This is a genomic window from Plantibacter sp. ME-Dv--P-095 (assembly GCF_030209365.1).
Classification (GTDB): domain Bacteria; phylum Actinomycetota; class Actinomycetes; order Actinomycetales; family Microbacteriaceae; genus Plantibacter.
Genome location: NZ_JARVSB010000007.1, coordinates 284,090 through 340,808, shown reverse-complemented (window position 1 = coordinate 340,808; position 56,719 = coordinate 284,090). Strand labels below are relative to the sequence as shown.

The window sequence follows — 56,719 nt, the reverse complement described above, 5'->3', positions numbered from 1 at the left end:
CGGCGAGCGCCGCCACGGCCTACGTCACGGACAACGCCCCACCGACGGCCGAGGTGCTCGCCCAGGCGGCCATCCGCAGCTACCAGACGGCGTACTTCTGGGGTGCCGGCTTCTTCGCGGCCGGCGCTGTGACCGCGGCGCTGCTGTTCCGCCGACGCAACCAGGGACTCGCCGTGCACCACGCCCCAGAGGCGTCGACGGAGCCGGTGCTCGCGCACTGAGCCGTCGTCGCAGCACCGCCGGCCGTCACGCGAACGTGTGGCGGCCGGCGGTGTCGGGGCGGGGCGGGTGCGTGCTCTCGGGTCAGGCGGGTTCGCGGAGGATCGAGGTCATCTTCTTGCCCTTCGCGACCTCGTCCACCAATTTGTCGAGCTGGCGGATCCGCTGCATGAGCGGATCCTCGATCTCCTCGACGCGGATGCCGCAGATGAGGCCCGTGATGAGCGAGGCGTTGGGGTGCATCGCCGGGGCTTCGGCGAAGAAGGTCTCCATGTCGGTTCCGTCGGCGACCACCCGCTCGATCCCGGCGGCGTCGTAGCCCGTGAGCCACGTGATGACCTGATCGACCTCGGCCTTCGTGTGCCCCTTCCGCTCCGCCTTCGCCACGTAGTGCGGGTAGATGCTGCCGAAGCTCGTCGTGAAGATGCGGTGTCCTGCCATAGCGGCCAGTCTCCCACCGGCGGTCGCCTTGGGCCAGACCGCCCGCTCGATCCGTCGCGGGTCGTCCGCCGTCCGTCGCTGGTCGTCCGCCGCTCGGGGGACGCGTCGGGCCGGAGGGGCTGCCTACGCTGGCTGCATGACGGATCCCGGACAGCTCCCGCAGACGACTTCGCCGTCCTTCTCGACGGCGCCTCCCGCACAGGCCGACACGGTCGAGCCCCCGCGGCGGACGGCGACGTACGACCACGCCCTCCGAGCCGCGCCCGCCTGGTGGCGAGGTGCGCTCGCCCTCCTCCTGCTCGTGGTGGGTTTCCTCATTTTCTCCGTCGCCTTCGGAAGCGTCGCCCTGATCATCGACGTCGCCACCGGGGCGTACACGCTCGACGACGTCGCGAACGGCCTGATGACGTTGACGCCGGTCACGATGCTCGCGAACAACCTGTCGCTCGCAGCGCTCATCCCCGCGTCGATGCTCATCCAGTGGGCGATCTTCGGCGTTCGGCCACGGTGGCTGTCCTCGGTGGAGGGGCGGTTCCGTTGGCGCTGGTTCGGGCGGCTCGCCCTCATCATCATCCCGGTCTGGGTGGTGTACGTCGGAGCGTCGTTCCTGCTGTCCCCGTTGGAACCCGTCGTGCTCGACGGCACCGTGATCGCCATGCTCGCCGTCGTCGTCCTCACCACACCCCTGCAGTCGGCCGGGGAGGAGTACGGTGCGCGCGGCCTCATCCAGCGCTCCGTGGGCTCCTGGTTCAGCCGCCCGATGACCGCCTTCGTCGTCGGCACGATCGTCTCCGGTGCCGTCTTCGCCTCGGTGCACTTCGCGGGCGACCCGTGGCTCATCGCCTACTACTTCGTCTTCGGCGCCTCGATGTCCTTCGCCGCCCGGGGCACGGGCGGCCTGGAGGCACCGGTGCTGATCCACGCGACGAACAACCTCCTCCTGCTCGTGCCCACGGCGCTGATGTCGCAGACCGACCAGGTCTTCGAGCGGGGCGACGGGGCCGGCGGACCGTTCATGCTCATCCCGATGGCGTTGTGCGTCGCCGCAGCCGTGGTGAGCACGTGGTGGGGCCGCAGGAACGGCGTCGTCGCGACCGCTCCGCTGCCGCCGAGCCGGGTGACGAAGCAGCACGGCACCCCGCCGACCGCGACGGCCGCTCCGGTGGCTACGCCGACGGTGCGCCCGACGACGACGCAGGATCCGTCGGCGGCTCCACCGCGATGACCTGCCCGCCGGTCACGCGTACGAGCTCCTCGAACGTCGTGGGGAAGACCGTGTGCGCGTGGCCGGCCGCAGCCCAGACCTCCGGATACGCGGCGAGCGCCTCGTCCACGTAGGTGCGGATCGGCTCGGGGTGACCGACCGGCGCCACACCACCGATGACCTGCCCGGTCGCCGCCTTGACGACCTCGGCGTCGGCGCGCTTGAGCCGTCCGCCCAGACGCTCACCGAGCCATGCCGTGTCGACCCGGTGCGCGCCGCTCGTCAGGATCAAGGTCGGTTCACCGTCGAGGGTGAACACGAGGGAGTTCGCGATGGCGCCGGCGGCGACCCCGAGGGCCTCCGCTGCGAGGGCCGCCGTTCGAGCGGCGTCGTCGAGCCACGTGACCTCCCCCTGAGCGCCGCGATCCCGGAGCGTGCGCTCGACGATGGACACGGCCGGGTGCGTTCGATCACTCATGCGACCATGGTGCCGCATCGGGTCGCGCGTGCGCGAGGGTCGGTGATCCGGAGCCGCTCGGCGCGTCAGTCCCCGAGCGGCACCAGGGTGACCGGCAGCCCGGCCTCCCTGAGGCTCGCCACGATCTCGGGCGAGGCACCGTCGTCGGTCAACAGGGCGTCGAAGGCGTCGAGTCCGGCGATCCGGCCGAGCTGTCGCACCCCGAGCTTCGAAGCGTCGGCGACCACGACCACGCGTTCGGCCGCGCGGACCATCCTGGCCTTCACCTCGGCTTCGGGCAGGTTGACGTTGGTGACGCCATGCTCGGCGTCGACCCCGTTGCACCCGATGAAGGCGAAGTCGGCGTGCACCTGCCCGAGCAACGACCCGGCGAGGGGGTCGACGAGCGAATGCTGGAGTGGCCGCAGCGATCCGCCGGTCACGATCACCGAGAACCTCGGTATCTCCGACTCGAGCTCGAGGGCGATGGTCAGGCCGTTGGTGATCACGACGAGGTCGGAGAGGTCCCGTCGGGCCTTGAGTGCTCGGGCGAGGGCGAGACCGGTGCTGCCGACGTCGACGATCACGCTCTGTCCGGAGCGCACCATCGCCGCGGCGGCCTCACCGATGCGCTGCTTCGCGTGCGCCGAGGTCGCGGTCGCGAGTTCGATGGGCGACTCGACGGCTCCACGGCCCAACACCGGCATCGCGCCACCGTGCACACGGACGGCGTCGCCCTGGTCGACGAGGGTGTCGAGGTCGGTCCGTGCGGTCACCCGGGAGACACCGAAGTCCTCGGAGATGTCGGCCACGCGGACGAAACCGCGCTCGTCCAGGAGCTCACGGATGCGGTCGCGGCGCAGCGGCGCAGGCAGCTGGATCGGCTCATCGACGGACATGCTTGAATCTTCGCCGACTTGCCTATACTTTTCAAGACGAAACGTTGCACGTTTCCGTTCGACAACCCGTTCAGAGGATCCCCATGCCCCAACTCGACGACAGCTTCGTCATCGACCCGGCGATCGCGAGCAGCACCCAGCGCCTCGCCGACGGCCGCGAACTCATCTACTTCGACGACGTCGACACGACGTTGCCCGCGGAACGGCTGCCGGACACCCGCGACCTCGCGGCACGCCCCCCGACCGCGTCCATGCGCCAGGATCCGCTGACCGGCGAATGGATCTCGATCGCCGCGGCACGCCAGAACCGCGTGATGCTGCCGCCCGCCAACCTCGACCCGCTCGCCCCCGCGAGCCCGTCGAACCCCTCCGAGATCCCCGATCAGTACGACGTCGCGGTCTTCGAGAACAAGTCGCCGTCCTTCGGCCCGCTCCTCGAGGACGAGAACGCCCCCGTCGACCTCGCCGACCTCGCGACCATCGGCATCGGGCGGACCCGCACCTCGGTCGGCCGCTGCGAGGTCGTGAGCTTCAGCCCGTCGAGCACCGGCTCCTTCGGCTCCCTCTCCCGCACCCGTGCACGCACGGTGATCGAGGCCTGGGCGCGCCGCACGCACGCGCTGTCGCAGATCGACTCGATCCAGCAGGTGTTCCCGTTCGAGAACCGCGGTGAGCAGATCGGCGTCACCCTCCTCCACCCGCACGGCCAGATCTACTCCTACCCGTACGTGACGCCGCGTACCCAGCGGCTCATCGCAGCGAGCGAGGCGTACGGCCCCGGCCTCTTCGCCGACATCCTCGCGTCGGAGCAGGCCGACGAGCGCGTCGTCCTCGCGGGCGAGCACTGGACGGCCTTCGTCCCCTTCGCCGCCCGCTGGCCCGTCGAGGTGCATCTCATGCCGCACCGGCACGTCCCGGACTTCGCCGCCACCTCCCTCGCGGAGCGCGACGAACTCGCCGTCCTCTACCTGCGGCTGCTCCGCGGCGTCGACGCGCTCTACGACACCCCGACCCCGTACATCGCCGCCTGGCATCAGGCACCCACGCGCGTCCACCGCGACGAGCTCCGACTCCACCTGCAGCTCACCTCGCCGCGCCGTGGCGCCGACCGCCTGAAGTACCTGGCCGGCTCCGAAGCCGCCATGGGTGCGTGGATCGGCGACGTGCCTCCCGAGTCCACCGCCACCGCCCTGCGCGCCGCGATCGCCGCAGCCGACGAGGAGAACCCCGTATGACCGACCTCCAGCAGACCGCCACGAGCGGATTCGAGCGCACCTTCGGCAGCGAACCGAACGGCCTCTGGTCGGCGCCCGGCCGGGTGAACATCATCGGCGAGCACACCGACTACAACGACGGCTTCGTGTTCCCGATGGCGATCGACCGCCGCACGGTCGCGGCCGTCCGCCGACGCGACGACGACCGCATCAGGGTGTCCAGCAGCTTCTCGCCCGAGGTCGTCGAGGCCTCCCTGCGCACGCTCGACCCGGACGCGCTGCAGGGCTGGTCGGCCTACCCGCTCGGTGTCGTGTGGGCGCTCGGGCAGTTCGGCGCGCCCCTTGCGGAGTTGTCCGGCGTCGACATCTACCTCGACTCCGACGTCCCAGTCGGAGCGGGCCTCTCCTCCTCCGCGGCGATCGAAGCGTCGGTCGCCGTCGCCCTCGACGAGATCTGGCACCTGGACCACGACCGCAAGACGCTCGCGAAGATCTGTCAGCTCGCGGAGAACCGCGCCGTCGGAGCACCGACGGGCATCATGGACCAGTCGGCGTCCCTGCTCGGTCGTCCGGACTGCGGGGTCTTCCTCGACTGCCGCTCGCTCGAGACCGACGTCATCCCCCTCGGCTTCGACGAACACGACCTCGAACTGCTGGTCATCGACACGCGCGTGGAGCACGCCCACGTCTCCGGCGGCTACGCGGCGCGACGGGCGTCCTGCGAGGCCGGAGCGGCGGCCCTCGGCGCCGACTCGCTCCGCGACGTCACGGTCGGCGACCTCGATCGAGCCCGCGAGCTCCTCGACGACGAGACGTTCCGCCGCGTCCGCCACGTCGTCACCGAGAACCAGCGCGTGCTCGACACCGTCCGCACACTGCGCGAGCACGGTCCGACCGCGATCGGCGAGCTGCTCGTCGCCTCGCACGCCTCCATGCGCGACGACTTCGAGATCTCGGTCCCCGAGCTCGACCTCGCCGTCGAGACGGCCATGGCGGCCGGCGCGATCGGTTCGCGGATGACGGGTGGCGGCTTCGGCGGCGCGGCGATCGCGCTCGTCCCGGTGGCACTCGCAGCGACCGTGTCGGAGGCGGTCTCGGCCGCGTTCGCCGAGGCGTCGTTCACGGCCCCGACGATCTTCGCCGTGCGACCCGCGGCCGGCGCGACCCGCGAGGTCTGAGCCCCGACGACGACGGCCCGGTCCCATCAGCGCGAGCTGACGGGGCCGGGCCGTTCCGGTGCGGAGGGCTACTCGGCGGGCGTCGCCATGCGGACCACGTTCGCGAGGAGACCCACGCGGGTCATCGGTCCGACACCGCCGGGGTTCGGGCTCATCCACGAGGCGACCTCGGCGACGTCCGGTGCGACGTCGCCGACGACGCGGGACTTGCCCGTCTCCGGGTCGGTCTCGCGGCTCACGCCGACGTCGAGGACGATGACACCCGGCTTGACGGCGTCGCGTGTGACGATGCCGGGGACACCGGCCGCCGCGACGATGACGTCGGCCGTGCGCAGGATGTCGTCGAGACCGACGGTGCCGGTGTGGGTCAACGTCACCGTGGCGTTGACGTCACGGCGCGTCAGCAGCGGGCCGATGGCCCGACCGACGGTGACCCCGCGGCCCACGACGACGACGTGCTTCCCGGCCCAGCTGAGCCCGTGTCGCTCGACCAGCTCGACGACGCCCTTCGGCGTGCACGGCAGCGGGGTGTGGATCGGCCGGTTGACGTTGAGCACGAGCCGCCCGAGGTTCGTCGGGTGGAGCCCGTCGGCGTCCTTCTCAGGATCGATGCGCTCGAGGATCGCATCGGTGTCGATGTGCTTCGGCAACGGCAGCTGCACGATGTAGCCCGTGCAGCTCTCGTCGGCGTTGAGCTCGTCGATGACGGCCTCGAGCTCCTCCTGGGACACCGTCTCCGGCAGGTCGCGACGGATGGACTCCATGCCCACCTCGGCGCAGTCGCGGTGCTTCCCGGCGACGTACCACTGCGAACCCGGGTCGGAACCGACGAGGACGGTTCCGAGGCCGACCGAGATGCCGCGCTCCTTGAGCGCGGCCACCTCGATCGCGATCTCGGACTTGATGACGGAGGCCGTGGCCTTGCCGTCGAGGATCTGTGCGGTCATGCTCCGGGGCCCTACTGCTGCAGGCCGGCGTAGAGCGGGAAACGCTCGGCGAGCGCCGTGACGCGCTCGCGGAGCGCACCGGACTCGGCACCGTTGCGGAGCGCGAGGGCGATGATGTCGGCGACCTCGGCGAACTCGGCGTCGCCGAAGCCACGCGTCGCGAGCGCCGGCGTACCGATCCGGAGCCCCGAGGTGACCATCGGCGGCCGCGGGTCGAACGGCACCGAGTTGCGGTTGACCGTGATGCCGACCTCGTGGAGGAGGTCTTCGGCCTGCTGCCCGTCGAGTTCCGAGGTCCGGAGGTCGGCGAGCACCATGTGCACGTCGGTGCCACCGGTGAGGACGTCGATGCCGGCGGCCTTCGACGCGTCGGTGGTGAGCGCCTCGGCGAGGAGCTTGGCGCCACGGAGCGTGCGCTCCTGACGGTCCTTGAACTCGGCCGTCGCGGCGAGCTTGAACGCCGTGGCCTTCGCGGCGATGACGTGCATGAGCGGCCCACCCTGCTGGCCGGGGAACACGTTCGAGTTGAGCTTCTTGGCGAGTTCCATGTCGCGGCTGACGATGAAGCCGGAGCGCGGTCCGCCGATCGTCTTGTGCACGGTCGAGGAGACGACGTCGGCGAACGGCACGGGCGAGGGGTGCACGCCTGCGGCGACGAGTCCGGCGAAGTGCGCCATGTCCACCCAGAGCTTCGCGCCGACCTCGTCCGCGATCGCGCGGAATGCGGCGAAGTCGAGCTGACGCGGGTAGGCGGACCACCCGGCGATGATGACCTGCGGCTTGTGCTCGAGCGCCTTGTCGCGCACGACGTCCATGTCGACGAGGAAGGTCTCGGGGTCGACGCCGTAGGACACGGCGTTGTAGAGCTTGCCCGAGAAGTTGAGCTTCATGCCGTGGGTGAGGTGCCCACCGTGGGCCAGCTCGAGGCCGAGGATGGTGTCGCCCGGGGTGGCGATGGCCGAGAGGACCGCGGCGTTCGCGGTCGCTCCCGAGTGCGGCTGGACGTTCGCGTACGCGGCACCGAAGAGGCTCTTGGCGCGCTCGATCGCGAGGGACTCGGCGATGTCGACGAACTCGCATCCGCCGTAGTACCGGCGGCCGGGGTAGCCCTCCGCGTACTTGTTCGTCAGCACGCTGCCCTGCGACTGCAGGACGGAGACGGGCACGAAGTTCTCGCTCGCGATCATCTCGAGGGTGTTGCGCTGGCGGCCGAGCTCCTGCTCGAGGACCGCGGCGATCTCGGGATCGACCTCGGAGAGTGGCGCGTTGAAGGTGTCGGACAAGACTGGCTCCCTTTTGTGACAGAACGGATGTCGGTGATGTGCCGTTTCGGCCCAGGCGTGCGGCCGAATCCGCCCTTGTCTTCAAGGTGCAGGGTCGCTCCCCGATGGTGAACCATCTGAGGCGGAGCGGGCTCCGTCTATACGCCAGTTGCGACTGCTAGCAGCATAGCAACGGGACGGCTGTCGCGCACCGTCCCGGACCGGGTCCCGACGTCGCTCCGGCACCCTCCGCACGGGCTGTGACAGGATGGTTCGACTTGTGTTCACCGTCCGAACAAACCCGCTCGGACGGACGCGCACGACGGTCAGCCAGCGAAGGAACCTGCATGAGTCTGCTCCCCCGCCCCCGCTCGCAGCGCTCGGATCCGTCCGCCGAACCGTTCGTGCTCGAGTCGGGGACGAGGGTGATCACCAGCCCCGAGGCCGCCACGCCGGCCCGGCTGCTGGCCGAGGCGCTGCGGACGTCGACGGGGTACGCGATCCCGGTCGACACGGTCGCGGCGGACGAGCGCGGTGCGGATCACCTCGCGACCGGCGGGTGTCCTGCGATCACCCTCGGCATCGACGAACGGCTCACTCCGACACCTGAGGCCTATCGACTGACGGTGACGGCGGAGGGCGTCGACCTGGTCGGTTCCGACGCGGCGGGCGTCCTCCATGCCACGCAGACCCTCCGCCAGTTGCTCCCGCCCGCCACCTGGGCGCCGCAGGCCAGCGCGCAGGTGTGGGAGGTGGCCGCCGTCGTCGTCGACGATGCGCCGCGCTTCGCCTACCGCGGCGTCATGCTCGACGTCGCACGGCACTTCTTCACGGTCGCGCAGGTCCAGCGGTTCATCGACCAGCTGGCGAGTCTCAAGCTCAACCACCTGCACCTGCACCTCAGCGACGACCAGGGCTGGCGGCTCGAGATCGCCGGCTGGCCGGAGCTGACCGGCATCGGGGCGGCGACGGCCGTGGGCGGTGGCGAGGGCGGCTTCTACACCGCCGCGGACTACCGCGCCATCGTCGACTACGCCGCCGACCGCGCGATCACGATCGTCCCGGAGATCGACGTGCCCGGCCACACCAACGCGGCCCTCGCGGCCTACCCCGAGCTCAATGCGGACGGGGTCGCGCGCGAGCCCTACACCGGCACCGAGGTCGGCTTCTCGAGTCTCGCCATCCGTTCCGAGACCACGTACGCGTTCCTCGAGGACGTCTTCGGCCAGCTCGCGGCGCTCACACCGGGACCGTACCTCCACCTCGGCGGCGACGAGGCGCTCGCGACCCCGGAGGCCGACTTCCGCTGGTTCGCCTGGCGGGTGTCCGAGCTGGTCGCCGCCACCGGCAAGACCGCCGTCGCCTGGCATGAGTTCGGCGCATCCGGCGAGCTCGCGCCGGGCACCGTCGGCCAGTACTGGAACTACGTCGCACCCGAACCGGGTCACGCCGAGCAGCTGCGGTCGTTCGTGCGACAGGGCGGGCGGGTGATCATGTCGCCGGCCGACGCCGCCTACCTCGACATGCAGTACCCCGACGACGACTCGGCCGGACTCACCTGGGCGGACGGCCCGACGAGTGTGGAACGCTCGGCGGCCTGGGAACCGACCGACGTCGTCGCGGGCGTCGGCGAGGAGGACATCCTCGGTGTGGAGGCGCCGCTCTGGACCGAGACCGTTGGCGACGTCGAGACACTGGAGTTCCTGGTGTTCCCGCGCATCGCCTCGATCGCCGAGATCGGTTGGTCCGAGCGTCGCGCCGCCGACTGGCCCGACTTTCGCGATCGTCTGGCGGAGATCGCCCGCGGCTGGTCGGCATCGGGGATCGCGTTCCACCGCCCGCCCGAGGTCGACTGGCTCAGCTGAACGGATCGGATCAACGGAAGGTGGCCGGGAGTGGCGCTCGCCCCCGAGCACCACTCCCGGCCGATCGACGGGTTCGCACGATGGCGCCCCCTCCCGTCGAGATCTGCAGCGGTTCGGGTCCGCCGCCCGATGCGCACCGGCCGCGGCACGCATCGTGGCCGTCCGAGGACGACCCGGCCGAGCCCCCGAGGTCGGGAACCCTGCCGTTCACCCTGAGAGAGCGACCCGGCAGCACTTCATGACGCGGGTTCCCGACCCGATCCGTGGATGAGGTCCATCCGGGACGGTCGCACCGCCGCTCCCCCGTGCGAAGATGAGGATTCCGCGTCATGATCCCGCCCCACCCGACTCTCTCGGGCGGGCATGGTGCCCGGCAGTGCGCAGCATGCAGACGGAGGCATCATGAGCGTGGACGTGACCCCGGCGGTGCCGCTCGCCGAGCGCTCGGACGCGGAGCTGATCGACGGCACGCGCGCGGGCTCGCAGGACGCGTACGGCGAGCTGTGGCGCAGGCACGCGAACGCCGGGCGGACGGTCGCGCGGTCGATCACCTCGAGCCTCGACCCGGACGACCTCGTCTCGGAGTCGTTCGCCCGCATCTATCAGGCGGTCGGTCGCGGGAAGGGCCCGACGGGCGCGTTCCGCCCCTACCTGTTCACCACCATCCGGAACACCGCGGCAGCGTGGGGTCGCTCGCGCCGGGAGACCTCACTCGACACCCTCGACTCGTTCGAGGACCCCGACACGAACGAGGCCTCGTCGATGGAGGCCCTCGACCGCAGTCTGAGTGCTCGAGCGTTCCGGAGCCTGCCCACGCGCTGGCAGGAGGTCCTCTGGTACACGGAGATCGAGGGCATGACGCCCGCCGAAGTGGCGCCCTTGCTCGGCATGAAGCCCAACTCGGTGTCCGCGCTCGCCTACCGGGCTCGTGAGGGGTTGCGGGAGGCCTGGATCCAAGCGCACCTGCAGGCCGTCGACGACGACTCCGAGCACGCCTTCACCATCAGCCGACTCGGCTCCTACGCGCGCGGCAACCTGAGCGCCCGCGACACGGCGAAGGTCGAAGCACACCTCGACGCGTGTCAGCGGTGCACGATCGTCGCCGCTGAGGCGAAGGACGTCGGGTCCCGCATGGCGCTCGTCCTCCTCCCCCTGGTCGCCGGGGCCGCCGGAGCGACCGGCTATCTGGCCTGGTTGCAGACGGACGGACCGGCGTCGACGGCGGTCGTCGCGATGCCGGCGACGGTCACGGGCGGGGCTGCCCTGACCGCGCACCTCGGTGGCCATGCCGCGTCCGGTGCCGCAGCCGGCGGATCCGGTGGGGCCGGGGTCGCCGCCGTGGGTACCGTCGGGGCGGCCACGGCCGCCGGCACGGCAGGCCTCTCGGGCGGACTCGTCGCGGCGATCGGAGTGGGGGTCGTCGCGGCCGTCACTGCCGCAGCCCTCGTCCTCAGCCCGCTCGTGTTCCCATCCGCCGACCCGGGCACCTCGGTGGCCGCCGGCGAGACCGTGGATCCGCCTGCTGCGGCACCGAACGCACCGTCGTCCACCGGCCCGACCACGCCGGCCACCCCGCTCCCCATGCCGCAGCCGACACCGGACCAGGATGAGACGACCGATCCGACGCCGATGCCCGTGCCGGTGATCCCGGCGACGCCACCGGCGACCACGCCGCCGACTGCTCCCCCGACCGGCTCCGTCGACCCGACCGACCCCGTCGATCCCGTCGATCCGGTGGGCCCCTCCGAGCCCGTGCCGCCGACGATGCTCGCGGATTCCGGCGGAGGGTTCCTCTGGCCAGCGTTCACCGGCACCGGAGCACCCGGCGCCACCATCGACATCCTGGAGGGTGACACGGTCCTCGCCTCGACGACCGTCGCGGCCTCGGAGACGCAACGGGCGTCCGAGAGCGGCTGGTCGACCGGGCCGGTCGACCTCGGGCGCACCGGGACGTTCGTGCTGACCGTCCGACAGACCCTCGGCGACGTCGTGACCGTCGGGGCGGAGCCGGTCACGGTGACCGTGGGGGGTCCCGACGTCACGGGCCTCCTCGACCTCCGCGTGCTGCGTGTCCTCGAACTGGGGGCGTCGCTCGTCGTCGTCGGCGCTCCGAACGGCTCCATCGGCTACACCGTCGATGGTGGCGACGAGCAACGCGTCACGCTCGACGCCGCGGGTCGGGCGGTGCTCTCCGGAGACGCGGTCGCGATCGGGCTCCACGAGCTGAGCGTCTGGGGAGCCGACCCCGCCGATCCGTCCCGGCGAGGTCCGTCGGTCTCGGTCGACTACCTCTCGATCGCAGGACTCCTGACGACGGACGTCGCCCTCGCCCTGGACGCCGCTCCGCTGGACGCCGCCCAACGGTCGGCCGTGGCAGCATCCGCCGCCGATCCCGCATCGCCGGCGACCCCGGTTCCGGCAGCGACCGATCCGGCACTCCCCGCTGCGCCCGACGCAGCGCCCACCGCAGAGACCACGGCGGATCCGGCAGCGACGGACACCACCGCGGCGCCTGGGGGAAGCACGACTCAGGAGCCGACGGAGGCGACGCCGGGTCCGGAGGCCGCCCCGGCCGAGTCGGGCATCGCCGTCGAGCCGCCGTCGGACGACCCTCCCACAGCGACGGACACGCCCACCGCGCCCTGACGCGCGCGCCGGGTGATCAGACGGTGACGCGCTTGCGGGTGCGGAGCACGTCCGCGGCCAGGAGCGAGGTCGCGACCACCGCCAGCACGACGTAGACCCAGGGCAGCACGCCGAGTCCGACCTCGGCGAGGAGCAGTGCGCCGAGCGCGGATCCCCCACCGATACCCGTGTTGAACGCCGTCGTGTAGAACGCGTTCGCCGTGTCACGGATGCGCGGGCTCGCGGCATGCAGGAGTCGGGTCTGCATGAGCGGCGGCAACATCCCGAACGCTGTGCCCCAGAGGAAGAACGCGACGAGCGCACCGGGCAGCCAGTCCGTCGAGAGGGTGAGGGCGCTCACCATGGCCGCCGACACCGTCAGCGCGACGAAGAGTCCTGTCGTCGCCCGCTTCGCGAAGACGCTGCCGGTGAGGATCAGGCCGATCGCACCCGCGACACCGTAGACGAGGAGGAGGAGACTCAGCTGGCCCGACGGGACACCCACCTCGCCGATGAGGAAGGGGGCGATGTAGGTGTAGAACGCGTAATGTCCGGCCATGATCACGCCGACGGCGATGCACACGATCGCGACGGGGACGACGCTCGGATCGCGACCCGTGGCACCGGCGGAAGCCGCATGCGACTCCTCCCGTCCGACGGGCGGCAGTTTCCACCAGACCACGAGGGCACCGAGGAGCATCGCCACGGCCAGGACGCCGAATGCGAGCCGCCAACCGAGGGCGTGCCCGAGCGCCGTGCTGAGCGGGACGCCGAGGACGAAGGCGAGCGTGCCACCGGCGATCGTCACGGACACGGCCCGGGCGAGCTGCTCCTTGGGCACGAGGTGGCCCGCGTAGGCACCGACGACCGCCCAGAAGACGCCGTGGGCCAGTCCGCCGAGGACACGCGTCGCCACGAGGAGCTCGTAGTTCGGCGCCAGCGCGCCGAGGCCGGTGCTGACACCGAGGACGGCGATGACGGCGACGAGCAGCGCATGCCGTGGGACGCGCTTGGTCAGATGGATGAGGGCGGCACTCGACAGCACGACCGTGAACGCGAACACGCTCACGAGGAGTCCGATCTGGGACTCGGTGACGCCGAGCGACGTGCTCATCTCCGGGAGGAGCCCGGTCGGGATCATCTCCCCGGTGACCGAGAGGAAGGTCCCGGCCGCGAGCGCGATCAATCCCACCCACGGGAACGGGGGCGAGGTCGGCTTGGTCGGTTCGGCGGGGCGCGCCGAGGAGGGAGGAGAGGAGGTCATCGGATCGCTCCAACGATGGCGTTCACCCGTCGGCCGACACGGCGGACGAGTTCGTCTACGCGCTGATGTGCGCGCCCAGGGCCGACCGACATCCGGCGACCGCGGACGAGTCTACCCGAGGCCGGGAATGCGACGGCCTCGGTCCGACGTTGCACGTGAGGTGAAGGTGACAGAGAGGCCGCACATGCGCATCGCAGAACTCGCTGAACGGACGGGCGTCCCGGCGTCCCGGCTCCACTCCTACGAGCAGGAGGGCCTGCTGGCCCCGGTGCGGGCCCCGCACGCGCTCGACGAGTACGGGCCGTCCGCCGTCGACCACGTGATCACGGTCGACAACCTCGTCGACGCGGGTCTCACGACCCGGCTCGTCCGCGTGGTCCTCGACCTCGACGACACCCGTGCCTCGCGGCCCGTGGCGGACTGCTCACGGGCGACCGCCGAATCCCTCAGGACGCAGATCGCCTCGATCGACGACCGCATCGACTGCCTGCAGCGCAGCCGCGAGAGCGTCCGGTCCTACCTGCGGCAGTCCTCGCACGCCGACCTCGTCGACGAGCGGTCCGTCCCGGCGGCCTGAGCCTCCCCCGGCCGGTACCCTGGGGCGGTGACGAACTCGACCGACCCCACCACCGCGCCCGCCGCTCCGCACGAGCGCTCCGTCCACTGGGTCCTCTCCATCATCTGCGAGGACCGCCCGGGCATCGTGCACGCCATCAGCGGCGCGATCGTCGAGGCCGACGGGAACATCACCGAGAGCCAGCAGTTCTCGAGCGACGACACCGGGCGGTTCTTCATGCGCTTGCAGGTCGAAGCGGCGGTCACCAGGGACCGGTTCGAGGCGGCCATCGCCCCGGTCGTCGAGCATTACGCGCTGGACTGGCGACTCGATGTGGTCGGGCGCCCGCTGCGGACGCTCGTCCTGGCGTCGACGGCCGCGCACTGCGTCAACGACCTCCTGTTCCGCCAGCGCGCCGGCCAGCTCCCCGTCGAGATCCCGCTCGTCCTCAGCAACCACGGCTCGCTCCGCGACCTCGCCTCGTTCTACGGCGTGCCGTTCGAGTCGCTGCCCGTCACGGACGCCGCTTCCAAGGCGGCGTTCGAGGCCCGGGTCATCGCCGCGGTCGAGGAGTACGACATCGAGCTCGTCGTCCTCGCCCGGTACATGCAGATCCTCTCCCCCGAGCTGTGCGAACGCCTCGCCGGGCGGGCCATCAACATCCACCACTCGTTCCTCCCCGGGTTCAAGGGCGCGAACCCGTACAAGCAGGCGCACGCGCGTGGGGTGAAGCTCATCGGGGCGACCGCCCACTTCGTGACGAGCGACCTCGACGAGGGGCCGATCATCGAGCAGAACGTCGTCCGCGTGGACCACTCGCGTTCGCCGGCGGAACTCGTCGCGATCGGGCAGGACGAGGAGAGCCGCACCCTGACGCAGGCGGTGAAATGGTTCGCCGAGGACCGCGTCCTGCTCGACGGCGCTCGGACCATCATCTTCCGCTGACGCGGGCCGGGACTCCCACCACGCGCCGTAGAATCGTGTGGTGTCTGAACGAACTCCCGCCGACGTGAAGATCGGCCCCACCGAGATCCTGCGCTTCTTCCTCGACCTCTTCGCCTTCTTCTCCCTCGGGTTCTGGGGGGTCGCAGTCTGGCCGTTCCCGCTCAACGTGGTCGTCGGTGTCGCCGCCCCGGTCGTGGCGATCATCCTGTGGGCGCTGTTCCTGTCGCCTCGCGCAGTCATCCGCATCGACCTGTACGGCCAAGCCGTCGTCGAACTGCTCATCTTCGCCGCGGCGGCCCTCGCCTGGCTGCACCTCGGGCAGCCGATCATCGCGGCGGTCTTCGCCGTGATCGCGGTCGCCAGCGGCGTCATCCGCGGACGGAAGCAGCTCGCATGACCGACCTCCTGATCCACTCGGCCACCAAGGTCGACGTCGACGGCCAGATCGACGCCTTCTGGTTACACGCGGTCGACGGGGTCATCCGCGCGACCGGATCCGGCGACGATTGGCGGTCACTCCCTCTCGGCGCCGGTGCCCTCGTGCACGGTGCCGACGGAGGCCACCTGACGCCCGGGTTCATCGACCTCCACGTGCACGGAGGTGGTGGGGCGTCGTTCGACGACGGTCGCGACGCCATCGAGCGCGCCCTCGCCGTCCACCGCGCGCACGGCACGACCCGGTCGCTCATCAGCCTGGTGTCCAACCCGGTCGACGCGCTCGTCGCGAGTCTCGACGGGATCGCGGACCTCGTCGCCGAGGACCCCCTCGTGCTCGGCTCCCACCTCGAGGGGCCGTTCCTGTCCCCCGTCAAGAAGGGCGCACACGACCCCACCGCCCTCATCGACCCGAGCCCGGCCACCGTCGAGCGGCTCATCGATGCGAGCCGCGGCACCCTGCGCCAGATCACGATCGCCCCGGAGCTGCCGAACGCGCTCGAAGCGATCCAGGTGCTCGTCGAGGCCGGTGTCATCGTCGCCGTCGGGCACACGGACGCCGACGAGGCGCTGACGAAGACGGCCTTCGACCTCGGTGCACGCCTCGTCACCCACGTGTTCAACGCCATGAACGGGATCCACCACCGTGCGCCCGGGCCGATCATCGCCTCCTTCGCCGACGAGCGGGTGACGGTCGAACTCATCCTCGACGGTGAACACGTGCACCCCGACGTGGCGAAGCTCGCGTTCGAGCAGGCTCCAGGCCGCGTCGCCCTCATCACCGACGCGATGGCGGCGGCCGGGTCGTCCGACGGCCGTTACCTCCTCGGCGCCCTCGAGGTCCAGGTGACGGACGGCCTCGCGAGGCTCGTCGAAGGCGACTCGATCGCCGGCTCCACCCTGACCCTCGACCGCGCGCTCCGCCTGGCGATCGAAAGCGGGATCCCCGCCGCGGAGGCCGTGGGAGCCCTCACCAGCACCCCCGCCCGCGTCCTGGGCCTCGGCGAGCGCTTCGGACGCCTGGCCGTGGGATACGCCGCGGACGCGGTCCTCCTCGACCACCGCTGGTCGGTCCAGGCGGTCTGGGCCGACGGAACCGTCCTGCCGCGATGACCACGCCGAACGTCCTCGACGCCCTCCACGACGCCCTCGGCGACGCGGTGTCGACGACGGATGTCGACCTGGCGGCGGCACGGACCGACAAGTCCGGGCATGTGTCGGACGCAGCGCCCATCGCCGTGGTCTCCGCGCGTTCCATCGAGGACGTCCAGACCGTCATGCGGATCGCGACGGCGACCGGGACGCCGGTCGTGACGCGGGGCGCCGGCACAGGACTCGCGGGCGGCGCCCTCGGCGGTGCGGGCGAGATCGTGCTGTCGACCCTCGGGATGACGCGGATCCACGAGATCAACGAACCCGATCTGCTCGCGGTCGTGGATCCAGGCGTGATCAACGGCGCCTTCAACGATCTCCTGCTCACCCGTGGGCTCTGGTTCGCCCCTGACCCTGCGAGCCGGGCGATCTCGACCGTGGGCGGCAACATCGCCACCGGCGCCGGCGGCCTCCTGTGTGCGAAGTACGGGGTGACCCGGGACGCCGTCCTGGCGCTCAAGGTCGTCTTGGCCGACGGCCGACTCATCAGCGTCGGTCACCGGAGCATCAAGGGCGTGACCGGGCTCGACCTCACGAGTCTCATGGTGGGATCCGAGGGCGTCCTCGGCGTCATCGTCGAGGCGACCGTCCGCATCAGGCGGATCACCCCCGGTACCGTCGCAACGATCGCCGCGTACTTCCCGGACGTCGTCACCGCTGCCGGTGCCACGGCGGCCGTCACCGCGGCGGGCATCCAGCCGTCCATCATGGAACTGCTCGACCCCGTCGCACTCGTCGCCGTCCACCGGTACCTGCAGCTCCCGACACCGAGCAGCGGCGAAGCGCACGTGGTCATCCAGACCGACGGACCGAGCGCCGAGCTCGAAGCAGCGGCCGTCCTCGAGGTGTTGCGTGCCGCCGGTGGCCGCGCCGAGATGTCGACCGACCACGCGACCGGTGAGCACCTGCTCGCGGTCCGCCGCGCCCTGCACCCCTCGCTCGAGTGGTTCGGCACCCCGCTCATCGAAGACGTCTCCGTGCCCCGCAGCCAGCTGGCGGCGATGTTCGCCGAGATCGGCGACATCGAGCGCCGCTACGGGATCACCATCCCGACGGTCGCGCACGCCGGCGACGGCAACCTCCACCCGAACTTCGTCTTCGAGGGCACCGAGGTACCGGACCACATCTGGCAGGCGGCCGAGGAGCTGTTCACCGCCGCGCTCCGTCTCGGCGGGACGCTGACGGGAGAGCACGGGATCGGACTGCTCAAGAAACGCTGGCTGGGCGACGAACTCGGCGCCGACCAGCTCGGACTCCAGCACGGGATCAAGCGGCTCTTCGATCCGCAGAACCTGTTGAACCCCGGCAAGGTGTTCTGAGCGGCAGCCCTTCGACAGGCTCAGGGACCACCCCTCGACAGGCTCAGGGACCACGACAGGCCCAGGGTCCGGAGATGTCCGTTCCCTGAGCCTGTCGACGGGTTGCCCGGCTAGGAGAGCGTCGCCTGCCGAGCGGTGACCTGCGCGAGCACCGCCGGAGCCAGCGGGTGCTCGGGCGCGAGCCCCGTGACCTCCTCGACGAACGCCTCGGCTGACAGGTCGTGCAGCTTGGCCTGCAGCTCGACGCTCTGCTCGTCGTCGCTCACGTCGAACTCGAGTGCAGCTCCGATGGCGGCGACGAGGGCGTCGTGGCCCATCCCGCGCTCCGCGAGCTCGGCGGCGGGTCCGATGAACCGCTCGGTCCGGCTCAGCTTGCGCAGCGGCTGGCGACCGACGCGCTCGACGGTGTCGGGCAGGTGCACGTTGGCGAACCGACGCAGGATCGTCTCGCGGTACTCGCGCTGCGCGTCGATATCGAGGCCGTGCTTCGCCACGAGCAGGGCGGAGGTCTCCTCGAGCACCGCACCGACGGCCGCCGCGATGGACGGCTCGGCGAGCGCCTCGGCGATCGTCCCGATACCGGCACGCGCGCCGAAGTAGGCGACGGAGGCGTGTCCGGTGTTCACCGTGAACAGCTTGCGTTCGATGTACGGCGCGAGCTCCTCGACGAAGTGCGCGCCGGGGATCGACGGCAGGGAGCCGTTGAAGGCCGGGGTCTCGATGGCCCACTCGTAGAAGGTCTCGACGGTGACGTCGATGCCCTGCCCGGCGGGCTGGCCGGGGACGATGCGGTCGACGGCCGTGTTCGCGAACACGGCACGGCCCGCCAGCGACTCCCAGGCGGTGTCGCCGACGGCCCGCCGCACCTCTGCGGCGAGCAGGTCGGTCGCGTTGATCGCGTTCTCGCAGGCCATGACGGCCAGCGGTGCCGCGTCCGACGGACGGGCGGCGATGCCGCGGGCGATGACCGGCGCGACGAACCGCAGGATCGTCGGCCCGACGGCGGTGGTCACCACATCGGCGGCGGCGATCTCCGCGACGAGTGCCTCCTCGTCGGTCGCGCTGTTGATGGCGCGGAACCCGGTGACGACCGTGTCCTTCGCGCCGTCGCCCACCTCGTGGACCGTGTAGCTGTCGGCCGCGGCGATGGCCCCGATGAGCTCCGCGTTGACGTCCGCGAAGACCACCTCGTAGCCGCCCTCGTGGAGGAGGAGGCCGACGAACCCGCGTCCGATGTTCCCGGCGCCGAAGTGGACGGCCCGCATCACTCGTTGACCTCGCTCAGGAGTGCGTAGAGCTCCTCCGCCGTCTCAGCGGCGAGCAGCTTGGCGACCTCGTCGTCCTCGGAGAAGATGATGGCGATCTTGGAGAGGATCTCCATGTGGCCGCCGTCCTTGCCGGCGATGCCGACGACGAAGCGCACCTCTTCGCCGTCCCAGTCGATGGGGGTCTCGTAGCGGGTGAAGGAGAGGGCGGAATCGCGGACCGCCTCCTTCGCGTCGTTCGTGCCGTGCGGGATCGCGAGGAGGTTGCCCATGTAGGTCGACACCGACTGCTCACGCGCGAGCATGGCCTCGAAGTACTCGTCGGTGACCGCGCCCGCCGCCTCGAGGGCGTCGGCCGCACGTCGGATGGCCTCCTCCTGGGTCACCGTCCCGGTGACGATGGTGATGCGGTCCTGGGTCAGTACCTGCGACATGGCTTCCTCTGCATTCCTCGTGGAGGGCTCCGCCTGAGCGGCAGGGAGCCCGGTGAAGGGTGGTGGGTGTGGCCCGGGGTGCACGCCCTTCGCGCGCACCCCGGGATCGTTCCGTTGCTAGTGTGCTCCCTCTCCGCGGAGCAACTCCACCACCTCGTCGTACTTCGGGGAGTTCATGAAGTTGTCCACCGACATGTGGACGGCGCTCGGCGTCTTCTCCTTCGCGCGGTCCGTGAGCTCCCGCTGAGTGATCACGAGGTCGACGTCATCGGCGAGGTTCGCGATCGCCTTGTTCGTGACGGTGATCTCGTCGATGCCGGCCTTCTTGATCTTGTTGCGGAGCACCGAGGCGCCCATGGCACTGGACCCCATACCGGCGTCGCACGCGAAGACGATGTTGCGGATCGGACCACGCTCGAGGGTGGTGACGACGCCCTCGTCGACGACGTCGGCACCGGCGGCGGCGCTTCCGGCCGAGAGGTTGCCGAGCACGCTGGACTTCTTGCCCTTCGCGGCCTCGGTGGCTGCGACGGCGGCCGAGAGGTCACCGGCGTTCTCGTTCTCCAGGTCGCGCTTGCGGCTCGCCCGGAGGATGATCGCGGAGATCGCGAACGACACGGCTGCCGCGACGATGACCGAGAGGATCACGCCGATGTAGCTGTCTGGAGCCGTCTGGATGAGCACGGCGATGATGCTGCCGGGCGATGCCGGGGCACGCAGACCCGTGTTGAACGCGACGTTCGTCGCCACACCGGCCATGCCGCCACCGATGGCCGCGAAGACGAGCATCGGCTTCATGAGCACGTACGGGAAGTAGATCTCGTGGATGCCGCCGAAGAACTGGATGATGACCGCACCGGGGGCAGAGGCCTTCGCGAGACCGATGCCGAAGAAGCAGAACGCGAGCAGGATGCCGAGGCCGGGGCCGGGGTTCGCCTCGAGGAGGAACAGGACCGACTTGCCGGTCTCCTCGGACTGCTGGACGCCGAGCGGGGTCAGCACACCGTGGTTGATGGCGTTGTTCAGGAAGAGGATCTTGCCGGGCTCGATGAAGATGCTCGCGATCGGCAGGAGCGAGTTGGCGACGAGCCAGTCGACGACGCCCTCGAGGAAGCTGCTGAGCGCGGTGACGATCGGCGCGATGCCGTAGAACCCGCCGATCGCGAGGAGCGCGCCGAGGATACCGGCGGAGAAGTTGTTCACGAGCATCTCGAAGCCGGCCTTGATCTTGCCGTCCCAGAGGCGGTCCGCCTGCTTCATGAGCCATGCGGCGAGCGGGCCCATGATCATCGCGCCGATGAACATCGGGATCGCGCTGCCGACGATGACGCCCATGGTCGCGATGGAGGCGACGACGCCACCACGCTCCCCGTAGATCATCCGGCCACCGGTGTTCGCGATGAGCAGCGGGAGCAGGTAGGTGATCATCGGGCTGACGAGACCGACGTACTGCGGGAAGGTCGTGCCGTCGTCGGCCTGTGCGAGTGCCGTCGCGGCACCCTGCCACCCGATGACGTCGGCGTTGCCGAAGCCGCCGAGCACGCCGTTCGGGAGCCAGCCGGTGGCGATGAAGAACGCGGTGATGAGGCCCCAGGCGATGAAGGCCGCGATGTTCGGCATGACCATGCCGGAGAGGAAGGTGCCGAATCGCTGAACGCCGACTCGTGCACCTCCCGGCTTCTTGGGAGTAGACGTCGTTGTCATGATGATGTTGCCTCTTTCATTTCGGGAGTGGTCGCGGCGGTGGCCGCTGCCCTGGCCTCGGCGGCGCCGTCGGTGGCCAGTGCTGCTGCTGCGATGCGTCGGGCGTCGTCGAGCGTGTACTGCTGAAGGGAGTGTCGGACGTCGGCGAGCGCCGACGGCGACATGGACAGGGTGGTGGCGCCGAGTCCGACGAGGACGACGGCGAGGAGCGGGTCGGCGGCTGCTTCGCCACAGATGCCGACGGGCTTGCCGTGATGCCGGCCGGCTTCGCCGACGAGCTGCACGAGACGGAGGACCGCCGGGTGCCACGGGTCTTGGAACGCACCGACGGAGCCGAGCAGGCGGTCCGCGGCGAGGGTGTACTGCGTGAGGTCGTTCGTCCCGATCGACGCGAACCCGGCATGGGCGAGGACGCGGTCGGCGAGGAGTGCACTCGACGGCACCTCCACCATGACGCCCGGCGTCTTGAGGCCGTACTCGGCGGCGATCGCCATGAAGTACTTCGTCTCCTCGACGGTCGACACCATCGGCGCCATGACCCAGAGGTCCGCGTCGGTCGCCGCGTCAGCCTGGGCGAGTGCGGTGAGCTGCTCGCGCAGGATGTCCTCGCTCGCCCGGAGCGCGCGGAGTCCGCGGAGCCCGAGCGCCGGGTTGTCCTCGTGCGCGTCGTTCAGGAACGCCAGCGGCTTGTCGGCACCGGCGTCGAGCACCCGGACGACGACCTTCTTGCCGGGGAAGGCGCGCAGCAGCTTCTCGTAGTGCGCACGCTGCTGTTCGACGGTCGGCGCGAGCGCCTGGTCGAGGAAGAGGAACTCGGTCCGGAAGAGGCCGACGCCCTCGGCGCCGAGCTCCGCTGCGGCGTCGGCGTGTTCGGCCGACCCGAGGTTCGCGAGGAGCGGCACGGCAGTGCCGTCGGCGAGCGCGCCGGGGATGGCCGGGGCGTTGACCAGGGCGAGCCGGTCGGCGATGCGCTGCTCCGTCTCGGCCACCAACTCGGGCGTGGGGTCGACGGTGACCGCGCCGGTCGCCGCGTCGACGACGAGCGTCGTGCCGTCGGTGAGGTCGGCGGCACCGACGACGCCCACGATGGCGACGATCGACTTCTCGCGGGCGAGGATCGCCGTGTGCGAGGTCGGGCCTCCGTCGCTCGTGACGAGTCCGAGCACCAGGTCGAGGTCGAGCAGGGCGGTGTCGGCCGGCGCGAGGTCGCGGGCGACGAGGATGAACGGGTGACCGGGCGAGGGGACGCCGGGAGCCGGGACGCCCATGAGGTCGGCGATGACCCGCTGCGACACGTCGTCGAGGTCGGCGGCGCGCTCGCCGAGGTACCCGCCCATCGCCGCGAGCTGGTCGCGGAACGACGCGAACGCGGCGTAGACGGCCCATTCCGCGGTCTTGCCGTCGGCGAGGCGGGTCGCGATCTCCTCGGCCAGTGTCGGATCCTCGGCCATCATGGCCTGCGCTTCGAGCACGTCGCGTGCGGCACCACCGGCGGCTGCACCGCGGGCTTCGAGCTCGCGGGCGACGGCGGCGAGGGAGGTGTTCGCACGCTCGGTCTCGGTCGCGAGGTCGAGGGTGCTGGCGACGTCCGCCGGCGCCGGGAGCGGATCGGCCATCCGGGCGATCGGGCCGACGGCGACCCCCTGGCCGATGCCGATGCCCTGGAGCGCGCCCACCGGACTACTGCTCGTCATGGTCGGTCACCAGGAGCTCGGAGAGGGTGTCGAGGGTGCCCTCGGCTGCTGCGCCTTCGCCCTCGACGGACAGGGTCACGTAGTCGCCGTGTTCGACGGCGAGGGCGATGACGCCGAGGATGCTCGCCGCGTTGACGGCCTTGCCGCTGCCCTTGGCGATGGTCACCGGGACCCCGGCGTCCTTCGCAGCCTGCGTGAACAGCTTCGCGGGCCTGGCGTGCAGGCCGTGCGACGAGCCGATGCGGACGGTTCGAGTTGCCATGGGGTTACCTCCTGGTTGGTGACTGGATCGAGAGGACGAGTTCGAGGGCTCTGGCGCCGCCTTCGACGCCGAAGACGTCGCCGGGGAGGACGGCCACGGCGGTGCCGAGTGGCTCGGCCACGGCGCGGAGCGCGGGCTCATGATCGGCGAGGTGGGCTCCGACGAGCAGCACGTCGACACCGTCGAGGGTGAGCGTGCCGGTGAGCACCTGGGATTCGGCGCCGGCTTCGACCGAGACGTCGAGGGACTGGTCGGCTGCGGCACGTCGGAGGCGTTGCGCCATGAACGTGCTCGACGCACCCGCGCCGCAAATCACCAGGATCTTCATCGAACCTTCTCCAGAACCGCCGATTGCCTACCGAACCATCATTCCCTCGGGCGGGTCGCCGCTCCACCAGAAGCTCTTCCGGCGGGGCGGAAAGGTCCTCGAACGCGCGGAAGCGCGTCGGATGATGGTTGACTCGGTGAAGCGGTTCGCCCGGACCGCGCGAGGACCGTCCGCCGGAGAGGGGCATCGTGGCACGCGAGAAACACGACCGCATGCTCGGCTACCTCGCAGGCCGCGACGGCTGGACGACGGCGACCGAGGTCGCCGAGGTCCTCGGTGTCACCCCGCGCAGCGTGCGCAGCTACGTGACGGCGGTCAACACCCGCACCGCACCGCACGACGTCGTCGAGTCGGGTCCGAACGGCTACCGGCTGAACGCGGACGGGTACGCCGTGTACCGCCGGCGAGCGGCGTCGGCCTTCGAGTCCGAGACGCCTCGGGACCGACTGTACGGTCTCGTCCGCCTCCTCATCAGCGCGCCGACCGGCATCGACGTGCACGAGACGGCGCAGCGCCTGCACGTCAGCGAGTCGACCGTCGAGGGTGATCTCGGCCGCGTCCGCGCCATGTTGGCCGACACCGCACTCACGCTCGACCGGTCGGGGTCGACCGTCGCCATGGCGGGCGGCGAGACGGAGCGTCGCCGACTCCTCAGCCGCATGTTCCGCGACGAGACCGACCGGGGCATCGTCGAGCTCGAAGCGCTCCAGCGGGCCTTCGCGCCGAACGAGTTCAGCCCGTTCAAGGGCGAACTCCTCGACGCATTGACCGCCCGCGGCTACTACGTCAACGAGTACGGGATCGCGAACGTCCTCCTGCACATCGCGATCGCGATCGACCGCGTCACCAAGGACCGCCCGGCGGAGCCGACGGACCATGCACCACGGACCCCGGAGGTCGAGGCGGTCGCGGAGGACCTGCAGCGCCTGGTCGACGCCCACTTCCACGTCGCCCTCGGGGAAGCCGACCTCGTCTACCTGAGCTACCTGCTGGTCACGCGCGTGGTCACCCCGGGGAGCGGCGCGTCCGCCGAGGTGCTCGTCGACGACTACGTCGACCAGGCCGACCTCGCGGCGGTCCGTCAGGCCGTCGACCGCGCGGGCCGCGAATACCTCGTCGACCTCTCCGACGAGGACTTCATCGTGCGGCTCACCCTGCACGTGCAGAACCTCATCCGCCGGGCGCAGGACCAGTCCTACTCGCGGAACCCGCTCACCCGGTCGATCAAGACCTCGTACCCGATGATCTACGAGCTCGCGGTCTTCATCGCGAGCCAGCTGCAGCGCCACGGCTCCATCGTCATCAACGACGACGAGATCGCGTACATCGCCATGCACGTCGGTGCCCAGCTCGAACAGACGGCTCGCAAGGAGGCCCTGCTCGGCTGCACGATCGTCTCGGCCGGCTACTACGACATGCACGAGGTGCTCCGCCGACGCGTCGAGTCGCAGCTCGGCGACGTCCTCGACGTCCGATCCGTGATCACCCGCACCGACGTCGACTGGTCGGCCATCGACAGCGACCTGGTGCTGACGACCATCGAGCCTCCTACCCCGGCCGACGGCATCGTCGTCATCCAGCCCTTCCTCACCGCGGCCGACGTGGAGCGCGTCCGCGGCGCGGTCAGCCGGGTGCGCCGCTCCTCCCGTCTCTCGGAGATCAGCGACGAACTGCTGCAGTACTTCCACCCGGACCTCTTCCTCCGCAACGCGCACGCGGCCGACGAGGAGGCGATGATCCGGCTGCTCGGCGAACGCATGATCGATCGCGGGATCATCGACGAGAGCTACCTCACGGCGGCGATCGAGCGGGAGCGCATGTCGTCGACCGCGTTCACCGACACCCTGGCGGTGCCGCACGCGATGACGATGACTGCCCACTCGACGGCCATCGCGATCGCCGTGAACGAGACGCCGATGGAGTGGGGTGGAGCGCGCGTGAGCGTCGTCGCGCTCGTCGCGTTCAGCGAATCGGGTCGCGCCGCCTTCCAGACCGTCTTCGACCAGTTCGTCGAGGTGTTCTCGGAGCGGTCGAGCGTCGCCCGCATCATCCGGCGTTCCGACGACTTCGCGGGCTTCATCGACGAGCTCGTGCACGTCATCGACGCCTGAGCGCCCACGGAGCCGTCCCGCCCACCGAACCGCCGCGGTCGCCGAGCCTGTCGAGGTGCTCAGACGTGTTCGGTCACCACGACGGCCGTCGTACCCGGCTCGAGTGCTTCGAAGCGGTGCGGCACGTCGCCGGCGTGGGAGAGGTAGTCCCCTGGCCCGAGTTCGACCTCCTCGCCGACGGGGCCGATCGACGCCCGGCCGGTGCTGATCACCCAGTGCTCGATGACCCCGGGCGAGTGCGGTTCGGACAGCCGCGGCGCCCCCGGCTCGACGACGATGCGGTAGATGTCCCGCCGGGCGTTCGGCGGGCAGGCCGACAGCACCGTCGCGACGTAGTTCGCTCCGGACGCGGCGAGCGTCGGCCCCTCCCCCGCTCGGATCACCTGGACGGGCCGTCGTACCGGCTCGACGAGGCGCGCGAAGGGGACGTCGAGGGTGACGCTCAGCGACCAGAGGGTCTCGAGGCTGGGATTGCCGAGTCCCGCCTCCAGCTGGGACAGGGTCGACTTCGCGATCCCCGCGCGACGGGCGACCTCGGCGAGGGAGAGTCCGGCTCGTTGCCGCTCGCGGGTCAGTGCCGCTGCGACCGCGGCGTGCGGTGCTCCGTCGTCCGGTTGCTCCACCTGGGACATGCGTTCACTCCAATGGGCCGTGCGTTCGATTTGACGAACGATGGGCGGTCGTTCAATATAGTGTACGTGCGTTCGATATGGAGTCTGCTCGGTCGGAGGACCGCCCGCGCCATCGCGCTCGTGTGCGTCGCCGACGGACTCGTCGGCATCTCCTACGGCGCGGTCGCCGTCCACTCCGGCCTGCAGCCCTGGGTGGTGTTGGCACTCGCCCTGCTCGTGCTCGCCGGCGCCTCGGAGATCCTGTTCGTCGGCATCGTCGCGGCCGGGGGCAGTCCGCTGACGGCCGCACTGGCCGGCCTGCTCGTCAACGCGCGACACCTCCCCTTCGGCCTCGCGATCCACGAGGTCGTCGGCACGGGCTGGCGCCGGATCCTCGGGACGCACCTGCTCAACGACGAGTCCGTCGTCTTCGCCCTCGACCAGGACACGCTCGACCGCAAGCGCGCCGCCTTCTGGGCGTGCGGGCTCGGCATCCTGCTCTGCTGGCCCGCCGGGGCGGCGCTCGGGGCGTTCGCCGGTTCGGTCGTCGAGGATACGGACGCGTTCGGGCTCGACGCGATGTTCCCGGCGGTCCTCCTGGCGCTCATCTTCCCCGCACTCCGCGAGCGCCGCACGAGGCGAGCCGCACTCGTCGGAGCCGTCGTCGCCGTCGCTGCGACCCCGTTCCTGCCGGCGGGCGTGCCCGTGCTCCTGTCCCTCGTCGGCTTGCTTCTCGGGTTCGGCCGCCGGCGACCGACGAAGCAGGTCGCCTCGTGAACCAGTCCCTCATCGTCCTGGCCGGGATCGTCATCCTCGCGGCGGGGACCTACGCGTTCCGTCTGGCCGGACCACTCCTCCGCACCCGCGCCGAGGTCTCGGAACGCGTCGAGACCCTCCTCGCCGATGCCGCGATCGTCCTCCTCGCCGCCGTACTGGCGACCACCGCACTCACGCAGGACCAGCAGTTCGCCGGTGTCGCGAGGCTCTCGGGCGTGCTCGTCGCCGGCGTCCTCGCGTGGCGGGAGGCGCCGTTCGTCGTGATCGTGCTGGCCGCGGCCGTGAGCACCGCGCTCCTGCGCCTGGCCGGCGTCGCCTGATCCGTCCCTGACCCACCGACCGGTCCCGGACCCACCGACCGGTCCCCGACCCACCGACCGGTCCCTGAGCCTCTCGAAGGGCGACCGCCTCGGGTATCGCGGTCAGATCCCCTGCCAGGCCGGCTTGTTCGCGTAGGCGTAGCGGTAGTAGTCCGCGTGCTGGAGCTCGGACGCCGCCGCCTCGTCGATGACGACGGTGGCGCGCGGGTGCAACTGCACGGCGGAACCGGGCAGGCTCGCCGACAGCGGCCCCTCGAGTGCGGCGGCGATGGCCGCCGCCTTCCCGGCGCCGAACGCCAGGAGCACGAGATGCCGCGCCCGCAGGATGGTGCCGAGCCCCTGGGTGATGCAGTGCATCGGGACGTCGTCGATCGAGTCGAAGAACCGCGCGTTGTCGCGACGGGTCTGCTCGGTGAGCGTCTTCACCCGGGTCAGGGAGGCGAACGACGAGCCGGGCTCGTTGAACCCGATGTGGCCGTCGGTGCCGATGCCGAGGATCTGCAGGTCGACGCCACCGGCGGCTTCGAGCGCCGCCTCGTAGTCCGCACCCGCATGCTGGATGGTCTCCGTCGCGCCGTTCGGCACGTGGATGCGCTCCGGCACGAGTCCGAGCGGTTCGACGACCTCGCGGGTGATGACGGACCGGTACGACTCGGGGTGCCCGGCCGGCAAGCCGACGTACTCGTCGAGGGCGAAGCCGCGCACCTGCGACAGGTCGAGTCCCCGCGTCCGCTCCGCGAGCGCCGCGTAGACGGGTACCGGCGTGGATCCCGTCGCCAGTCCGAGGACGACGTCGGGCCGCCCCGAGATCAGCGCGACGACCGCCTCGGCGACGAGCTCGCCTGCGGCAGCTGCATCCTTCACGATCACGACTTCAGCCATGTGATGACGCTCCTCTTCCCACGAGTGCCGCGCCGACCGCCGCGACGGGTGACCCCGTCGGCACGAAGCGCACCCGCTGTTCCAGGTGGAGTGATTCGACGAACCGGGACCCGGCGGCGGATTCGGCCAGGGCCTCTCGGATGACGGCGAGCAGGCGCCCGCCGAGAGCAGTGAGTCCCCCACCGAGGACGATGTCGTCGGCGTCGACGGTGAGGGTCAGGATGCGGACGGCCGCCGCGGCGCCGTGGCCGAGACGCGCTCGGAGGGCGATGGCGCGCGGGTCTCCGGCGTCGGCGCGGTCGAACATCTCGAGCACGGGGAACGCTGCGCTCCCACCCCAGGCGGTGGCGACGGCGCCGCCGGCGGCCATCGTCTCGATGCAGCCGCGCTGGCCGCATCCGCAGCGATCGCCGAGGGGGTCGACCGACAGGTGCCCCACTTCGCCGGCGACGCCACTCGACCCCTGCCACAGGCGACCGTCGGTGATGATCCCGGCGGCGACACCCGTGCCGAGGTTCAGGTAGGCCATGGTGCCCGAGCCGTCGAGCAGCTGCCAGGCGCCGAGCGCGGCCGCCTTGACGTCGTTCTCCACCGCGACCGGCACGGCGAGGTGCCGGTGGAGGATCGCGCCGAGCTCGAGCTCCTCGACGTCGAGGTTGACGGCATGGGCGACGACACCGGTGCCCGGCACCACCAGGCCGGGGATGCCGACACCGATCGAGGTGAAGCTGTCGATCGGACGGTCGACCGCGAGGGCGAGTGCATGGACGGCCTCGAGCGCCGTCTCCACCACGGCCTGAGCGCCCCGCCCGGTCGGGCGTCGGAGACGGTGCAGCAGGGCTCCGTCGTCGGTGACGACGACGGCGTCGGTCTTCGTGCCGCCGATGTCGAGTCCCACCCTCACGCGGGTCGTCCGCGGAGATCGTCGTGGCTCGTGTGCATGGCGTGATTCCTTCAGTCCCGGGTGCGAGCTGCCCCCACCGGTTTGTTTGCCAAGCTTACAAATATTCGTGGCGCAAGTCCATGCCGCAGCCCGCCGTCCGACGCGATGACGCCCGATCCCCGCCAGGTGTCGGCCTCCAGCGGTACCCTGGAGACCGGCCCGCAGCGCGCGGGCGGCCCGGTGACGGGCACCGAACACGGGGGACCCACACCACCATGAAGAAGAACGCAGCAGCATTCCTCGGCGCGATCGCCGTCGCGGGCCTGCTCCTCACCGGCTGTGCCGGTGGCGCCCAGAGCAAGGCCGACGCCTGCAAGGTGATCGAATCCGAGGTGACCGACTCCGCAGCCAAGCTCCAGTCCGGCCTCAGCTCGCTCTCCTCCGACCCCGAGGGCGCCGTGACGCAGCTCGACGACTTCGCGGACACCTTCGAAGCGGCCGCCGGCAAGGTCACGAACAAGGAGGTCAAGGACTCGGCCGACGCCTCCGTCGACGCCCTCCAGGCCTTCATCGAACAGGCGAGGACCGCCGTCAGCGACCCGGCGACCGCGGACCAGGCCGCCCTGACCGACTCCCTCTCGAAGCTCCAGTCCGAGTTCACGGACCTCGGTACGACCTGCAGCCTCTGAGTCCTCACCGTCATGGAACGGGCCCCGGATCACCTGATCCGGGGCCCGTTCCTGGTTCACTGCATCCGGGCCGCCCGCAGCGTGAGGATCTCGAACGGGCGCAGGCGCAGCTCCACGGAACCGTCGGGGGCGAGTCGAGGCTGTTCGCCGTGCTCACGCTCGAGGAGGTCCGTCCGTCGGACCGACCGGACCGGGAACCCGAAGGACACCCGACCGGCCGACCGGCCGCCGGTGGCCTCGTAGAGTCGGACGACCAGATCGCCTGAGCGGTCCTCCGCGAGCTTGACGGCCTCGACGACGATGCCGGGGCGGTCGACGACGACGATCGGGTCCACCGCCGCACCCTGGACCGGCCGAAGCGGCAGGTTGATCCGATACCCCTCCGCCGCGGCGTCGAGGATCCCGGCGCCGACCGTGAGGGTCGACCGGAGGACGTGCTCCCCCTGGTCCGCCGTCGGGTCCGGGAACCGGGGCGCCCGCAGCAGCGACTTCCGGACGAGCGTCGTCGTGCCCCCGTCCTCGCGCGTGGTGCGGGTGACGTCGTGTCCGTAGGTGGAGTCGTTGGCCACCGCCAGGCCGTACCCGGGCTCCCCGACGTGCACCCACCGGTGCGCCGCCGTCTCGAAGCGGGCGGCATCCCAGGAGGTGTTCACGGCCGTCGGACGGTCGACGTGGCCGAACTGGATCTCGGAGCTCGCGACGTCGGCCCGGACGTCCAGCGGGAAGGCGAGTTTCAGCAGCTTCTGGCGCTCGTGCCAGTCGACGGCCGTCAGGATGTCGACGGTCGGACGCCCTGCGTCGAGCGCGATCGTCTGGGTGACCGAGGAGGACCCGAAGCTCCGACGGACGAGGACCGCGACGCGCCCAGGCGTCTCGAGCGCGACCTCGACGACGTCGGCCCGGTCCAGCACGGTCCAGTGCGTCCGATCAGCCAGGTCCACGTCCCAGGCGTCCCACTGGTTCGGGGTGTCGCGGAAGAGCTGCAGCTCCGCAGTAGCGGCACCGGGCGCGACGACCTCCCGGTCCGCCGCGAGGTCGAGGACGGAGGTGACGCGCCCGTCCGCGTCGACCGTGACGCGGACGAGGTCGTTGTCGAGGACGAAGCCACCATCGGCCCGCCCGGACAGGACGGCTCGGCCGGCCGTGGTCGTGGCCGCGACACCGAGGGCCGGTACGCCGTCGACGACGAACGGAGACGCGTTCGCGAACCCGGCCGGTCCGCCGTCTCCCGGCGCGGTGAGCGCACGGAGTGACTCGTCGACGAGCGCGGTCAGACGTTCGGCCACGGCTTGGTAGTTCGCCTCCGCGACCTGGTGGACCCAGGCGATCGACGAACCCGGCAGGATGTCGTGGAACTGCTGGAGGAGGACAGTGTGCCACGCCTCGTCGAGGGCGTCGTAGGGGTACTCGGCACCGGTCCTGATCGCCGCCGTCGCCGCCCAGAGCTCCGCCTCGCGGAGCAGATGCTCGCTCCGGCGGTTGCCCCGTTTCGTCCTGGCCTGCGAGGTGTAGGTCCCCCGGTGGAACTCCAGGTAGAGCTCCCCCGACCACACCGGCGGCGAGGGATAGTCGGCCCGGGCTGCTGCGAAGAACGCACTCGGCGTGCCGATCTCGACCGTGGGCGAGCCCTCGAGCGACCTGGTCCTGACGGCGGCAGCGAGCATCTCGCGTGTCGGTCCGCCGCCACCGTCGCCGTGACCGAACGGGAGCAGCGAGACGTTCGACTCGCCCTTCTCCTGGAACTGCCGCTGCGCACGGTGGAGGTCGGTCGCCGCGAGCGCCGAGTTGTAGGTGTCCGCCGGCGGGAAGTGGGTGAAGACCCGGGTGCCGTCGATCCCCTCCCACAGGAAGGTGTGATGCGGGAAGCGGTTCGTCTCGTTCCAGGAGACCTTCTGCGTGAGGAAGTCCGTGGCGCCGGCTGCGGCGACGATCTGCGGCATCGCCGCGGAGTACCCGAAGGAGTCCGGCAGCCACACCTCCGTCAGGTCCAGCCCGAACTCCTCCAGGAAGAACCGTTTCCCGGCGACGAACTGGCGGGCCATGGCCTCCCCTCCCGGGAGGTTGGTGTCCGACTCCACCCACATGCCGCCCACGGGCACGAAGCGTCCCTCCGCGACCCGCGACCGGATGCGCTCGAAGAGCTCCGGGTAGTGGTCGCGCATCCAGGCGAACTGCTGGGCGGAGGAGCAGGCGAACACGAAGTCGGGGTCGTGGTCCATGAGGTCCAGGACGTTCGAGAAGGTGCGCGCACACTTGCGGATGGTCTCCCGCACGGGCCACAACCACGCCGAGTCGATGTGGGCGTGACCGACGGCGACGATGCGGTGCGCGCTCGCGGAGGCGGGAGCGGCGAGCAGCGGCGCGAGCACGTCGCGGCCGAGCTGCGCGGTCCCGGCGACGTCGTCGGGATCGACCTCCTGCACGGCCCTGCCGAGACCACGCAGGAGCTCGGCCCGCCGAGGCAACTCCGGCCCGAGTTCACGTCGGAGGCCGTCGAGCGTCCAGCAGTCCTGCAGCAGCTCCCAGACCGTGACGTCGAGCTGGACGACGTCGACGCGATTGAGGCGGTAGATCGGATCCGTGCCGGCGGTCGCGGGATCGCCGAGCGGGGTGGGCGCGAAGTCCCACACTCCGGCGACGTCCGGGTTCGAGGCCGCCTCCACCCAGACGTCGACGACGCCGCCCGCGCCGACCTGCACCGGGACGTGCATGTTCAGGGGTTCGAGCGCCTTCACGATCCGGCCGCTCGGGTCGTACACGAGACCCTCCGCCTGGAATCCGGGTTGAGCGATGGAGAACCCGAGGTCGATCAGGAGCTCGATGCGCGTCCCCGGCTCGTCCCACCCGGTGGGCACGGTCCCTGTGACGTGGAACCAGGTGGTCCCCCACGGTCTCCCCCAGGCGTCGCCGACGGCGAACGGCCGGTGCTCCGCGGCGACGGCGGTCTCGAACGGCACGGGTTCACCCGGGACCTCCCAGGCCGTCACGTCGAGTGGCGCCGACCTCCGGAGGAGCGCCGGGGTGAGCCGCTCCCGCATGAAGCGGACGATCCGGGCTTCGGTGAGCGCGTCGTCATGGTGCATGGTGGAGCCCTTCGTTCGAGACGGTGGTACCGGGTCGGACGCAGCCGACTACTTCACGGAGCCCTCCGTGAGCCCGCCCCGCCAGAACCGCTGGAGCACGATCATCGCGATCGCGAGCGGGATGATCGACAGCAATGCACCACCGGTGGTGAGCTCGTAGAACTCCGGGGGGCGGTCGACCTGGCTCCGCCAGTTGTTGAGTCCCAGCGTGATCGGATACAGGGAGCTGTCCGACAGCATGACGAGCGGCAGGAAGTAGTTGTTCCAGATGCCGACCAGCTGGAACAGGAAGACGGTCACGAGCGCCGGCGTCAGGATCGTCAAGCCGACCGTGTGGAAGATGCGCAACTCACTCGCGCCGTCGATCCGGGCCGCCTCGATGAGCGAGTCGTCGATCGTCGCGTCGGCGTAGATCCGACAGAGGAACAGGCCGAACGGCGAGACGAGCGACGGGAGCAGCACCGCCCAGGACGTGTTCGCGAACCCCAGCTGGCTGAAGAGCAGGAAGAGCGGCAGCGCCGTCGCGGTACCGGGGACGAGCACCCCGCCGAGGATGGTGCCGAACACGAGGTTCCGACCCCGGAACCGGTACTTCGCGAGGGCATAGCCACCGGCTGCTGCGAGGTAGGTCGCGACGAGCGCGCCGACACCCGCGTAGAGCACCGAGTTGCCGAACCATCGGACGAAGATGCCGCCGTCGTAGGTGAGCACCTCGTGCAGGTTCGACCAGAGGGAGAACTCCGAACCGAGGAGGAACCCGTTGCTCCCGAAGAGGTCCTCGGTGCTCTTCGTGGCCGCGACGACGACCCAGTACACCGGCACGAGGAAATACACGGCGACCACGACGAGGACGCCCGTCACGATGACGCGCGAGGCCCGGGAGCCGCCTGGGCGTCCGTGCCGGTCCGTCAGCCGCTGCGACCGCTTCGACGCGGTCGCGGTCGTGATGCTCCTGGTCGTGCTCATGACGCCCTCCTCGAGGTCAGTCGGAGGAAGGCGAACGAGAGCGCGAACGCGACCACGGCGATCAGCACGGCCTGCGCGGCCGCCACGTTGTAGTCGTTGTAGGCGAAGGCGGTCGTGTATGCGCTGAGGTTCGGCGTGTACTCGTTGTCGATCGCCGGGGAGACGGTCTGCAACACCTGCGGCTCGGCGAAGAGCTGCAGTGTCCCGATGATCGAGAACACCGTCGTGAGGATGAGCGCCGGTCGGATGAGCGGCAGCTGGATGCTCATCGCGACCCGGAACGGTCCGGCGCCGTCGACCTTCGCCGCTTCGTACACCTCACCGGGGATGGCCTTTAACTGGGCGACGATGATCATCATGTTGTAGCCGGTGTAGGTCCACGTCACGATGTTGGCGATGGACCAGAGCACGGTGCCTGCGCCGAGGAAGTCGAGTTCGATCCCCATCGCCCCGGCGATGTCGATGATCGGGCTGAGCCCTGGGACGTAGAGGAACGACCACAGGATCGTCGCGATCACGCCGGGGATGCCGTAGGGCAGGAAGTACACGGCCCGGAAGAACCCGGGCCACTTCGCGGAGGCGGACTCGAGCAGGAGCGCCAGCAGGGTGCACAGGGCGATCATGACCGTGACCTGCACCACGCCGAAGAGGAGCATCCGGCCGATCGAGGCGATGAAGTTGCCGTTCTCCAGGGCTTGGACGTAGTTGGAGAACCAGGCGAACTCGGTGGTGACCCCCTCCTCTCCGAAGACGCCCTTTCGCGAGACGCGGAGGAAGCTGCTGCCGATCGCGACGATGATCGGCAGGATGAAGGTGAGGATGAAGAGCGCCAGGAACGGTCCGAGGAGGACCCACGGGGCCGCGACCGAGGTCCGGCGTCGGCGCAGCGCTCCCGGGCGCGACGGGTCGCCAGACGCACCACGGTCCGGGCGTTCCGTGACGGCGGTCACGACGCCGCCTCGATCCGAAGCCCCTTGTTGCGGAACGCGGTGATGACGTCGCGCTGCCCCTGGACCACCGCGTCCACGAGGGTGCCGCCCGAGGCCTTGGCCCGGAACCCGTCGGCGAGGATGTTGAAGGTCTGCTGCGTCAGCGGCCACCACTGCCATTCGTCGTTCTGTTCCGTGGCCGCCGGCACGAAGACCTCCTCGTTGTAGTTCTGGCCGCCGAAGAACTCACTCGGCTGCTGTCGGCCGGCACCGATGTAGGCGTCGTTCGGTGACCAGCCGATGCCGGAGTGCTCGATCATGGCGTCGATACCGGCTTCGCTCGTCGTCATCCACACGGCGAACTCGAGCGCCTCCCGCGGGTGGGCGCTGTTCGCCAGGACGGCGGCCGTGGACCCACCCTGGAAGGTCGAACCGTACCCACCGCTCGCCCACCGTGGCAACGGCGCGACCCGCCACTTGCCCTCCGCCCCGGAGACACCCTGCAGGAGGGCGTCTCCCCAGCTGGCGCCGGCGACCGATGCGATCGAGTCCTTCGCCGCAGCGGCGAACCAGGCCGGTGAGAACTGGCTGTAGGAGGTGGTCATGACGCCCTCGTCGATGGCCCGGTCGAAGAATCGCGCCGTCTCCAGGGTCGCGTCGTCCGTCATGTCGACGATCCATCGGTCGCCGTCGACGCGGAACCAGGACGCGCCGGCCTGGGTCGCCATGGCCGCGAACCACGAGGCGTCGTCGAGGGCGAAGCAGTCCAGGTACATGCCTGCCTCGCGCACCGCCCCCGCCACCTGGAACCAGTCGTCCCAGGTGGTCGGCGGCTTCGCGCCCACCCGGTCGAGCAGATCCGGCCGGTAGTACAGCGCCATGGGACCGGAGTCCTGTGGGATCCCGTACACCCCGTCGACGTAGGAGACCTGGTTCCAGAGGGTCTCGTTGTACCGCGACGCGACCTCGTCGGCGCCGTAGCGCCGGAGGTCGATCAGCCCGTTCACGAGCAGGAACTCGGGGAGGGTCCGCATCTCGACCTGTGCGAGATCCGGGCCACCGCCAGCTGCGAGCGCCGAGTAGAGCTTCTGATACCCGCCGTCGTTGCCGCCGGGGATCCACACGGCCTCGACCTGGACGTTCGGGTGGTCGGCGTTCCAGACGTCCGCGACCTTCTGGAGGTCCTTCAACCAGGCCCAGTACGTGAGGGTGATCCGTTCGCCCGAGCCGATCGGGGCGATCGTCCGACCCGTGTTCGGCGACACCGTGCCCGGAGTGGAACAGCCCGCCAGGAGCGCCGTCGCCCCACCCGCCGCAGCCCAGGCGAGCAGCTGTCTTCTCGTCATCGGTGACATCGATGGTCCTCACTTCGTCGTCGAGGTGGTCCATCGACGCTAACACGACCGTCCGGAACCGCGTCGAGACCCGAACGGCGGACGGGGCCCGGGAGCGTGTGCTCCCGGACCCCGTCCGTGTGGTGCTGGTGTCGGTCAGGCCGACGTCATCAGGCCAGGCGCGCCTTGAGGTTCGCCGAGATCGTCTCGAGGAACTCCTCGGTCGTCTGGTAGGCCTGCTCGGGCCCGACGAGGAGCGCGAGGTCCTTCGTCATGGCGCCGGACTCGACCGTCTTGATGACGACGTCCTCGAGGGTCGCTGCGAACTCGATGAGCTCCTGGTTGTCGTCCAGCACGCCGCGGTGCTGCAGGCCACGGGTCCACGCGAAGATCGACGCGATCGGGTTCGTGGACGTGGGCTTGCCCTGCTGGTGCTGACGGTAGTGACGCGTGACGGTGCCGTGCGCCGCCTCAGCCTCGACGATCTTGCCGTCCGGGGTGGCGAGCACGCTCGTCATGAGGCCGAGAGAACCGAAGCCCTGGGCGACGGTGTCGGACTGGACGTCGCCGTCGTAGTTCTTGCACGCCCAGACGTAGCCGCCCTCCCACTTCATGGCCGAAGCGACCATGTCGTCGATGAGGCGGTGCTCGTAGGTGATGCCCGCGGCCTCGAACTGCTCCTTGAACTCGGCGTCGAAGATCTCCTGGAAGATGTCCTTGAAGCGGCCGTCGTAGGCCTTCAGGATCGTGTTCTTCGTGGAGAGGTACACCGGGTAGTTGCGGTTGAGGCCGTAGTTGAGGCTCGCCCGTGCGAAGTCGCGGATGGAAGCGTCGAGGTTGTACTGCACCTGGGCGATGCCGTCGCCCGGCGACTGGAAGACCTCGAACTTCTGCGGCTCCGAGCCGTCGTCGGGCGTGAACTCGACCGTGAGCTTGCCCTCGCCCTTGAAGAGGAAGTCGGTCGCGCGGTACTGGTCGCCGAACGCGTGACGGCCGATGATGATCGGCTTGTTCCAGCCCGGGACGAGCCGCGGGATGTTCGAGATGATGATCGGCTCGCGGAAGATGACGCCGCCGAGGATGTTGCGGATGGTCCCGTTCGGGCTCCGCCACATCTTCTTCAGGCCGAACTCCTCGACCCGCGCCTCGTCGGGGGTGATCGTGGCGCACTTGACGCCGACGCCATGCTTCTGGATGGCGTGCGCGGCGTCGATCGTGATCTGGTCGTCCGTCTCGTCACGCTTCTCGATGCCGAGGTCGTAGTACTCGAGGTTCACATCGAGGTAGGGGTGGATGAGCGAGTCCTTGATGAACTGCCAGATGATGCGAGTCATCTCATCGCCGTCGAGTTCGACGACGGTGCCTTCGACCTTGATCTTCGACACTGGTTGTCCTTTCTGATGCCGCCCTGAGCCGAGCGGCCTACGGAGGTGCGCACGCGGTGGAGTGCTCCGCATGGCATGGAGGAGACCGCATCCGAAAGGTGGGACGGCACGGCCAGCACCTAGCTTACAAGACGCGCCAGGTCTCTTGACATCGAGACAGTTCCGGATCGCCGACCGGCGGAGCCCTCGCCGTCGACTGGGGATCCGCCGTGGGTGTGCGCGCCCGGGGGCGTGTCGGCACCCGGGCGGACTATCCGCGGTGGACCGGACAGGTTAGCCTGAAGTCATGGCTGAGCTGCGTCTGGAAGAACTGTCCGCATCGACGATCGTGGCGGTCAACGCGCTCACCATGAAACCCGGGCAGGAGCAGTTCGTCGCTCCCGTGTCCTACGCGGTCGCGGCCGCCGTCGTGAACCCCGCGACCTCGTGGCAGCGCGTCATCCTCGACGGCGACGAGGTCGTCGGCTTCATCTCCGCGAACTTCGACCACGAGTCCATGCAGGAGGAGTTCCGCTCCGCCCTCTGGCGCATCAACGTCGACGCCGACGACCAGGGACGCGGCGTGGGCCGGTTCGCGGTCGCCTCGCTCATCGAGGAGGCCAAGAAGCGCGACTTCGACCACGTGAACGTCATCTACGAGCCCGGCGACCTCGGCCCTGAGGCGTTCTTCCTCCGGGTGGGCTTCTCCCCCGTCGGTGAGACGCAGTACGGCGAGACCATCGGCAGCATCAGCCTCTGACCCGTGGGCGGGCAGCCGGCGATCGACACCGCTGAGGCCTTCGCCGAGGCCGTGTTGGCGGTGGTCGCCGACATCCCGGAGGGCTGTGCTCTCAGCTACGGGCAGGTCGCCTCGATCATCGGATCGAGGTCGGCTCGCGGGGTCGGGCGGGTGATGGCCCAGTACGGGCACGCCGTGCCCTGGTGGCGCGTCGTCCGCTCCGGAGGCCTGCCGCCGACCGGCCACGAGGAACGCGCGCTCGAGCACTACGAGGCCGAAGGCACACCGATCGTCCGGATGAGCGGCGGGCGGTACCGGCTCGGCCGGGAGGCCCTCCTCCACTGACGCGCCTGCGGCTCGGGTTCAGACGGGCAGCTCGATCGTGACGGCCGTCCCGCCGGCGCGAGGGCTCTCGATCCGCATGGTCCCGCCGACGGCGTCGACCCGGTCGGCGAGGCCGCGCAGTCCGCTCCCGCTCGCCGGGTCCGCGCCGCCCACCCCGTCGTCCGCAACGACCACCCGCAGTCGGCCGTCCGCGTCGCCGACGGTCACCTCGCAGCCCGTGGCCTCCGAGTACTTCGTGACGTTGGCCAGACACTCCGAGACGACGTAGTACACGGTGGACTCGATGAGTTGCGTCGGGCGCTCGCGGAGCTCGACGTTCACACGGGTGACGACCGTGCAACGCCGACCGAGTTCGGCGATCGCCGGCCCGAGACCACCATCGGCGAGGAGCGCCGGATGGAGCCCGCGCGCGAGCTCGCGGAGCTCCTTGATCGCGCTCGCGAGCTGCTCGATGGTCGTCTCGAGTCCTTCGGCGAGCGCGAGCTGCCCGTCGGCTCGCGCCGCATCGCTCGCCATCCGGAGCCGGAGGGCGACCGAGAAGAGCTGCTGCTGCGAACCGTCGTGCAGGTCGCGCTCGGCACGACGGCGCGCCTCGTCCGCCGCCTGGACGATGCGCAGCCGCGAACGGTTCACCTCGCGCAGGGAGTGCCGGAGTTCTCCGGTGAGCCGCTCGTTGTCGATCATGATGCGCAACGACGCCGACACCGAGCGCAGCAGTTGCGGGTTGTCGAGGAGCGCGGCGTCGTGCTCGATGTACACGAGCGGGGCGTCCGCGTCGCCGACGCTCGACATCGCCCGTCCCCGAGCGTCCCGCCCCGTCGTCCGCTGCGAGCCCGGCCACACGAGACGGGCCGAGCGGTCGCCGAGGACGGTCTTCACGGAGCTGTCCCAGCGGTCGTGGCCGGTCTCGCTCAGCCCGCCGGTCTGCACGAGGTCGACGGCCCTGGCGCGGATCGCCCGCATCCGGACGAGCCCCGTCGCATAGGCCGCCGGCACGAGCACCACCGAGAAGGCGTTGAGGTCCTCGACGGCGAGTCTGAGGTCCTGCGGCCAACCGCCCAGGCGCGCGAGGGACCATCCGACGCCGATGACGAGCCACAGGACGAAGGCCACCGGCATGATGAACGCCACCTGCCGGGCCGCGCCGCTGCTGCGCGCCCACCGCAGGAGCACCACGCCGGCGACGACCACGGCGAAGAGCCCCATGACGGCGGCATGCGCCTGGCCGAGCACGGCGGCGAGCCCGCCGTTCGCCAGCACCGCGTAGGAACTGGGCTCGTGCTGCGCGTCGAGCGGGTATCGACGGGTCAGCACGAGGGTCGCGATCGCGTACGTGACGAGGTACACCGACGCCGTGATGACGAGCCGGCGGTCGAAGCCACGCCGCAGGCGGCCGGCGGGGAAGGCCAGGGCCAGCCAGACCAGGGCGACCCCGGGGAGGACGGAGATCGACATGAGGAGCGGCCAGAGCCAGCCCGCCTCGACACCGTACGCCCACATGTAGGCCGTCTCGGCCACGGTGTACCCGACGATCACCCACCCGGGGACCGAGGTCGGAGCCAGCCACCAGATGAGGCCGGCGGCGGTCAGTGCGGCGAGGTGACCGACGAGCCAGGGCAGCCCGTTGCCGTCCGCGATGCCCGGCTGGACGACACCGAACACCACCGAGCAGACGCAGAGGAGCGCCGCCGCGACCAGGATGACGAGGCGGAGCGGCCACGGCAGTCGGCCACGACCGACGGGTGCCGGGATCGGCAGCGAGGTCGCCCGTCCGCGTGGGCGACCGTCAGCCATCCGTGTGTTCCAGCCAACGCACGACCGCGAGCACGCGGCGGTGGTCCGCCGGCGAGTCCTCGAGTCCGAGCTTGGCCAGAATGCGGCTGATGTGCGCCTCGACGGTTTTCAGGCTGACGACGAGCGCCTTCGCGATACCGGAGTTCGACCGCCCCTCGGCCATCAGGGTGAGGACCTCCCGCTCACGCTCGGTGAGGTGGTCGAGCCCGTCGGAACGGGTGCGTTCGGCGACGAGGAGGGAGACGACCTCCGGATCGACGACGGACTCACCGGCCGCGACCCGTTCGACGGCGTCGACGAGCGTCCCCGAGTCGGCGACGCGGTCCTTGAGGAGGTAGCCCGTGCCGCCGCCCGAACCGAGCGCGCGGACCGCGTAGGCGGGCACGGCGTAGGTGCTGAGGAGGAGGACCCCAGCACGGAACCCCGTGGCCCGGAGCTGCTCGAGGGCCACGATGCCCTCGTCGGTGTGGGTGGGCGGCATGCGGATGTCGAGGACGACGGCGTCCAGCTGCAGTCCGTCGTCGATGCGCTCGACCAGCTCGACCGCGGAACCGAAGGACCCCACGACGTCGTGGCCGCCGGCCCGGAGGATCTGGACGACGCCCTCGCGGAGCAGCACGGCGTCGTCGGCGACGGCGACGCGCAGCGAACGCGGTTCATCACTGGTCATCCGCTCATTGTGGCAGGTCGGGCGGTCGAGGTGTAGTGCCCGGCGTCCGTCCGTCACCGGAGGACACCGGGCACCACACCCCCGCGCACCCGTCAGCCGAGGGAGGAGCGCCAGGCGGCGTGCATCGCGGCGAAACGGCCGGTCCCGCCGATGAGGTCGGCCGGCGCACCGTCCTCGACGATCCGCCCGTACTCCATCACGAGCACCCGGTCGGCGATCGCGACGGTCGAGAGGCGGTGCGCGATGATGATCGCCGTCCGGTCGGCGAGCAGCGTCTGCAGCGCCTCCTGCACGAGTCGCTCGCTCGGGATGTCGAGCGACGCCGTCGCCTCGTCGAGGATGAGCACGGCCGGATCCGCGAGGAACGCCCGCGCGAAGGACAACAACTGCCGCTGCCCGGCCGACACGCGTCCGCCACGCTTGTTCACGTCGGTGTCGTAACCGTCCGGCAGGGCCTCGATGAAGGTGTCCGCGCCGACGGCCCTGGCCGCTGCCCGGATCTCCTCGAAGCTCGCGTCGGGCTTGCCGAGGGCGATGTTCTCCGCCACGGAGCCGGAGAACAGGTACGCCTCCTGCGTGACCATGACGATGGCACGGCGGAGATCCTTCGGGTGCAGCTCGCGCAGGTCCACGCCGTCGAGGCGGACGGCACCCTCGGACGGGTCGTAGAACCGGCTCACGAGTTTCGCGAGCGTCGACTTGCCGGCACCCGTGGTCCCGACGAGGGCGATGGTCTGCCCTGCGGGGATCTCGAGGTCGAAGCTCGGCAGGATGACGCGGTCCGCCGCGTATGCGAACGTCACGTCGTCGAAGGTGATCCGGCCCTTCGAGGCCCAGAGGTCGACGGGCGCCACCGGGTCGGGCACGCTCGGACGTTCCTCGAGGACGCCGGAGATCTTCTCGAGCGCCGCCGCGGCCGACTGGTAGGAGTTGTAGAACATCGCCATCTCCTCCATCGGGTCGAAGAACCGACGGGTGTACAGCAGCGCCGCGAGCAAGGCACCGATCGCCAACTGGCCGTCGGCGACACGGAACCCGCCCACGAGCAGGACGACCGCGACGGAGAGGTTGCCGATGAACACCAGTCCGGGGTCGAACACCCCGAACAGCTGGATGACCCGGGCGTTGACCGTGCGGTAATGCTCCACGGTCGCGCCGAAGGTCTGCTCGTTGCGCCGCTCCTTGCGGAACGCCTTCACCGCACGGATGCCCGTCATCGCCTCCACGAAGAAGACGATGAGCTTGGCGGACGCCACCCGCGACTCACGGAACAGCTTCTGCGATCGGATCTGGAACCAGCGGGTGAGCACGGTCAACGGGATAAGCGCGCCGAGGAGCACCAATCCGCTGACCCAGTCGACGAGCACCAGTGCCACGGCCGTGAAGCCCATGTAGAGCACGCCGGACACCAGCTGGTTGATACCCGAGTCGAGGAGCTCACGGATGGAGTCGAGGTCGCTCGTCTGCCGCGAGATGATCCGCCCGGAGGTGTAGTTCTCGTGGAAGTCGAGACTCAACCGCTGCGTCTGCAGGAACACCCGCTTGCGGAGGTCGATGAGGATCGCCTGGCTGATCCGCGCCGCGAGCACGGTGTACCAGGAGATGAGCGTCGCCCCGACGGCCCCCGTCAGCAGGTACGCCCCGACGACGAGGAACGCCGGCATCCAGTCGGCGCGCTCGAGGATCGCGGGGAGCGCCCGGTCGATGCCGAGCGCGATCAGCGCCGGACCCGCCACCTGCGCCGCCGTCGAGACGATGACGATCGTCATGGCCGCGACCACGCGCCAGCGCAGCGGCGCCATGAGGGAACCGAGCAGTCGCAGCGAACGTCGTCTGATCTGTGCGGACTCGGCACGGGTCAGGTCGTCGCGCTCCTCGCCCCGCACCCCGTGGACCGTCTGTTCCTGGCTCACAGGTTCACCTCCTGTCGGATCGTCTCGCGTTCGTCTGCTTCGAGACTCGAGATCACATAGCGGTAATGGTCGTTCTCCCGGAGGAGGTCGCTGTGGCGGCCCACGGCGGTGATGCGTCCGTCCTGGAGGAGCGCGACGCGGTCGGCGAGCATGACGGTGCTCGGGCGATGGGCGACGATGAGCGCCGTCGTCGACGCGAGGACCCGTCGCAGGGCCGCCTCCACGAGCGCCTCCGTGTCGACGTCGAGCGCCGACAGCGGGTCGTCGAGGACGAGGACCGCCGGGCGGGCGGCGACCGCGCGCGCCAGCGCCAGCCGCTGTCGCTGGCCACCGGAGAGGCTGAGCCCCTCCTCCCCCACGGTCGTCTCGACGCCGTCAGGCAGTTCGTCCACGAACCCCGCCTGCGCGATGTCGAGTGCCTCGCGGAGGACCCGCTCGGCTTCGGGCGAGTCGAGGTCCAGGTCGTCCCGTCCGAGCAGCACGTTCTCCTTGACGCTCGCCGAGAAGAGCGTCGCGTCCTCGAACGCCATCGCGATGTGGCGACGCAGTTCCTCACGGGTGAGCGCTCGGATGTCGATGCCGTCGAGCAGGATGCGCCCTCCGGTCACGTCGTACAGCCGCGTGGTCAGGGCGGTGATGGTCGACTTGCCGGAGCCGGTCAACCCGACGAGGGCCATGGTCTCCCCCGGTTCCAGGCGCAACCGGACGCCGTCGACGACGTCACGCTCACGCGCTGGTGCGTCCTCGTACCGGAAGTGCACGTCCTCGAACACGAGCTCGCCCACGGGGTCGGCGAGGTGCTCGGGATGTTCCGGGTCGATGATCGTGTTGACCGAGTCCAGCACGTCGAAGTACCGGTCTGTCGCCGATCGCGTGTCGAAGGTCATGGCCAGCAGGAAGCCGACCGACTCGATCGGGAACCGCAGGATCGTCGCCGTCGCGAAGAAGGCGAACAGCTGACCGACGGTGAGTTCGCCGATGGACGCCAGCCAGACCCCCGCCAACAGGCAGAGCGCGAACGCGATGTCCGGCAGCAGCACGAGCCAGAACCAGATGCCGGCGATCGCCTTCGCCTTCTCGATCTCCGTCCCACGCAGGTCCTCCGCACGGGAGGTGAAGCGCTGCAGCGCGTGCTTGCCGCGCCCGAAGGCCTTCAGCACGCGGATGCCGTGCACGGACTCCTCGACCGCGGTCGCGAGGTCGCCCGCCTGGTCCTGGCTGCGCCTCGCGATCACCGAGTAGCGCCCCTCGAAGGTGAATCCGAAGATCCACACGGGGATCGCGAGAGCGATGAAGATGAGGCCGAGGAGCCAGTTCCACGTGAACAGGATGACCGCTCCGACGATGATGGTCACGCCGTTCACGATGAGCAGGACGAAGCCGAAGGAGATCCACCGGCGGATGAGACCGAGGTCGCTGACCGCACGCGAGAGCAACTGCCCGCTCTGCCAACGGTCGTGGAAGGTCACCGGCAGGTCCTGCAGCTTCGCGAAGAGCGCGTTCCGCATGCGGGCCTCGACGTGCGTGCCGGGGGTCAGGACGAACCAGCGGCGCAGGGCGATCATGACCGCTTCGAGGACACCGAGCGCGAGCACCACGATGACCGCCGGCCAGATCTGCGAGGAGTCACCACTCGAGAGCGGACCGTCGACGAGCGCCTGCAGCACGAGCGGGATGGCGAGCGCGACGAGGCCGGCCACGAGCGCGGCGACCATGCCGAGCACGATCCGCGGCATGGCCGTCTTCGCGTAGGGGTAGATCCGCATGAGGGCACGGAAGGTGCTCTGACGCGGTTGGACAGGACGGCGGTCGTCGCCGAGCGGAGTCATTGCGGGGAATCCTTGCGAGAGAGTCGGCGTCGTCGAACGCCGACGGAACAGTGGTCGTGGAACAGCCGGACGGCGAGGTCGCTCTGCGGGATCGCAGCATCCGGTGACGGGTCCGGGCGACGCCGGACGGATGATGTGGCGGACTGCCGGGTACTAGTGCGGTGCGACGGCGTCCGTCACGGCTGGCCCGGAGGCTGGTCGGGCGGCGGCGGCTCGGCGGCTCGAGGCGGAACGGGCACGGTCGACCGTCAGCGCTGGAGCGTCCTGGTTCGAGAGCGTCATGGCATCCTCCTCATCCTGTGGGGCGAGAGCCGCGGGCCGGGTGCACAGGTCGCACTCGAACGCGGGCGGCACCGATCACGAGGAACGAGGGTCGGCGCAGCAGACCAGACTATGGGAGGACGACGCCGGACTGCAAGGGATCCATGCGCTTGCCCACATGGGGTCGGTCGGTCCCGCCGTCAGGACGCCGGCTCGTCGACGATGCCGACGAAGGCCCCGATGCCGTCGATCTCGCGCCGACGCGATCCCTCGGGGACCGGCGGCAGTTCGTCGGCCCCATGCCAGGAACAGCTCACCATCGAGAACTCCGGCCACCACTTCTTCGGACGGAGCGTCTCGCTGGTGCCGCAGATCGTGCAGCGGAGTTCGACCCAGACCGGCCGCTTGCCCGTCCGGTTGGCACGGGACTGCACGTACCACGCGGGAGGATCGGCTTCGAACGCGGCGAGCTGCTCCGCAGACCAGAACGGCGGGATCCCATGGTGCCTGGCCATCTCCAGCGGGATGTCCAGACGCTGCGCGACGGCCCTCCGGTTCAGATCCCGTCCACCCCGCGCTCCAGCCTGCTGTTCCACGATCGGCTCAGCTGACCCGCACGGACAGGCAGGTGACGCAACCCTCGAGCTTCTCGAACTCGCTGATGTCGACCTGCACCACGGTGTAGCCGCGGTCCTCGAGCAACGCGGCCGTCTTCGGCGCGGCTGCCGAGATCAGCACCGTGTCGTCGGCGAGCTCGACGACTGCGACGCCCTCGCGCTCGGGGACGACCAGGTGTCGGCCGAAGAAGGACGGGTCGTCGACGAGGTCGGGGTGGACGAGGACGGTGCCGTCGGGCAGCGCGGTGACCGTCGACTTCAGGTGCAGTGCCTTCGTGACGGGGACGGCGACGACGTCGAAGCCACGCGGAGCGAGAATGTTCCGGAGCTGGCGCACACCCTCGGCGTTCGTGCGGCCGCTGCGGCCGACGTACACGGTGGTCCCCACCTGCAGGACGTCGCCGCCCTCCAGGGTGCCGTCACCCTCGATGCGGTGGACGCGGAGGCCGAGTTCACGCGCGGTGGTCTCGGCGGCGACGATCTCCGGACGACGGCTCTCGGCGCCGGGACGGGTCACGATGGCGAGGTCGCCGACGACGACCACAGCGTCCTCGATGAAGACGGAATCGGCGAGCTGGTCGGCCCAGGACACCTCGGTGGTGTCCCAACCCGCGGCGTCGAGCGCGGCGACGTAGGCGTCCCACTGCTGGTCGGCGAGCTCGGTGTCGATCGTGGCGCGTTCCTGGTGCGTGACGAGCCCCTCGGCGAGGTTGGAGGCGGGCATGCGGACGAGTGCGATGCGTCGACCTTCGTCGAGCACGGCGTCCTGCGTCCGGATGACCATCCGGTAGACGGGGTATCCGATGAATGCCGCGGACAGGGCGATGACGACGACGAAGACGAGGTTGAGGCTGATCAGCGTGGCGACGATGCTGCCGAGCACGGTGCTGTTGACGGGCTGACCCGTCGTCGCGACCTGCACGATGAGGCCGAGGAGCGCGCCGATGACGGCGAGCGCCGCTCCGCCGAGGAGGGCCAGGAGCCGGAACCGGTACAGGCCGACGACGCCGACGATGAGGAGCAGCACGAAGGTGATGATCGTGCTCTCGAAGAAGTACGGACTCGCCTGGGCGAAGATCGTCCCGGCGAACTGGTAGCCGACGAAGGTGACGAACATGACCCCCAGGAAACCGACGACGATGGTCGCGACGGCGGCGGCGGCGGATGCGATGAGTTTGCGGCTCCAGGTGGCAGTCATCCGACAACCGTAGCGGAACGACGCAGCGGCGCCGGGCCACGAAGGCCCGACGCCGCTGGGAGATGACCAGGAGCTCGCTCGGATTCCGCCGAGGAGCACCCGCCGGTCTAATGGAAGAAGTGACGCTCCCCCGTGAAGTACATGGTCACGCCGGCTGCCTGCGCCGCGGCGATGACCTCCTCGTCACGGACGGAACCGCCCGGCTGCACGACCGCCCGCACACCGGCGTCGAGCAGGACCTGCAGACCGTCGGCGAAGGGGAAGAAGGCGTCCGACGCGGCGACGGAACCCGCTGCGCGGTCACCCGCCCGGCTGACGGCGAGGTGGCAGGAGTCGACGCGGTTGACCTGACCCATACCCACGCCGACACTCGCGCTGCCCTTCGCGAGCAGGATGCCGTTCGACTTCACCGAACGGCACGCCTTCCAGGCGAAGATGAGGTCGAGCAGGGTGTCGTCGTCCGCCGGTTCACCGGTGACGAGCGTCCAGCCCTTGGCGGTGTCCTGGGGGTCGTCGGCGAAGCGGTCGGCGTCCTGGTACAGGAGGCCACCGGAGATCTGACGGACCTCGTGTGCTTCACGCGTGAACCCGTCGGGCAGCTGCAGCAGACGCAAGTTCTTCTTCGTCTTCAACACCTCGAGCGCGGCGTCCTCGAAACCGGGGGCGACGAGTACCTCGGTGAAGATCTCCTTCACCGTCTCGGCCATGCCGAGCGTGACCACACGGTTGGCGGCGATGACCCCGCCGAACGCAGACACCGGGTCGCACTCGTGTGCGCGACGATGGGCGGACGCGATCGGGTCGGGCGCCTTCGGGTTCGCGAACGCGATCCCGCAGGGGTTCGCGTGCTTGATGATGGCGACGGCCGGGTTGGCGAAGTCGTACGCGGCACGGACCGCAGCGTCGGCGTCGACGTAGTTGTTGTACGACATCTCCTTGCCGTGCAGCTGCGTGGCCTGGGCGATGCCCGCGCCGCCGGGACGGACGTAGAGGGCCGCGGCCTGGTGCGAGTTCTCGCCGTAGCGCAGCACCGTCTCGCGACGACCGGTGACGGTCAGGGTGCTCGGGAAGGCCTCGCCCTCGGTCGTCTCCGTGCTCGCGAACCAGGCCGAGACCGCCGCGTCGTAGGAGGCGGTGTGCTCGAAGGCCTCAGCGGCGAGGGAGCGTCGCTGCGCCAGCGTCGTCCCGCCGGCTCCGACCGCGTCGACGATCAGTCCGTACCGTTCTGGCGAGACCACGATGGCGACGTTCGCGTGGTTCTTCGCCGACGCGCGCACCATCGCCGGTCCGCCGATGTCGATCTGCTCGACGACGTCGTCGCCGACCGCGCCACTCGCGACGGTCTCGACGAAGGGGTACAGGTTCACGACCACGAGCTGGAACGCCTCGATGCCGAGTTCCGCCAGCTGGGCCTCGTGGGACTCGAGCCGCAGGTCGGCGAGCAGACCGGCGTGCACCGAGGGGTGGAGCGTCTTGACGCGGCCGTCGAGCGACTCAGGGAACCCGGTCACCTCCGAGACGTCGGTCACCTCGTGCCCGGCACTCCGGATGGTGGCAGCCGTCGACCCGGTCGAGACGATCTCCACCCCGGCGGCGGCGAGCGCACCCGCGAGCTCGAGCAGACCGGTCTTGTCGCTGACGGAGACGAGCGCACGACGCACGGGGACGACGTCGCGTTCGCGGTAGAGGCTGTGGTCGTGACTGGGACCGCTCATGACTGGGGTGCTCCTTCTGCTGGCGGGCGGGACGCCGTGGAGAGCGCCTCGAGGTCGATGGTTCCGGTGGCGAGGTCGCGGACGGCCTGGACGAGCAGTCGCCGCTCGACGGGCTTGATGCGCTCGTGCAGGCGGTGCTCGGTGTCGTCCGGCAGGATCGGCACGCGCTCCTGCGAGATGATGGGCCCCGCGTCGACACCGTTGTCGACGACGATGATCGACGCACCCGTCTGCGTGGCGCCGGCGGCGAGCGCGTCGCGGACGCCGTGGGCGCCCGGGAACTCCGGCAGGTACGCGGGGTGGGTGTTGATGATGCGAGGCGAGAGGGCGTCGACGACGACCGGCGGGAGCAGGCGCATGAGCCCGCTGAGCACGAGGACGTCAGGACTCCAGACGCGGATCTGCTCGAGGAGCGCCGCCCCCCACTCCGCTCGGGAGTCGAACGAGGAGTACGGGACGGTGAACGAGGGGATGCCAAACTCCTCGGCGTGGGCCAGGCCGTCCGCCTCGCGATCGGAACCGACCGCGACGACCCGGGCGGGGAAGTCCGCGTCGCGTGAAGCTTCGAGGAGGGCGCGGAGATTGGATCCGCCACCGGAGATCAGCACGACGAGTGACAGCACCAGAGCATCCTATCGGTCGCGGGCGTTCCGGACGCTCGGGCGGACCTGCAGCTCCGGGAGGCGGTCCTCCTCCGCCAGGTGCGTCGGACCGGCGGCCATGCCGATCACCGCGGCGATCCCGACGGTGAGCGTGGTCCACAGGCCGGTGGCCCACCCGTTCGGGCCGACCTCCACGAGGCGGCCCGGGCCGGCGGCGCCCGCCGAGATCGCAGCGAGGACGCCGACGACGACTCCCGCCGTGACGCCGATGCCGAGGCCGACGACGGCCAGTCGTGCGAGGCCGTCCCTCCCGTCGAGGTCGACGAGCAGGCGCCGTCGCAGCACGACCGCCGCGGCGAAGCCGATGACGACCGGGACGACGAGCACCGCGAACCCGAACGGGCTCTCCCCCGTCGGGATGGCGCCGAGCACCGGGACGGCCGGCATGCTGCCCACGAGCGTGCCGATCGGGGACACGGCCGTCCCGCTGCCGATGGCGAACCCGCCGCCGGTGATCCAGCTCATCGCCCAGATGACGAGGTTCGGGAGGTACAACAGCTCGGCGCCGGTCACGATCGCGCCACCCAGGACGCCGTACTGCGCGCTCTCGTGCAGGGAGATGATGGCGCCATAGCCCGCGGCGATGAGGACGGCCGTCAGGACGGCGGACACCGCGAGCAGCGCGGACGCGGCGAGCGCCCCGCCTCGGAGCGAGGTGACGATCATCGGCCACGCGCCGGCCGGCAGCCGGTCGAGGGTGGCGCGGAGGCCGTCGAGGATCGGGTCGGCCGCATCCTGCTCGCGGAACCGCACCCACAGGGCGGCGACGACGACGCCGAGCGCGAACCGGACGGTCGGGGCGAGTGTGCCCTGGACGATCGACGGTCGGACGGCCGGGTGGAGGGCGGTGAGGGTCACGAGGAACGCCAGGACGGCGAACACCAGCACGGACACGACGACGGCGCCCTGCCACCAGGTGCTGCGGGCGGCGCGCATCCCCGTGCGCACCCCGAACAGGACCGTGCCGATCGTGAAGGCGAGCGGTGCGAGCGAGACGAGGAAGGGTTCCATCCCGAGCGGTAGCCCGAGCTGGGTGACGAGCTCGGTGTCGAGGGTGATGCGCATGCTCGAGCCGTTGCCGAGCGTCCAGATGTCGACCGCCCCGCGCCACAGCGCGGCCGGATCGACCTCGAGCTGGAAGTACAGCGCCCACAGGGCGAGCAAGGGGACGAGTGCGACACCGATGCCGATGGCCACGGCGAGCGTGGCATCGAGGGCGGCGAGGAGGGCGACGGTCAGACGTTTCATGCGCCTCCGACCCTACCCGGCGCGGTGCACCCCGAACGTCAGGCACACGGTGGGCGAGGCCCAGAACGCCGCGACGCGACGCCCGGATCGGGCGCCGCGTCGTGGGTGCTGGTGATGCGTGCGTCGCTACAGCGAGGCGATGATCTCGCGCATGAGGTCGGCGGTCTCGCTCGGCGTCTTGCCGACCTTGACGCCGGCGGCCTCGAGGGCTTCCTTCTTCGCCTGCGCGGTGCCTGCGGAGCCCGAGACGATGGCGCCGGCGTGGCCCATGGTCTTGCCCTCCGGGGCGGTGAAGCCCGCGACGTAACCGACGACCGGCTTGGTGACGTTCGCCTTGATGAAGTCGGCCGCGCGCTCCTCGGCGTCGCCGCCGATCTCGCCGATCATGACGATCGCCTTGGTCTCGGGGTCGGCCTCGAACGCGGCGAGCGCGTCGATGTGCGTCGTCCCGATGATCGGGTCGCCGCCGATGCCGATCGCGGTCGAGAAGCCGATCTCGCGCAGCTCGTACATCATCTGGTACGTCAGGGTGCCCGACTTCGACACGAGGCCGATGGGTCCCTTGCCCGCGATGTTCGCCGGCGTGATGCCGACGAGCGACTCGCCCGGCGTGATGATGCCGGGGCAGTTCGGGCCGATGATGCGGGTCTTCGAGCCCTTGGACTGGGCGTAGGCCCAGAACTCGGCGGAGTCGCCGACCGGCACGCCCTCCGTGATGATGACGAGCAGCGGGATCTCGGCGTCGATGGCCTCGATGACCGCGTCCTTGGTGAACGCCGGCGGCACGAAAGCGATCGACACGTCCGCGCCGGTCTCGGCGATGGCCTCGGCGACCGTGCCGAACACGGGCAGCTCGACGCCGCCGTCGTGGGTCACGGTGGTGCCGGCCTTGCGGGCGTTGACGCCACCGACGACCTGGGTGCCGGCCTTCAGCATGAGCGCCGTGTGCTTGGTGCCCTCACCGCCGGTGATGCCCTGGACGATGACCTTGGAGTCCTTGTTGAGGAAGATTGACATGCGTGTGCGATCCCTTACTTCGAAGCCAGCTCGGCGGCCTTGTCGGCGCCTTCGTCCATGGTTGCGGCGAGCGTGATGAGCGGGTGGGCGGCTGCGCGGAGGATCTCGCGGCCTTCCTCGACCTTGTTGCCGTCGAGGCGGACCACGAGCGGCTTGGTCGCGGTGTCGCCGAGGATCTCGAGCGCCTTCACGATGCCGTTCGCGACCGCGTCGCACGCGGTGATGCCACCGAACACGTTCACGAACACGCTCTTGACCTGCGCGTCACCGAGGATGACGTCGAGGCCGGCGGCCATGACCTCGGCCGATGCTCCACCGCCGATGTCGAGGAAGTTGGCCGGCTTCACGCCGCCGTGCTGCTCGCCCGCGTAGGCGACGACGTCGAGCGTGGACATGACGAGGCCCGCACCGTTGCCGATGATGCCGACCTCACCGTCGAGCTTGACGTAGTTGAGGTCGTTCTCCTTGGCCTTGAGTTCCAGGGGGTCCTCGGCGGCGGTGTCCTCGAGGGCGGCGTGGTTCGGGTGACGGAACGCGGCGTTCTCGTCGAGCGACACCTTGCCGTCGAGGGCGACGATGCGGCCCTCTTCCGTGAGGACGAGCGGGTTGACCTCGACGAGCGTCGCGTCCTCACCCTTGTAGACGTCGTAGAGCTTCACGAAGACGTCGGAGACCTGGTCGACGAGCTCCTCGGGGAAGTTCGCGGCCTTCGCGATCGCGACCGCCGCAGCCTTGTCGACGCCCGTCAGCGGGTCGACCTCGATGCGCGCGAGCGCCTCGGGCTTCTCGACCGCGAGCTGCTCGATCTCCATGCCACCCTCGACGCTCGTGAGCGACAGGTAGGAGCGGTTGGCGCGGTCGAGCAGCACGGAGAAGTAGAACTCCTGCGCGATCCGCGCACCGGCTGCGACCATGACGCGCTTGACGACGTGGCCCTTGATGTCGAGACCGAGGATGGCCTTGGCCGCCTCGTACGCCTCGTCGGGGGTCTTGGCGACCTTGACGCCGCCGGCCTTGCCGCGGCCTCCGACCTTCACCTGCGCCTTGACGACGACGACGCCGCCGAGACGCTCGGCCGCTGCCCGCACCTCGTCCGGGGTGTCGGCGATGATGCCGGCGAGGACCGGAACCTCGTACTGTTCGAACAGGTCTCGTGCCTGATACTCGTAAAGATCCACGTGTCATTCCCATCCGCGCTTCGCGCGTTCTGCTGTGATTGTCGTGGCGATTTTCGGCCGCGCGTTATCTCGGCGGCGAGAGAAAAAGGGCCAGTGACGACTCTACCCCCAGCGCTCGTCCGCAGCCGGACGTTCACCGTGAACGACTAGGGTCGGTTCCATGACCGGGATGGCGGACCTGGCGCGCGAGGGCATCCTCGTCGCCGGTGCGGGCCGCGCCATCCTGTTGCAGATCGCCGATCCGGCGGTCGCCGCCGGGGTGGCGCGTCACAGCGACTTCGACGCACGTCCCCTCGACCGGCTGCACGCGACACTCACCTTCGTCTACGCGCTCGCGCTCGGGACCCCCGAGGAGCAGCGCCTCGTCGCACGTCGCGTGAACCGCGCACATGCGCCGGTCCGGTCGTCGGAGGACGACCCGGCACCCGCCTACTCGGCCTTCGACGCCGACGCACAACTCTGGGTGGCGGCCACGCTGTACGACACCGCGGTCCAGGTGTACGAGCTCGTCTTCGGCCCGCTCGACGACGGATCACGCGAGCGGTTGCACCGTGAGTACGCGATCGTCGGGACGAGCCTGCAGCTCCCCGCCGAGCGGTGGCCGGCCACCCGCGCGGCCTTCGACGAGTACTTCCAGGCACGGCTCGCGGACCTCCACGTGACCCCCGAGGCCCGCGCCGTGTCCGTCCAGCTCTTGACCGCTCGGGCGGCACCTCCCCTGGTGCGCGCACTGCTCCCGCTCGTCCGCCTCGTCACGGCCGGGCTCCTGCCGCCCATGCTCCGAACCGCCTACGGCTTCCGCTGGACCCCGGTCCAGCAGCGCCGGTTCGACCGGAGGTTGCGGGTCGCCAGGCTCGTCTGGCCCCGCTTGCCGAGGTGGGCCAGGGCGGCTCCCTCGACCTGGTACCTCCGGACGATGCGAGCGCGTGAACAGGCCGAGCTGGCCGTCGCCTCCCGCTGACGCAGACTGCTCCACAGGACGCACCCGAACGCGTCGTTTCCACATCCGGCGCCCGGTCGACGATGCTGGGCCCGGCCGTTTCCCACCATGGGCACATGACAACTCCTGCCCTCCCCCTCCGAACCCGTCTGCCCCGCAGACCCCGCACCCGACTCCTGCTGGCCGTCCCGATCCTCCTCACGATGCTGCTGGCGATCGTGTTCGGCGGCGCGACCGCTGCCTCGGCTCTCGCCGCGACCGGCGCCGCCTACGGCCATCGAGCGGCCTCGGACGGCCGTTGGCTCGGATCCTGGGCGTTCGACGACGGTACGGTCGGGTTCTGCATCAACCTCGATCTTCCGATCCCCCCTGGCCACAGCTACGAATACGTCGACGGGGACTCGCTCGGCTGGTTCAAGCCCGAGGACGCCGCTCGCCTCGCCTACCTGTCCCGACACTGGGGAGCGAGCCAGAGCGCCGACGAGGCGGCTGCCGGCCAACTCGCCACCTGGATGATCACCGGTATGAACGGCTACACGCCGGCGCAGATCGCCTCCCGGGCCGGCGCGAGCGCCGAGTACGTGCTGGCGCTCGCGCACCGGATGCTGGCCGAGGCGGACGGCCCGGGCGGCGCGAGTCGCGGTGCGAGCGCCGAGCTGTACCTCGATCGTGGCGCGGACGGCTTCGACGTGGTGCGTTCCGAGCTGGCCGTCGACTTCGTCTCGTCCGGGACGACCACCCTGCCGCCGGGGACCCACACCGGGACGATCACGCTCGACGGCGCCACCTTCGAGGACGGCACCTCGGTCAAGACCGTCGGGAACGGTGAAGGCCACCGGATCGTGCCGAGCACCGACTCGGCCGTCGTCTCCTTCTCGGCGACCGTCGGCTACGGCGAACTGCCCTACGGCAACGGCATGACCATCGCCCGCAGCGCCGACCACGTGCAGAGCGTCCTCGTCGCTCGTCCGATCACCGTCACCGCCGAGGCGAGCGCGGACCGCGAGCGGACCACGCCCCTGCCGTTCCAGCCGGTCGTCGTCACGACCACCTCGCACGCCACCGCCGCACCCGGAACCGAGATCGTCGACCACCTGTCGGTCGGGATCGCGACGGACGCCGGGCTCTCCTCGGAGTGGGGCGTCTTCGGTCCGGAGGGTGGGCCCTACGCGCCCATCCCGGTGACCGTCCGGAGCCAGCTGCTCGGGCCGTTCGGCGAGCAGCCGGTCGAAGCACCCGAGGCGCCGCTCGGCGCTCCCCTCGTCTGTGAGGTGGAGACCGTCGTCGACGCGGGCCCCGGCGACTACACCACGCCGTCCTGCATCGTCCCCGAGGACGGCTACTACGTCTGGGTCGAACGGATCGAACCGACCGACACGGCTCCGGAGCAGGGTGGCGCCATGATCCGCCCCTGGCGGTCGGCGTTCGGTGTCGCCGCCGAGACCACGCGGGTCGTCTCACCGCCCGTCTCGGAGATCACCGAGCACCGTCTCGCCGAGACCGGCACCGACCACCGGTCGCTCATCCTCGCCGCGACGGTGGCCACGCTCGCCCTCGGCCTCGGCGGCGCGCTCGTCGCACTCCGGCGCCGTTCGACGCCGGCCCGGACCGCCGGTGACGTCAGCGGACGTCGAGGAGCGGCGCGAGCTGAGCGCGGTCGACGTCCAGCCACGGTGCAGCCGGGTTCACGATGATCCCGGTGATGCCTTCGTCGCTGCGGAGCGCTGCTGCGAGTTCCGCGGCCGTGACGGGGTACGCGTCGTCGCCTCGTCCGAGCGCCGCGATCTCGATCGGCGCGGTGAAGACCTCGAGGAGCCGGCGGTCGCCGAGCCTGGTCTCGGCGATGCCGATCGTCTTGCGGTTGCCGTCCTCGTCGACCTCCGCTCGTCCGGCGACGAAGCCGCCGTGCGCGGCGAGCGCCGCGACCAGTCGCTGGAGGGCGTCGGCGTCGCGAGGCTGGGCGAGCGCCTGCTTCGCCGGGTCGTTGTTGCGGCCGTCCCCGAACAGGCGCACGATGAGCGTCTTCGGGACGACGGCGCTCGCCTTGCCGTCGGCCGGGTTCAGGACGATCCCGGCGTACCCTTCGCCGGACGCCTGACGCAGCGCCCACACCGCGTCCACCGCGACCCCGGTCACGGGCCCGTCTGCCGTCCGCGTCTTCTCGAGCTCACGAGCAGAGGTGAAGGCGAGGAGGTACACGGCGCCCTCGGCGTCGCGGTGGACGCCGAGGGGGACACGGCCCGCGGCCTTGTCCTCCTCCGAGACACCGTCGAGGCTCGTGGAGAGCAGCAGCTTGCCCTGGATGCTCTGCCGCAGCACGTGCATCATGGCGCGCTCGTCGCCACCCTCCGCCAAGGCGGTGAGCGCCTGGGCCAGGTCCACGTTCGTGTCCGGTTCGCCGGCGGGGGGCGTCGGAGCGGGGGCCGCGGCCGGAGTGGCCGGCACCGACACGGGCGCCTCCGGGGTCCGAGCGGCGGAGTTGACCGTCGTCACCGAGATGGAGACGTGCGGAACGGCTTCCGGGGCCTCGGCTTCGGGAGCCGCCTCGCCCTCAGGAGCCGAGGTCTCGGCTTCCGCAGCTGCGGATCGGGCATCGGACGCGTTGCGCTTGGAGAACAGACCCATGGTGCATCAGCCTAGAGGCTCCATCCCGCCCGCGGAACCCGAACGGGAGGGAGGACGGAGGGCACCGCCGTGCTCACTCCACCTTCTCGATGGGGGCGATCTTGATCAGCAGCTTCTTCGCCCCGGCCGACTCGAACTGTACGTGGGCGATGCGCTTCGCGCCCTCCCCCGTGACCGCGTTCACGCGCCCCACGCCGAAGTCCGCGTGGGAGATCCGGTCGCCGGGGACGAGTTCGAGGTCGCCGTTGTCGCGGACCTTCGCCGTGATGCGGTTCGCCCAGGCCGTCTCCGGCTTGCTCGACCCGCCGGAGAACCGGGTGTCGCCGGCGGACGCCCCCTCAGGCAGGGAC

At 70.4% G+C, this 56,719-nt stretch carries 53 protein-coding genes and 1 riboswitch (2 of these 54 cut by a window edge); of the genes, 19 read left to right on the top strand and 34 right to left on the bottom strand.

Annotated elements, in window-relative coordinates:
• A protein-coding gene (locus tag QRN26_RS11555) for an MFS transporter (protein ID WP_285036879.1) crosses the window boundary here: on the top strand, positions 1-221 show its end. It extends 1,276 nt beyond the left edge of the window; the window shows 221 of its 1,497 coding nt (coding positions 1,277-1,497); its start codon lies beyond the left edge, outside the window; its stop codon occupies positions 219-221.
• 82 nt (positions 222-303) lie between these two features.
• Here the strand turns inward: QRN26_RS11555 and QRN26_RS11550 are convergent, their stop codons facing one another.
• Positions 304-660 (bottom strand): DUF2200 domain-containing protein, encoded by a 357-nt coding sequence (locus QRN26_RS11550; protein WP_056778614.1) that lies wholly within the window; start codon positions 658-660, stop codon positions 304-306.
• Between the two features lie 136 nt (positions 661-796).
• Here QRN26_RS11550 and QRN26_RS11545 point away from each other — a divergent pair, with 136 nt between their 5' ends.
• Complete coding sequence (locus QRN26_RS11545) at positions 797-1,885, top strand: CPBP family intramembrane glutamic endopeptidase (RefSeq protein WP_285036875.1); 1,089 nt, start codon at positions 797-799, stop codon at positions 1,883-1,885.
• Here the strand turns inward: QRN26_RS11545 and QRN26_RS11540 are convergent.
• Positions 1,827-2,342 carry a YbaK/EbsC family protein gene (locus tag QRN26_RS11540; RefSeq protein ID WP_056007875.1) on the bottom strand — a complete coding sequence of 172 codons (516 nt, stop codon included), beginning with the start codon at positions 2,340-2,342 and terminating at the stop codon, positions 1,827-1,829. The genes QRN26_RS11545 and QRN26_RS11540 overlap by 59 nt on opposite strands.
• A gap of 65 nt (positions 2,343-2,407) precedes the next feature.
• Positions 2,408-3,220, bottom strand: coding sequence for a DeoR/GlpR family DNA-binding transcription regulator (locus QRN26_RS11535; protein ID WP_056778622.1), 813 nt, complete (start codon positions 3,218-3,220; stop codon positions 2,408-2,410).
• A gap of 83 nt (positions 3,221-3,303) precedes the next feature.
• On the opposite strand from QRN26_RS11535, the gene galT reads away from it, so the two are divergent.
• Entirely contained in the window at positions 3,304-4,455 is a 1,152-nt protein-coding gene (galT, locus tag QRN26_RS11530; protein ID WP_056007881.1) for a galactose-1-phosphate uridylyltransferase, read from the top strand.
• On the top strand, positions 4,452-5,612 hold the full coding sequence (gene galK, locus QRN26_RS11525) for a galactokinase (RefSeq protein WP_056778624.1): 1,161 nt from the start codon (positions 4,452-4,454) through the stop codon (positions 5,610-5,612). The genes galT and galK overlap by 4 nt, the downstream gene beginning before the upstream one ends.
• A 68-nt stretch (positions 5,613-5,680) precedes the next feature.
• On the opposite strand, the gene QRN26_RS11520 is transcribed toward galK, so the two are convergent.
• Positions 5,681-6,559, bottom strand: a complete 879-nt coding sequence (locus QRN26_RS11520) for a bifunctional methylenetetrahydrofolate dehydrogenase/methenyltetrahydrofolate cyclohydrolase (RefSeq protein WP_056778626.1) — start codon at positions 6,557-6,559, stop codon at positions 5,681-5,683.
• A gap of 11 nt (positions 6,560-6,570) precedes the next feature.
• Positions 6,571-7,842, bottom strand: coding sequence for a serine hydroxymethyltransferase (gene glyA / locus QRN26_RS11515; RefSeq protein ID WP_056007889.1), 1,272 nt, complete (start codon positions 7,840-7,842; stop codon positions 6,571-6,573).
• Between the two features lie 42 nt (positions 7,843-7,884).
• A riboswitch (ZMP/ZTP riboswitch) is annotated at positions 7,885-8,002 on the bottom strand.
• Between the two features lie 166 nt (positions 8,003-8,168).
• Between glyA and QRN26_RS11510 the strand changes: the two genes are divergently transcribed.
• The gene (locus QRN26_RS11510; protein WP_285036866.1) at positions 8,169-9,686 is read left to right on the top strand and encodes a beta-N-acetylhexosaminidase; all 1,518 of its coding nucleotides are present in this window, start codon (positions 8,169-8,171) and stop codon (positions 9,684-9,686) included.
• A gap of 402 nt (positions 9,687-10,088) precedes the next feature.
• A complete protein-coding gene (locus QRN26_RS11505; RefSeq protein ID WP_285036864.1) occupies positions 10,089-12,332 on the top strand; it encodes a sigma-70 family RNA polymerase sigma factor in 2,244 nt (747 codons plus the stop codon).
• 16 nt (positions 12,333-12,348) lie between these two features.
• Here QRN26_RS11505 and QRN26_RS11500 read toward each other — a convergent pair whose 3' ends face one another.
• Entirely contained in the window at positions 12,349-13,575 is a 1,227-nt protein-coding gene (locus QRN26_RS11500) for an MFS transporter (protein WP_056007896.1), read from the bottom strand.
• Positions 13,576-13,759: 184 nt separating this feature from the next.
• Between QRN26_RS11500 and QRN26_RS11495 the strand changes: the two genes are divergently transcribed.
• The 5 genes from QRN26_RS11495 to QRN26_RS11475 are packed head-to-tail and all read left to right on the top strand — an operon-like array spanning position 13,760 to position 17,982.
• A complete protein-coding gene (locus QRN26_RS11495; RefSeq protein ID WP_285036861.1) occupies positions 13,760-14,152 on the top strand; it encodes a MerR family transcriptional regulator in 393 nt (130 codons plus the stop codon).
• Positions 14,153-14,179: 27 nt separating this feature from the next.
• Complete coding sequence (purU, locus tag QRN26_RS11490; RefSeq protein WP_285036859.1) at positions 14,180-15,076, top strand: formyltetrahydrofolate deformylase; 897 nt, start codon at positions 14,180-14,182, stop codon at positions 15,074-15,076.
• A 40-nt stretch (positions 15,077-15,116) separates the two neighbouring features.
• Positions 15,117-15,473, top strand: a complete 357-nt coding sequence (locus tag QRN26_RS11485) for a DUF2568 domain-containing protein (RefSeq protein ID WP_285036857.1) — start codon at positions 15,117-15,119, stop codon at positions 15,471-15,473.
• The gene (gene nagA / locus QRN26_RS11480; protein WP_285036854.1) at positions 15,470-16,624 is read left to right on the top strand and encodes an N-acetylglucosamine-6-phosphate deacetylase; all 1,155 of its coding nucleotides are present in this window, start codon (positions 15,470-15,472) and stop codon (positions 16,622-16,624) included. Before QRN26_RS11485 ends, nagA begins: the two co-directional genes overlap by 4 nt.
• Positions 16,621-17,982 carry an FAD-binding oxidoreductase gene (locus QRN26_RS11475; protein ID WP_285036851.1) on the top strand — a complete coding sequence of 454 codons (1,362 nt, stop codon included), beginning with the start codon at positions 16,621-16,623 and terminating at the stop codon, positions 17,980-17,982. The genes nagA and QRN26_RS11475 overlap by 4 nt, the downstream gene beginning before the upstream one ends.
• A 110-nt stretch (positions 17,983-18,092) precedes the next feature.
• Here QRN26_RS11475 and QRN26_RS11470 read toward each other — a convergent pair whose 3' ends face one another.
• From QRN26_RS11470 to QRN26_RS11445, 6 genes are all read right to left on the bottom strand, one after another.
• Positions 18,093-19,247 (bottom strand): mannitol-1-phosphate 5-dehydrogenase, encoded by a 1,155-nt coding sequence (locus QRN26_RS11470; protein ID WP_285036850.1) that lies wholly within the window; start codon positions 19,245-19,247, stop codon positions 18,093-18,095.
• A complete protein-coding gene (locus tag QRN26_RS11465; RefSeq protein WP_056007920.1) occupies positions 19,247-19,681 on the bottom strand; it encodes a PTS mannitol transporter subunit IIA in 435 nt (144 codons plus the stop codon). Before QRN26_RS11465 ends, QRN26_RS11470 begins: the two co-directional genes overlap by 1 nt.
• A 117-nt stretch (positions 19,682-19,798) precedes the next feature.
• Positions 19,799-21,385: a PTS mannitol transporter subunit IIBC gene (locus QRN26_RS11460; protein WP_056007923.1), complete on the bottom strand. Its 1,587-nt coding sequence runs from the start codon at positions 21,383-21,385 to the stop codon at positions 19,799-19,801.
• Positions 21,382-23,079, bottom strand: a complete 1,698-nt coding sequence (gene ptsP, locus QRN26_RS11455; protein WP_285036843.1) for a phosphoenolpyruvate--protein phosphotransferase — start codon at positions 23,077-23,079, stop codon at positions 21,382-21,384. Before ptsP ends, QRN26_RS11460 begins: the two co-directional genes overlap by 4 nt.
• Positions 23,066-23,341 carry an HPr family phosphocarrier protein gene (locus QRN26_RS11450; RefSeq protein ID WP_056007926.1) on the bottom strand — a complete coding sequence of 92 codons (276 nt, stop codon included), beginning with the start codon at positions 23,339-23,341 and terminating at the stop codon, positions 23,066-23,068. Before QRN26_RS11450 ends, ptsP begins: the two co-directional genes overlap by 14 nt.
• Before the next feature lie 4 nt (positions 23,342-23,345).
• Positions 23,346-23,669, bottom strand: coding sequence for a PTS sugar transporter subunit IIB (locus tag QRN26_RS11445; protein ID WP_056007929.1), 324 nt, complete (start codon positions 23,667-23,669; stop codon positions 23,346-23,348).
• Between the two features lie 188 nt (positions 23,670-23,857).
• Here QRN26_RS11445 and QRN26_RS11440 point away from each other — a divergent pair, with 188 nt between their 5' ends.
• Positions 23,858-25,780 carry a BglG family transcription antiterminator gene (locus QRN26_RS11440; RefSeq protein WP_350223920.1) on the top strand — a complete coding sequence of 641 codons (1,923 nt, stop codon included), beginning with the start codon at positions 23,858-23,860 and terminating at the stop codon, positions 25,778-25,780.
• 59 nt (positions 25,781-25,839) lie between these two features.
• Here QRN26_RS11440 and QRN26_RS11435 read toward each other — a convergent pair whose 3' ends face one another.
• Positions 25,840-26,412: a helix-turn-helix domain-containing protein gene (locus QRN26_RS11435; protein ID WP_056007933.1), complete on the bottom strand. Its 573-nt coding sequence runs from the start codon at positions 26,410-26,412 to the stop codon at positions 25,840-25,842.
• A 66-nt stretch (positions 26,413-26,478) separates the two neighbouring features.
• Between QRN26_RS11435 and QRN26_RS11430 the strand changes: the two genes are divergently transcribed.
• Positions 26,479-27,168 carry an AzlC family ABC transporter permease gene (locus tag QRN26_RS11430; protein WP_285036841.1) on the top strand — a complete coding sequence of 230 codons (690 nt, stop codon included), beginning with the start codon at positions 26,479-26,481 and terminating at the stop codon, positions 27,166-27,168.
• Positions 27,165-27,488, top strand: coding sequence for an AzlD domain-containing protein (locus QRN26_RS11425; RefSeq protein WP_056007936.1), 324 nt, complete (start codon positions 27,165-27,167; stop codon positions 27,486-27,488). The genes QRN26_RS11430 and QRN26_RS11425 overlap by 4 nt, the downstream gene beginning before the upstream one ends.
• Positions 27,489-27,590: 102 nt before the next feature.
• On the opposite strand, the gene QRN26_RS11420 is transcribed toward QRN26_RS11425, so the two are convergent.
• The gene (locus QRN26_RS11420; RefSeq protein ID WP_285036836.1) at positions 27,591-28,370 is read right to left on the bottom strand and encodes a glucosamine-6-phosphate deaminase; all 780 of its coding nucleotides are present in this window, start codon (positions 28,368-28,370) and stop codon (positions 27,591-27,593) included.
• Positions 28,363-29,274, bottom strand: a complete 912-nt coding sequence (locus QRN26_RS11415; RefSeq protein WP_056778654.1) for an ROK family protein — start codon at positions 29,272-29,274, stop codon at positions 28,363-28,365. Before QRN26_RS11415 ends, QRN26_RS11420 begins: the two co-directional genes overlap by 8 nt.
• A 254-nt stretch (positions 29,275-29,528) precedes the next feature.
• Here QRN26_RS11415 and QRN26_RS11410 point away from each other — a divergent pair, with 254 nt between their 5' ends.
• Positions 29,529-29,942: a hypothetical protein gene (locus QRN26_RS11410; protein WP_056778657.1), complete on the top strand. Its 414-nt coding sequence runs from the start codon at positions 29,529-29,531 to the stop codon at positions 29,940-29,942.
• Between the two features lie 56 nt (positions 29,943-29,998).
• Here the strand turns inward: QRN26_RS11410 and QRN26_RS11405 are convergent, their stop codons facing one another.
• From QRN26_RS11405 to QRN26_RS11385, 5 genes are all read right to left on the bottom strand, one after another.
• Positions 29,999-33,025, bottom strand: a complete 3,027-nt coding sequence (locus QRN26_RS11405) for an alpha-mannosidase (protein WP_285036832.1) — start codon at positions 33,023-33,025, stop codon at positions 29,999-30,001.
• A gap of 48 nt (positions 33,026-33,073) precedes the next feature.
• Positions 33,074-33,991, bottom strand: a complete 918-nt coding sequence (locus QRN26_RS11400; RefSeq protein WP_285036829.1) for a carbohydrate ABC transporter permease — start codon at positions 33,989-33,991, stop codon at positions 33,074-33,076.
• On the bottom strand, positions 33,988-34,941 hold the full coding sequence (locus QRN26_RS11395; RefSeq protein ID WP_285036827.1) for a carbohydrate ABC transporter permease: 954 nt from the start codon (positions 34,939-34,941) through the stop codon (positions 33,988-33,990). The genes QRN26_RS11400 and QRN26_RS11395 overlap by 4 nt, the downstream gene beginning before the upstream one ends.
• Complete coding sequence (locus tag QRN26_RS11390; protein WP_056007955.1) at positions 34,938-36,275, bottom strand: extracellular solute-binding protein; 1,338 nt, start codon at positions 36,273-36,275, stop codon at positions 34,938-34,940. Before QRN26_RS11390 ends, QRN26_RS11395 begins: the two co-directional genes overlap by 4 nt.
• Before the next feature lie 149 nt (positions 36,276-36,424).
• Complete coding sequence (locus tag QRN26_RS11385; RefSeq protein ID WP_056007958.1) at positions 36,425-37,639, bottom strand: NADP-dependent isocitrate dehydrogenase; 1,215 nt, start codon at positions 37,637-37,639, stop codon at positions 36,425-36,427.
• 286 nt (positions 37,640-37,925) lie between these two features.
• Between QRN26_RS11385 and QRN26_RS11380 the strand changes: the two genes are divergently transcribed.
• Both QRN26_RS11380 and QRN26_RS11375 read left to right on the top strand, forming a co-directional pair.
• Positions 37,926-38,378: a GNAT family N-acetyltransferase gene (locus QRN26_RS11380; RefSeq protein WP_056007961.1), complete on the top strand. Its 453-nt coding sequence runs from the start codon at positions 37,926-37,928 to the stop codon at positions 38,376-38,378.
• A 3-nt stretch (positions 38,379-38,381) separates the two neighbouring features.
• Positions 38,382-38,702: an MGMT family protein gene (locus tag QRN26_RS11375; RefSeq protein WP_285036821.1), complete on the top strand. Its 321-nt coding sequence runs from the start codon at positions 38,382-38,384 to the stop codon at positions 38,700-38,702.
• A gap of 18 nt (positions 38,703-38,720) precedes the next feature.
• Here the strand turns inward: QRN26_RS11375 and QRN26_RS11370 are convergent, their stop codons facing one another.
• The 12 genes from QRN26_RS11370 to sucC form a co-directional block, all read right to left on the bottom strand.
• Complete coding sequence (locus tag QRN26_RS11370) at positions 38,721-40,496, bottom strand: sensor histidine kinase (RefSeq protein ID WP_285036819.1); 1,776 nt, start codon at positions 40,494-40,496, stop codon at positions 38,721-38,723.
• Positions 40,489-41,166 (bottom strand): LuxR C-terminal-related transcriptional regulator, encoded by a 678-nt coding sequence (locus QRN26_RS11365; protein ID WP_056778673.1) that lies wholly within the window; start codon positions 41,164-41,166, stop codon positions 40,489-40,491. Before QRN26_RS11365 ends, QRN26_RS11370 begins: the two co-directional genes overlap by 8 nt.
• Positions 41,167-41,258: 92 nt before the next feature.
• Positions 41,259-43,079, bottom strand: a complete 1,821-nt coding sequence (locus QRN26_RS11360; protein WP_056007973.1) for an ABC transporter ATP-binding protein — start codon at positions 43,077-43,079, stop codon at positions 41,259-41,261.
• Positions 43,076-44,908: an ABC transporter ATP-binding protein gene (locus tag QRN26_RS11355; RefSeq protein ID WP_285036816.1), complete on the bottom strand. Its 1,833-nt coding sequence runs from the start codon at positions 44,906-44,908 to the stop codon at positions 43,076-43,078. The genes QRN26_RS11360 and QRN26_RS11355 overlap by 4 nt, the downstream gene beginning before the upstream one ends.
• Positions 44,909-45,061: 153 nt before the next feature.
• Positions 45,062-45,190, bottom strand: coding sequence for a hypothetical protein (locus tag QRN26_RS11350; protein WP_285036814.1), 129 nt, complete (start codon positions 45,188-45,190; stop codon positions 45,062-45,064).
• A 179-nt stretch (positions 45,191-45,369) separates the two neighbouring features.
• The gene (locus QRN26_RS11345; protein WP_056007979.1) at positions 45,370-45,684 is read right to left on the bottom strand and encodes a hypothetical protein; all 315 of its coding nucleotides are present in this window, start codon (positions 45,682-45,684) and stop codon (positions 45,370-45,372) included.
• An 88-nt stretch (positions 45,685-45,772) separates the two neighbouring features.
• Positions 45,773-46,984: a dimethylargininase gene (ddaH, locus tag QRN26_RS11340; protein ID WP_285036811.1), complete on the bottom strand. Its 1,212-nt coding sequence runs from the start codon at positions 46,982-46,984 to the stop codon at positions 45,773-45,775.
• Positions 46,985-47,091: 107 nt separating this feature from the next.
• Positions 47,092-48,699, bottom strand: a complete 1,608-nt coding sequence (purH, locus tag QRN26_RS11335; protein WP_285036808.1) for a bifunctional phosphoribosylaminoimidazolecarboxamide formyltransferase/IMP cyclohydrolase — start codon at positions 48,697-48,699, stop codon at positions 47,092-47,094.
• Positions 48,696-49,322 (bottom strand): phosphoribosylglycinamide formyltransferase, encoded by a 627-nt coding sequence (gene purN / locus QRN26_RS11330; protein WP_285036806.1) that lies wholly within the window; start codon positions 49,320-49,322, stop codon positions 48,696-48,698. Before purN ends, purH begins: the two co-directional genes overlap by 4 nt.
• A gap of 9 nt (positions 49,323-49,331) precedes the next feature.
• A complete protein-coding gene (locus QRN26_RS11325) occupies positions 49,332-50,609 on the bottom strand; it encodes a cell division protein PerM (protein ID WP_285036804.1) in 1,278 nt (425 codons plus the stop codon).
• Positions 50,610-50,735: 126 nt separating this feature from the next.
• The gene (sucD, locus tag QRN26_RS11320) at positions 50,736-51,626 is read right to left on the bottom strand and encodes a succinate--CoA ligase subunit alpha (RefSeq protein WP_056007994.1); all 891 of its coding nucleotides are present in this window, start codon (positions 51,624-51,626) and stop codon (positions 50,736-50,738) included.
• Between the two features lie 14 nt (positions 51,627-51,640).
• A complete protein-coding gene (sucC, locus tag QRN26_RS11315; RefSeq protein WP_056778683.1) occupies positions 51,641-52,804 on the bottom strand; it encodes an ADP-forming succinate--CoA ligase subunit beta in 1,164 nt (387 codons plus the stop codon).
• Between the two features lie 160 nt (positions 52,805-52,964).
• Here sucC and QRN26_RS11310 point away from each other — a divergent pair, with 160 nt between their 5' ends.
• The gene (locus QRN26_RS11310; protein WP_285036802.1) at positions 52,965-53,765 is read left to right on the top strand and encodes an oxygenase MpaB family protein; all 801 of its coding nucleotides are present in this window, start codon (positions 52,965-52,967) and stop codon (positions 53,763-53,765) included.
• Between the two features lie 95 nt (positions 53,766-53,860).
• Positions 53,861-55,438 (top strand): hypothetical protein, encoded by a 1,578-nt coding sequence (locus QRN26_RS11305; protein ID WP_285036801.1) that lies wholly within the window; start codon positions 53,861-53,863, stop codon positions 55,436-55,438.
• Here the strand turns inward: QRN26_RS11305 and QRN26_RS11300 are convergent.
• Together QRN26_RS11300 and QRN26_RS11295 are read right to left on the bottom strand one after the other, a co-directional pair.
• Complete coding sequence (locus QRN26_RS11300; protein WP_285036798.1) at positions 55,365-56,369, bottom strand: SseB family protein; 1,005 nt, start codon at positions 56,367-56,369, stop codon at positions 55,365-55,367. The two genes, QRN26_RS11305 and QRN26_RS11300, sit on opposite strands and share 74 nt — an antisense overlap.
• A gap of 73 nt (positions 56,370-56,442) precedes the next feature.
• Positions 56,443-56,719, bottom strand: partial view of an ATP-dependent helicase gene (locus tag QRN26_RS11295; protein ID WP_285036795.1) — the 3' end only. 2,192 nt of this gene lie beyond the right edge of the window; only the last 277 of its 2,469 coding nucleotides appear in the window; its start codon lies off the right edge, out of view — the gene reads right to left on this strand; its stop codon occupies positions 56,443-56,445.

Excerpts from the sequence above, each read along its gene's own strand:
- QRN26_RS11550 (WP_056778614.1), bottom strand. The coding sequence starts at position 660 with ATGGCAGGACACCGCATCTTCACGACGAGCTTCGGCAGCATCTACCCG.
- QRN26_RS11545 (WP_285036875.1), top strand. The coding sequence starts at position 797 with ATGACGGATCCCGGACAGCTCCCGCAGACGACTTCGCCGTCCTTCTCG.
- QRN26_RS11540 (WP_056007875.1), bottom strand. The coding sequence starts at position 2,342 with ATGAGTGATCGAACGCACCCGGCCGTGTCCATCGTCGAGCGCACGCTC.
- QRN26_RS11535 (WP_056778622.1), bottom strand. The coding sequence starts at position 3,220 with ATGTCCGTCGATGAGCCGATCCAGCTGCCTGCGCCGCTGCGCCGCGAC.
- galT (WP_056007881.1), top strand. The coding sequence starts at position 3,304 with ATGCCCCAACTCGACGACAGCTTCGTCATCGACCCGGCGATCGCGAGC.
- galK (WP_056778624.1), top strand. The coding sequence starts at position 4,452 with ATGACCGACCTCCAGCAGACCGCCACGAGCGGATTCGAGCGCACCTTC.
- QRN26_RS11520 (WP_056778626.1), bottom strand. The coding sequence starts at position 6,559 with ATGACCGCACAGATCCTCGACGGCAAGGCCACGGCCTCCGTCATCAAG.
- QRN26_RS11510 (WP_285036866.1), top strand. The coding sequence starts at position 8,169 with ATGAGTCTGCTCCCCCGCCCCCGCTCGCAGCGCTCGGATCCGTCCGCC.
- QRN26_RS11505 (WP_285036864.1), top strand. The coding sequence starts at position 10,089 with ATGAGCGTGGACGTGACCCCGGCGGTGCCGCTCGCCGAGCGCTCGGAC.
- QRN26_RS11500 (WP_056007896.1), bottom strand. The coding sequence starts at position 13,575 with ATGACCTCCTCTCCTCCCTCCTCGGCGCGCCCCGCCGAACCGACCAAG.
- QRN26_RS11495 (WP_285036861.1), top strand. The coding sequence starts at position 13,760 with ATGCGCATCGCAGAACTCGCTGAACGGACGGGCGTCCCGGCGTCCCGG.
- nagA (WP_285036854.1), top strand. The coding sequence starts at position 15,470 with ATGACCGACCTCCTGATCCACTCGGCCACCAAGGTCGACGTCGACGGC.
- QRN26_RS11475 (WP_285036851.1), top strand. The coding sequence starts at position 16,621 with ATGACCACGCCGAACGTCCTCGACGCCCTCCACGACGCCCTCGGCGAC.
- QRN26_RS11470 (WP_285036850.1), bottom strand. The coding sequence starts at position 19,247 with ATGCGGGCCGTCCACTTCGGCGCCGGGAACATCGGACGCGGGTTCGTC.
- QRN26_RS11465 (WP_056007920.1), bottom strand. The coding sequence starts at position 19,681 with ATGTCGCAGGTACTGACCCAGGACCGCATCACCATCGTCACCGGGACG.
- QRN26_RS11460 (WP_056007923.1), bottom strand. The coding sequence starts at position 21,385 with ATGACAACGACGTCTACTCCCAAGAAGCCGGGAGGTGCACGAGTCGGC.
- ptsP (WP_285036843.1), bottom strand. The coding sequence starts at position 23,079 with ATGACGAGCAGTAGTCCGGTGGGCGCGCTCCAGGGCATCGGCATCGGC.
- QRN26_RS11450 (WP_056007926.1), bottom strand. The coding sequence starts at position 23,341 with ATGGCAACTCGAACCGTCCGCATCGGCTCGTCGCACGGCCTGCACGCC.
- QRN26_RS11445 (WP_056007929.1), bottom strand. The coding sequence starts at position 23,669 with ATGAAGATCCTGGTGATTTGCGGCGCGGGTGCGTCGAGCACGTTCATG.
- QRN26_RS11435 (WP_056007933.1), bottom strand. The coding sequence starts at position 26,412 with ATGTCCCAGGTGGAGCAACCGGACGACGGAGCACCGCACGCCGCGGTC.
- QRN26_RS11420 (WP_285036836.1), bottom strand. The coding sequence starts at position 28,370 with ATGGCTGAAGTCGTGATCGTGAAGGATGCAGCTGCCGCAGGCGAGCTC.
- QRN26_RS11410 (WP_056778657.1), top strand. The coding sequence starts at position 29,529 with ATGAAGAAGAACGCAGCAGCATTCCTCGGCGCGATCGCCGTCGCGGGC.
- QRN26_RS11405 (WP_285036832.1), bottom strand. The coding sequence starts at position 33,025 with ATGCACCATGACGACGCGCTCACCGAAGCCCGGATCGTCCGCTTCATG.
- QRN26_RS11400 (WP_285036829.1), bottom strand. The coding sequence starts at position 33,991 with ATGAGCACGACCAGGAGCATCACGACCGCGACCGCGTCGAAGCGGTCG.
- QRN26_RS11390 (WP_056007955.1), bottom strand. The coding sequence starts at position 36,275 with ATGTCACCGATGACGAGAAGACAGCTGCTCGCCTGGGCTGCGGCGGGT.
- QRN26_RS11380 (WP_056007961.1), top strand. The coding sequence starts at position 37,926 with ATGGCTGAGCTGCGTCTGGAAGAACTGTCCGCATCGACGATCGTGGCG.
- QRN26_RS11370 (WP_285036819.1), bottom strand. The coding sequence starts at position 40,496 with ATGGCTGACGGTCGCCCACGCGGACGGGCGACCTCGCTGCCGATCCCG.
- QRN26_RS11365 (WP_056778673.1), bottom strand. The coding sequence starts at position 41,166 with ATGACCAGTGATGAACCGCGTTCGCTGCGCGTCGCCGTCGCCGACGAC.
- QRN26_RS11355 (WP_285036816.1), bottom strand. The coding sequence starts at position 44,908 with ATGACTCCGCTCGGCGACGACCGCCGTCCTGTCCAACCGCGTCAGAGC.
- QRN26_RS11350 (WP_285036814.1), bottom strand. The coding sequence starts at position 45,190 with ATGACGCTCTCGAACCAGGACGCTCCAGCGCTGACGGTCGACCGTGCC.
- QRN26_RS11345 (WP_056007979.1), bottom strand. The coding sequence starts at position 45,684 with ATGGCCAGGCACCATGGGATCCCGCCGTTCTGGTCTGCGGAGCAGCTC.
- ddaH (WP_285036811.1), bottom strand. The coding sequence starts at position 46,984 with ATGACTGCCACCTGGAGCCGCAAACTCATCGCATCCGCCGCCGCCGCC.
- purH (WP_285036808.1), bottom strand. The coding sequence starts at position 48,699 with ATGAGCGGTCCCAGTCACGACCACAGCCTCTACCGCGAACGCGACGTC.
- QRN26_RS11325 (WP_285036804.1), bottom strand. The coding sequence starts at position 50,609 with ATGAAACGTCTGACCGTCGCCCTCCTCGCCGCCCTCGATGCCACGCTC.
- sucD (WP_056007994.1), bottom strand. The coding sequence starts at position 51,626 with ATGTCAATCTTCCTCAACAAGGACTCCAAGGTCATCGTCCAGGGCATC.
- QRN26_RS11310 (WP_285036802.1), top strand. The coding sequence starts at position 52,965 with ATGACCGGGATGGCGGACCTGGCGCGCGAGGGCATCCTCGTCGCCGGT.
- QRN26_RS11305 (WP_285036801.1), top strand. The coding sequence starts at position 53,861 with ATGACAACTCCTGCCCTCCCCCTCCGAACCCGTCTGCCCCGCAGACCC.
- QRN26_RS11300 (WP_285036798.1), bottom strand. The coding sequence starts at position 56,369 with ATGGGTCTGTTCTCCAAGCGCAACGCGTCCGATGCCCGATCCGCAGCT.